Annotated in this window: 44 protein-coding genes, 5 tRNA genes, 1 other RNA gene and 1 pseudogene (1 of these 51 running past the window's edge); 38 read left to right on the forward strand and 13 right to left on the reverse strand. The window is 55.6% G+C overall.

Annotated features, from left to right (window positions below; translation table 11 throughout):
* From T363_RS0102125 to T363_RS0102135, 3 genes are all read right to left on the reverse strand, one after another.
* A protein-coding gene (locus T363_RS0102125; RefSeq protein WP_031472804.1) for a replication-associated recombination protein A crosses the window boundary here: on the reverse strand, positions 1 to 569 show its beginning. 757 nt of this gene lie to the left of the window's left edge; the window shows 569 of its 1,326 coding nt (coding positions 1-569); the start codon lies at positions 567 to 569; the stop codon falls past the left edge of the window.
* Between the two features lie 176 nt (positions 570 to 745).
* The gene (locus T363_RS0102130) at positions 746 to 1,423 is read right to left on the reverse strand and encodes a hypothetical protein (RefSeq protein WP_031472806.1); all 678 of its coding nucleotides are present in this window, start codon (positions 1,421 to 1,423) and stop codon (positions 746 to 748) included.
* Positions 1,424 to 1,518: 95 nt separating this feature from the next.
* On the reverse strand, positions 1,519 to 2,760 hold the full coding sequence (locus T363_RS0102135) for a 6-phosphofructokinase (protein ID WP_031472808.1): 1,242 nt from the start codon (positions 2,758 to 2,760) through the stop codon (positions 1,519 to 1,521).
* 246 nt (positions 2,761 to 3,006) lie between these two features.
* On the opposite strand from T363_RS0102135, the gene fba reads away from it, so the two are divergent.
* The 10 genes from fba to T363_RS14930 all read left to right on the forward strand — a co-directional run bounded on the left by fba (position 3,007) and on the right by T363_RS14930 (position 9,797).
* Positions 3,007 to 3,975, forward strand: coding sequence for a class II fructose-1,6-bisphosphate aldolase (gene fba / locus T363_RS0102140; protein WP_031472810.1), 969 nt, complete (start codon positions 3,007 to 3,009; stop codon positions 3,973 to 3,975).
* Positions 3,976 to 4,416: 441 nt separating this feature from the next.
* A complete protein-coding gene (locus T363_RS0102145; RefSeq protein WP_031472812.1) occupies positions 4,417 to 4,713 on the forward strand; it encodes a YerC/YecD family TrpR-related protein in 297 nt (98 codons plus the stop codon).
* On the forward strand, positions 4,706 to 5,446 hold the full coding sequence (locus T363_RS0102150) for a class I SAM-dependent DNA methyltransferase (protein ID WP_031472814.1): 741 nt from the start codon (positions 4,706 to 4,708) through the stop codon (positions 5,444 to 5,446). Before T363_RS0102145 ends, T363_RS0102150 begins: the two co-directional genes overlap by 8 nt.
* Positions 5,447 to 5,449: 3 nt before the next feature.
* Positions 5,450 to 6,331 carry an Hsp33 family molecular chaperone HslO gene (gene hslO, locus T363_RS0102155; RefSeq protein ID WP_031472816.1) on the forward strand — a complete coding sequence of 294 codons (882 nt, stop codon included), beginning with the start codon at positions 5,450 to 5,452 and terminating at the stop codon, positions 6,329 to 6,331.
* 84 nt (positions 6,332 to 6,415) lie between these two features.
* Positions 6,416 to 6,492, forward strand: a tRNA-Asp gene (locus T363_RS0102160).
* Positions 6,493 to 6,524: 32 nt separating this feature from the next.
* Positions 6,525 to 6,600: transfer RNA gene (locus T363_RS0102165), tRNA-Phe, on the forward strand.
* Between the two features lie 73 nt (positions 6,601 to 6,673).
* A tRNA-Gly gene (locus tag T363_RS0102170) sits at positions 6,674 to 6,749 on the forward strand.
* Between the two features lie 4 nt (positions 6,750 to 6,753).
* Positions 6,754 to 6,827, forward strand: a tRNA-Cys gene (locus tag T363_RS0102175).
* A 199-nt stretch (positions 6,828 to 7,026) separates the two neighbouring features.
* On the forward strand, positions 7,027 to 7,722 hold the full coding sequence (locus T363_RS0102180; RefSeq protein WP_031472818.1) for a response regulator transcription factor: 696 nt from the start codon (positions 7,027 to 7,029) through the stop codon (positions 7,720 to 7,722).
* Positions 7,723 to 7,724: 2 nt separating this feature from the next.
* Positions 7,725 to 9,797: a sensor histidine kinase gene (locus T363_RS14930; RefSeq protein WP_031472820.1), complete on the forward strand. Its 2,073-nt coding sequence runs from the start codon at positions 7,725 to 7,727 to the stop codon at positions 9,795 to 9,797.
* 148 nt (positions 9,798 to 9,945) lie between these two features.
* On the opposite strand, the gene T363_RS0102190 is transcribed toward T363_RS14930, so the two are convergent.
* From T363_RS0102190 to T363_RS0102200, 3 genes are all read right to left on the reverse strand, one after another.
* Positions 9,946 to 10,584, reverse strand: coding sequence for a type I phosphoribosyltransferase (locus tag T363_RS0102190; protein WP_031472822.1), 639 nt, complete (start codon positions 10,582 to 10,584; stop codon positions 9,946 to 9,948).
* A 384-nt stretch (positions 10,585 to 10,968) separates the two neighbouring features.
* A non-coding RNA gene (gene ssrS / locus T363_RS15410) (6S RNA) lies at positions 10,969 to 11,162 on the reverse strand.
* A 33-nt stretch (positions 11,163 to 11,195) separates the two neighbouring features.
* Entirely contained in the window at positions 11,196 to 11,471 is a 276-nt protein-coding gene (locus T363_RS0102200) for a DUF1292 domain-containing protein (protein WP_031472826.1), read from the reverse strand.
* Between the two features lie 387 nt (positions 11,472 to 11,858).
* On the opposite strand from T363_RS0102200, the gene infC reads away from it, so the two are divergent.
* The 3 genes from infC to rplT are packed head-to-tail and all read left to right on the forward strand — an operon-like array spanning position 11,859 to position 13,006.
* Positions 11,859 to 12,368, forward strand: a complete 510-nt coding sequence (gene infC / locus T363_RS0102205; protein ID WP_034971463.1) for a translation initiation factor IF-3 — start codon at positions 11,859 to 11,861, stop codon at positions 12,366 to 12,368.
* A gap of 45 nt (positions 12,369 to 12,413) precedes the next feature.
* On the forward strand, positions 12,414 to 12,617 hold the full coding sequence (gene rpmI, locus T363_RS0102210; RefSeq protein WP_031472830.1) for a 50S ribosomal protein L35: 204 nt from the start codon (positions 12,414 to 12,416) through the stop codon (positions 12,615 to 12,617).
* A 35-nt stretch (positions 12,618 to 12,652) separates the two neighbouring features.
* Positions 12,653 to 13,006, forward strand: coding sequence for a 50S ribosomal protein L20 (gene rplT, locus T363_RS0102215; RefSeq protein WP_031472832.1), 354 nt, complete (start codon positions 12,653 to 12,655; stop codon positions 13,004 to 13,006).
* 609 nt (positions 13,007 to 13,615) lie between these two features.
* Here rplT and T363_RS0102225 read toward each other — a convergent pair.
* The 3 genes from T363_RS0102225 to T363_RS0102235 all read right to left on the reverse strand — a co-directional run bounded on the left by T363_RS0102225 (position 13,616) and on the right by T363_RS0102235 (position 17,768).
* The gene (locus T363_RS0102225) at positions 13,616 to 14,710 is read right to left on the reverse strand and encodes a helix-turn-helix domain-containing protein (RefSeq protein ID WP_031472834.1); all 1,095 of its coding nucleotides are present in this window, start codon (positions 14,708 to 14,710) and stop codon (positions 13,616 to 13,618) included.
* A gap of 200 nt (positions 14,711 to 14,910) precedes the next feature.
* On the reverse strand, positions 14,911 to 16,125 hold the full coding sequence (locus T363_RS14935; protein ID WP_051643033.1) for a M15 family metallopeptidase: 1,215 nt from the start codon (positions 16,123 to 16,125) through the stop codon (positions 14,911 to 14,913).
* Positions 16,126 to 16,244: 119 nt separating this feature from the next.
* Positions 16,245 to 17,768, reverse strand: coding sequence for a YifB family Mg chelatase-like AAA ATPase (locus T363_RS0102235; protein ID WP_031472838.1), 1,524 nt, complete (start codon positions 17,766 to 17,768; stop codon positions 16,245 to 16,247).
* A gap of 328 nt (positions 17,769 to 18,096) precedes the next feature.
* Here T363_RS0102235 and nifJ point away from each other — a divergent pair, with 328 nt between their 5' ends.
* On the forward strand, positions 18,097 to 21,651 hold the full coding sequence (nifJ, locus tag T363_RS0102240) for a pyruvate:ferredoxin (flavodoxin) oxidoreductase (protein ID WP_031472840.1): 3,555 nt from the start codon (positions 18,097 to 18,099) through the stop codon (positions 21,649 to 21,651).
* Between the two features lie 360 nt (positions 21,652 to 22,011).
* On the opposite strand, the gene T363_RS0102245 is transcribed toward nifJ, so the two are convergent.
* The gene (locus T363_RS0102245; RefSeq protein ID WP_031472842.1) at positions 22,012 to 22,722 is read right to left on the reverse strand and encodes a tRNA threonylcarbamoyladenosine dehydratase; all 711 of its coding nucleotides are present in this window, start codon (positions 22,720 to 22,722) and stop codon (positions 22,012 to 22,014) included.
* Between the two features lie 9 nt (positions 22,723 to 22,731).
* Complete coding sequence (locus T363_RS0102250; protein ID WP_031472844.1) at positions 22,732 to 23,418, reverse strand: uracil-DNA glycosylase; 687 nt, start codon at positions 23,416 to 23,418, stop codon at positions 22,732 to 22,734.
* 201 nt (positions 23,419 to 23,619) lie between these two features.
* Between T363_RS0102250 and T363_RS0102255 the strand changes: the two genes are divergently transcribed.
* The 21 genes and pseudogenes from T363_RS0102255 to yajC all read left to right on the forward strand — a co-directional run bounded on the left by T363_RS0102255 (position 23,620) and on the right by yajC (position 42,009).
* Positions 23,620 to 23,991 carry a GntR family transcriptional regulator gene (locus T363_RS0102255; RefSeq protein WP_034971465.1) on the forward strand — a complete coding sequence of 124 codons (372 nt, stop codon included), beginning with the start codon at positions 23,620 to 23,622 and terminating at the stop codon, positions 23,989 to 23,991.
* Positions 23,988 to 24,887: an ABC transporter ATP-binding protein gene (locus T363_RS0102260; RefSeq protein ID WP_031472848.1), complete on the forward strand. Its 900-nt coding sequence runs from the start codon at positions 23,988 to 23,990 to the stop codon at positions 24,885 to 24,887. The genes T363_RS0102255 and T363_RS0102260 overlap by 4 nt, the downstream gene beginning before the upstream one ends.
* Positions 24,862 to 26,979, forward strand: coding sequence for an ABC transporter permease (locus tag T363_RS0102265; RefSeq protein ID WP_154658727.1), 2,118 nt, complete (start codon positions 24,862 to 24,864; stop codon positions 26,977 to 26,979). The genes T363_RS0102260 and T363_RS0102265 overlap by 26 nt, the downstream gene beginning before the upstream one ends.
* Positions 26,976 to 27,512, forward strand: coding sequence for a VanZ family protein (locus T363_RS14940; RefSeq protein ID WP_051643034.1), 537 nt, complete (start codon positions 26,976 to 26,978; stop codon positions 27,510 to 27,512). The genes T363_RS0102265 and T363_RS14940 overlap by 4 nt, the downstream gene beginning before the upstream one ends.
* 443 nt (positions 27,513 to 27,955) lie before the next feature.
* Entirely contained in the window at positions 27,956 to 28,993 is a 1,038-nt protein-coding gene (locus T363_RS0102275; RefSeq protein ID WP_034971466.1) for a M20/M25/M40 family metallo-hydrolase, read from the forward strand.
* Positions 28,990 to 30,012 carry a M42 family metallopeptidase gene (locus tag T363_RS0102280; protein ID WP_031472856.1) on the forward strand — a complete coding sequence of 341 codons (1,023 nt, stop codon included), beginning with the start codon at positions 28,990 to 28,992 and terminating at the stop codon, positions 30,010 to 30,012. Before T363_RS0102275 ends, T363_RS0102280 begins: the two co-directional genes overlap by 4 nt.
* Positions 30,009 to 31,010 carry a M42 family metallopeptidase gene (locus T363_RS0102285; RefSeq protein WP_031472858.1) on the forward strand — a complete coding sequence of 334 codons (1,002 nt, stop codon included), beginning with the start codon at positions 30,009 to 30,011 and terminating at the stop codon, positions 31,008 to 31,010. The genes T363_RS0102280 and T363_RS0102285 overlap by 4 nt, the downstream gene beginning before the upstream one ends.
* Positions 31,011 to 31,224: 214 nt before the next feature.
* Entirely contained in the window at positions 31,225 to 32,055 is an 831-nt protein-coding gene (locus T363_RS0102290; RefSeq protein WP_031472860.1) for a sigma-E processing peptidase SpoIIGA, read from the forward strand.
* A gap of 22 nt (positions 32,056 to 32,077) precedes the next feature.
* Positions 32,078 to 32,773 (forward strand): RNA polymerase sporulation sigma factor SigE, encoded by a 696-nt coding sequence (sigE, locus tag T363_RS0102295; protein WP_031472862.1) that lies wholly within the window; start codon positions 32,078 to 32,080, stop codon positions 32,771 to 32,773.
* Positions 32,774 to 32,883: 110 nt separating this feature from the next.
* Positions 32,884 to 33,375, forward strand: coding sequence for a GNAT family N-acetyltransferase (locus T363_RS0102300; protein ID WP_031472864.1), 492 nt, complete (start codon positions 32,884 to 32,886; stop codon positions 33,373 to 33,375).
* 149 nt (positions 33,376 to 33,524) lie between these two features.
* Positions 33,525 to 33,812: pseudogene (locus tag T363_RS0102305) on the forward strand (sigma-70 family RNA polymerase sigma factor); the annotation flags it as partial.
* A gap of 79 nt (positions 33,813 to 33,891) precedes the next feature.
* Complete coding sequence (locus tag T363_RS0102310; RefSeq protein WP_031472868.1) at positions 33,892 to 35,178, forward strand: amidohydrolase; 1,287 nt, start codon at positions 33,892 to 33,894, stop codon at positions 35,176 to 35,178.
* 13 nt (positions 35,179 to 35,191) lie between these two features.
* The gene (locus T363_RS0102315) at positions 35,192 to 36,010 is read left to right on the forward strand and encodes a purine-nucleoside phosphorylase (protein WP_031472870.1); all 819 of its coding nucleotides are present in this window, start codon (positions 35,192 to 35,194) and stop codon (positions 36,008 to 36,010) included.
* Positions 36,011 to 36,106: 96 nt separating this feature from the next.
* Positions 36,107 to 36,183: transfer RNA gene (locus tag T363_RS0102320), tRNA-Pro, on the forward strand.
* Positions 36,184 to 36,728: 545 nt separating this feature from the next.
* Entirely contained in the window at positions 36,729 to 37,205 is a 477-nt protein-coding gene (agaB, locus tag T363_RS0102325; RefSeq protein ID WP_031472872.1) for a PTS galactosamine transporter subunit IIB, read from the forward strand.
* A gap of 38 nt (positions 37,206 to 37,243) precedes the next feature.
* Positions 37,244 to 38,071, forward strand: coding sequence for a PTS mannose/fructose/sorbose/N-acetylgalactosamine transporter subunit IIC (locus T363_RS0102330; RefSeq protein ID WP_031472874.1), 828 nt, complete (start codon positions 37,244 to 37,246; stop codon positions 38,069 to 38,071).
* On the forward strand, positions 38,061 to 39,062 hold the full coding sequence (locus T363_RS0102335; protein ID WP_031472875.1) for a PTS system mannose/fructose/sorbose family transporter subunit IID: 1,002 nt from the start codon (positions 38,061 to 38,063) through the stop codon (positions 39,060 to 39,062). Before T363_RS0102330 ends, T363_RS0102335 begins: the two co-directional genes overlap by 11 nt.
* A 103-nt stretch (positions 39,063 to 39,165) precedes the next feature.
* Complete coding sequence (locus T363_RS0102340; protein ID WP_034971467.1) at positions 39,166 to 39,843, forward strand: hypothetical protein; 678 nt, start codon at positions 39,166 to 39,168, stop codon at positions 39,841 to 39,843.
* 46 nt (positions 39,844 to 39,889) lie between these two features.
* Positions 39,890 to 40,321: a PTS galactosamine/N-acetylgalactosamine transporter subunit IIA gene (gene agaF / locus T363_RS0102345; RefSeq protein ID WP_242840214.1), complete on the forward strand. Its 432-nt coding sequence runs from the start codon at positions 39,890 to 39,892 to the stop codon at positions 40,319 to 40,321.
* Between the two features lie 93 nt (positions 40,322 to 40,414).
* Entirely contained in the window at positions 40,415 to 41,596 is a 1,182-nt protein-coding gene (locus T363_RS0102350; RefSeq protein WP_031472878.1) for an SIS domain-containing protein, read from the forward strand.
* Between the two features lie 134 nt (positions 41,597 to 41,730).
* Positions 41,731 to 42,009 (forward strand): preprotein translocase subunit YajC, encoded by a 279-nt coding sequence (yajC, locus tag T363_RS0102355; RefSeq protein ID WP_031472880.1) that lies wholly within the window; start codon positions 41,731 to 41,733, stop codon positions 42,007 to 42,009.
* Between the two features lie 19 nt (positions 42,010 to 42,028).
* Here yajC and T363_RS0102360 read toward each other — a convergent pair whose 3' ends face one another.
* Positions 42,029 to 43,201 carry a helix-turn-helix domain-containing protein gene (locus T363_RS0102360; protein WP_031472882.1) on the reverse strand — a complete coding sequence of 391 codons (1,173 nt, stop codon included), beginning with the start codon at positions 43,199 to 43,201 and terminating at the stop codon, positions 42,029 to 42,031.
* A gap of 177 nt (positions 43,202 to 43,378) precedes the next feature.
* Here T363_RS0102360 and nagA point away from each other — a divergent pair, with 177 nt between their 5' ends.
* Positions 43,379 to 44,524: an N-acetylglucosamine-6-phosphate deacetylase gene (nagA, locus tag T363_RS0102365; RefSeq protein WP_031472884.1), complete on the forward strand. Its 1,146-nt coding sequence runs from the start codon at positions 43,379 to 43,381 to the stop codon at positions 44,522 to 44,524.
* Positions 44,517 to 45,044, forward strand: a complete 528-nt coding sequence (locus tag T363_RS0102370) for a hypothetical protein (protein WP_031472886.1) — start codon at positions 44,517 to 44,519, stop codon at positions 45,042 to 45,044. The genes nagA and T363_RS0102370 overlap by 8 nt, the downstream gene beginning before the upstream one ends.
* Before the next feature lie 53 nt (positions 45,045 to 45,097).
* Here T363_RS0102370 and gatY read toward each other — a convergent pair whose 3' ends face one another.
* Positions 45,098 to 45,949, reverse strand: a complete 852-nt coding sequence (gene gatY, locus T363_RS0102375; RefSeq protein WP_031472888.1) for a tagatose-bisphosphate aldolase subunit GatY — start codon at positions 45,947 to 45,949, stop codon at positions 45,098 to 45,100.
* A gap of 183 nt (positions 45,950 to 46,132) precedes the next feature.
* On the opposite strand from gatY, the gene T363_RS0102385 reads away from it, so the two are divergent.
* Complete coding sequence (locus T363_RS0102385; protein ID WP_207640614.1) at positions 46,133 to 47,455, forward strand: class II D-tagatose-bisphosphate aldolase, non-catalytic subunit; 1,323 nt, start codon at positions 46,133 to 46,135, stop codon at positions 47,453 to 47,455.
* Positions 47,456 to 47,758: the final 303 nt, after the last annotated feature.

The following is a 47,758-nucleotide window of genomic DNA, read 5'->3' on the forward strand; positions in this document are numbered from 1 at the left end:
ATGACAATGCTCTGCCCGCCAAAACCGCGCGGGTTGGTGAGCGCGCGGGAGAGCAGAACGGTGAGGTCGCCGGTGGTCAGCGCCTGCAAAACAAATACCTTGCAGCGCGATAAAAGGGCGCTGTTGACTTCGAAGGACGGATTTTCTGTTGTTGCCCCGATCAGGATGATGCTGCCCTTTTCGACAAAAGGAAGGAAGGCATCCTGCTGCGCTTTGTTGAAGCGGTGGATCTCGTCCACAAATACGATCGTGCGCTCGCCGAAGCGGCGGTTATCCTCTGCCTGCTGCATGACCTGCCGGATCTCCTTGATGCCGCTCGTAACGGCGGAAAAATCGATGAAGGAAGCCTTAGTCTGGTTTGCAATAATGCGTGCAAGCGTGGTTTTGCCCACGCCGGGCGGACCCCAGAAGATCATGGAGGAGATCCGGTCGTTTTCGATCAGACGGCGCAGTACCTTGCCCTGACTGAGCAGGTGGGTCTGGCCGACAAATTCATCGAGCGTCTGCGGACGCAGCCGCGCCGCAAGAGGGCGGCTGTCGGCGCCGCCGAACAGGGTCTGCTGTTCCATGGTGCGCACCTCCTTTGTGTGCTGTGATTTCATTATATCACCGAACAAATGTTCCTGCAAGACGGGAAAAGCGCTTTCGCAGTAGAGGGAGCGGCTGCGCACATGGTGATCTTTTCGGTTATTTCGATATGCGACAAGGAAAATTACTGCAAAAAATTGAGGCTTTGATAAAAGCCTCAATCGGGTGTGAGTGGATCGCAGTAATCAACCGGCGCGCCGGTCAGCACATCGTAGTAATACCAGCGGTCGGCATCCTGATCTGCGAAAAAGTAGATGCCGAGCGGGGTCTCAGACTGGTCGCCGTTGATGTGGCCGATGAAGTGGCCTCCCTCGGCTTCGCCGATGGGCGTGATTTGCTCCACGCTGACGGGATGCAGCACGGCAAGATAGAGCGCAGTGACAAGCACTATGGAGAGATACAGCACCACTACCACAGTGGTTGCCCCATGCAGAGGAGTCTGTGTTCGCTGCTTCTTTTTAGGATGGCGGCATGGGATGTGCCGGTACAGCGCTGCAAGCAGCAGCAAAAGGAGCAGCAAGGCAAGCCACCAGACATACAGCAGATAGGGCAGCTGCCGCAGCCCGCCCGGCTGATAAAAAAGCAGGAAAGCAAGCCCTGTAAAAACAAAAAAGATCAGCACATCGCCCATGCGGGACGGCTTGCGCGGCGCGGCTCTGCCGCTGTTCAGGCAGCCTGCGATCAGCACCGCCGGCGCGTAAAACCAAAAATAGTAGGAATTGGAAAGGACGGCGTCGTCATACCGGACGGAAACTTCAGTCAGATACAGGCTGGCAGCCAGCCATACAACCACTGATAAGGAGACAAGCAGAGGCGTAACATAGCGTTTGGCCATATAGGTTCCCTCCCCTTGAAAATAAAAACAGGCAGAGCCTTGCGGCTCCGCCTGTTTTCGGCATTGTTTCGCGCAGCAGAGCGCGTATTTTTGTTTTACGCTTCCGCCTTGATCTTCTTGAGGTTGGCAAAGCGCGGCAGGCCGTTCACCTTGGGGCCTACGTTCTCGCCGTTGATCAGCGGCATTGCGTACTCGATAAACTTTTCGTTTACGCCGTTGCCTTCTTCGTTGATCCAGTCGCGCGGCACCTTTTTCTCGGTGTTGGCAACCTGGCTCAGCGGCAGCAGCTCGATTTCGCACTTGTAGCCGTTCTCGTCGCGGGTGCACTTGAAGCCGGGCATGAAGTCGGTCTTGCCGGCAACTGCGTTTTCGACCGCAGCCTTGCCGGACATATAGGACTCGTCCACGTCGGTCTTGGAAGCACAGTGTGCCGCGCAGCGCTGCAGCAGGCTCAGCTCAATGCCGCGCACCTTGCAGCCCAGCTCGTTCTTCACGGTGTCTGCCAGCATGGAAGCCAGACCGCCGAGCTGTGCGTGGCCGAAGCCGTCGGTCGCAGAGGTCTTAGCTTCGGATACGAAGGAGCCGTCCGCGTAATGGATGCCCTCGGAAACGGCAACAAGGCAGTTGCCCTTTTCGTCGTAAATGCGCTTTACATCCGCAAGGAACTTCTGCATATCGAAGTCGGTCTCCGGCAGGTAAACCAGATCAGGACCCGCACCCATTGCGGTAGCCAGACCGGCAGCGCCGGCCAGCCAGCCGGCATGACGGCCCATGATCTCTACCACGCAGACCATGCCGGTGTCATATACGCGCGCATCCTGATAGATTTCCATGCAGGAGGTGGCGATATACTTTGCAGCAGAAGCAAAGCCCGGGCAGTGGTCGGTGCCGAACAGGTCGTTGTCGATGGTCTTCGGAATGCCCATTACGCGGCACTCGTAACCCGACTTCATCATATACTTGGAAACCTTGTTGCAGGTATCCATGGAATCGTTGCCGCCGTTGTAGAAGAAGTAGCGGATATCGTACTTCTTGAAGATCTCGAGGATACGCTTGTAGTCGGTATCATCCACATCGGGATCAGCCAGCTTGTAGCGGCAGGAGCCGAGTGCGGAGGACGGGGTGTAGCGCAGCAGCGCCAGCTCGTCGCGGTCTTCCTGATCGATGTCGTACAGCTCGTCGTTCAGCAGACCCTTGATGCCGTGAGCCATGCCGAAAACACGGGTAATGGACGGATTGTCCAGCGCAGTCTCCAGCGCACCGAGGACAGAAGAGTTGATGACCGAAGTCGGGCCGCCCGACTGGCCGATGACGCAAGCGCCTTTGAGTTCACTCATAATAGATAAACCTCCTAACAAATTAAAACACAGGGTTTTCCGCTGCATTTTCTTGCAATATAATGTTAGCATAAAATGCACACAAAATCAATGGAAAACCGAATATTTTGACAGCAGAACAGTTTGATGACTGCTTTTGCAAAAAAAACATGCAATTTTTACGATGCACTTGATTTTGGACGAACAAACTGATAAAATAAGCGTAGAATTCTTTATCAATTTTAAGTAAGGAAAGGAAGTCAAACCATGCCATTAGTAACTACAACCGAGATGTTCAAGAAGGCTTATGACGGCGGCTACGCAGTCGGTGCTTTCAACGTGAACAACATGGAGATCGTTCAGGGCATCACCGAAGCAGCCGGCGAGCTCAAGAGCCCGGTTGTGCTGCAGGTATCCAAGGGCGCCCGTGCTTATGCAAACCATAAGTATCTGGTGCACATGGTACAGGCTGCGGTTGAGAATTACCCGGATATCCCGATCGCTCTGCATCTGGATCACGGCGATTCCTTCGAGCTTTGCAAGTCCTGCATCGACGGCGGCTTTACCTCCGTTATGATCGACGCTTCTTCCAAGCCGTTCGAGGAGAACGTTGCGCTGACCAAGCAGGTTGTTGAGTATGCCCATGCGCACGGCGCTGTTGTTGAGGCTGAGCTGGGCACGCTGGCCGGCGTAGAGGACGAAGTTGTCGTAGAAGCCGGCAAGGAAAGCTACACCCATCCGGAAGAGGTAGAGGAATTCGTTTCCCGCACCGGCTGTGACTCGCTGGCGATCGCAATCGGCACTTCCCACGGCGCTTACAAGTTCACCCCCGAGCAGTGCACCCGCAATGAGGAAGGCATCCTCGTTCCGCCTCCGCTGCGCTTTGACGTGCTCGAGGAGTGCATCAAGCGTCTGCCGGGCTTCCCGATCGTACTGCACGGCTCTTCCTCTGTACCGCAGGATATGGTTAAGATCGTAAACACCTACGGCGGTCAGATGCCGGATGCCATCGGCATTCCGGAAGAGGAACTGCGTCACGCGGCGCAGCTCGCTGTCTGCAAGATCAACATCGACTCCGACATCCGTCTGGCGATGACCGCGATGATCCGCAAGCACATGGCGGAGCATCCGGATCACTTCGATCCGCGTCAGTACCTCAAGCCCGCCCGTCAGGCTGTCAAGGAAATGGTCGCGCACAAGATCGTCAACGTGCTCGGTTCGGACGGCAAGGCTTAAGTTTTGCTTTCAAAAAAGGCTGCGTATCAACGCAGCCTTTTTGAGACTGTTCGAAAAACTTCGTTTTTCGAACAGTCTCTCGATCGAAACCACGCTTTCGATCGAATCTGCGACTGCGAATCGCGCCCTTCGGGCACAATTCTCCGTCGTCTTGTATAAAAACCCACGCACATGTCGCGGGTTTTTATGAAAATTGCAGTTTACTGCAATTTTCTATTTGATGCGCGCTGCTGCGCGTATTGCTCACGCTTCATAACAAAATACTTTTTCGACAGACTGAAGGCTGCGTATCAACGCAGCCTTTTTTCTGTGCCGCAGAAATCAAATGCTGACATTAGGCTTGCGGCAATGGGTATGGTTATTTCGTGCTTTACACTATAAAAGCGGTGTGCTATAATACTATCATCATAACAGGAAAATTGGAAGTGGGAGGGAATGACCATGAACCGAAAATTAAAGGACGAAGATATGGATATCCTGTTTCGCGGTATTTTAAAACTGCAAACCGTGGAAGAGTGCTACGACTTTTTTGAAGATCTGTGTACGATTGCCGAGCTGCGCGCAATGGTGCAGCGGTTTCAGGTGGCTCGGATGCTGGATGAAGGACGCATTTACAGCGATATCGTGCAGGAGACCGGCGCCTCAACGGCCACAATCAGCCGCGTGAATAAGTGTCTGGTATACGGTTCGGACGGATACCGCCGGATGCTGGACCGCCTGAAGGAAGAAAATGAATAGTTATCAAACCCTGTCCGCTTATTACGACCGATTCACCGAGGATGTGGGGTACGCGGCGTGGGCCTCTTTTTTCGAGCGGCTGTTTGCCCGGGAATCGGTCGCGCCTGCGCTGATTTTGGATCTGGCCTGCGGGACGGGGAGCTTGACTAAGCTGCTGGCAGACCGCGGGTATGAGATGATCGGTGTGGACGCATCGCCCGAAATGCTGATGCAGGCGATGAACAACACGATGGACTGCGAACCGCGGCCGCTGTTTCTCCACCAGCGGATGGAGGAGCTCGATTTGTACGGCACAGTGGATGTGTGCTTGTGCTGTCTGGACAGCGTCAATTATGTGACCGATCCGGCAGCATTGCAGCGTGCGTTTGAGCGCGTATACCTGTTTTTGGAGCCGAAGACCGGTCTTTTTGTTTTTGACATCAATACCCCGGAAAAGTTTGCCCGGATCGATGGGGAAAGCTTTGTCCGTGAGGATGAGGATGTATTCTGTGTGTGGCAGGCGGCGGTAGAGGGGGCATTATGCGCCTATCAGTTTGATATTTTTGAGCGCAGCGGGGCACAGTGGTCGCGTGCGCAGGAAACCCATGAGGAACGCATTTATTCCCTGGCGGAGCTGATGGGGATGCTGGAGAAAGCCGGCTTTACCGAAATCAGAACCTATGGGGATCAGTCCTTTGCGCCCGTTCAGGGCGGGGAGGATCGCATTTATTTTACAGCACGAAAGCGAGATTAAACGATGAGCGATATGATACTTCGCGCGATTGCCCGTGATGCGGGCATTCAGATCTCTGCCGCGGTCACGACCGGTCTGGTCGAGCGTGCGCGGCAGATCCACCATGCAAGTCCGCTGGCTGCCGCGGCACTGGGCCGTACGTTGACGGCAACAGCGATCATGGGCAGCCAGCTGAAAATTGAGGACGGCTCCGTAACCGTACAGATCAAGGGCAACGGGCCGCTTGGGACGATTGTCTGCGTAGGCGATGCGGATGGTTATGTGCGTGGCTATTTGCAGGATCCTGCGGCGGATCTGCCGCTGCGGGCGGACGGTAAGCTTGCCGTAGGTGCGGGCGTGGGCCGCGGCTACCTGATGGTCATCAAGGATATTGGCATGAAAGATCCGGTAACCGGCACCGTCGCACTGGTCAACGGTGAGATCGCAGAAGACCTGACACGTTATTTTGCAGAAAGCGAGCAGATCCCCTCAGCCTGTGCGCTGGGGGTGCTGGTGGACACGGACCGCACGATCAAAGCGGCCGGCGGCTGGCTGGTGCAGCTCATGCCCGGCGTAAAGGATGCTGATATCGATCGGCTGGAAGCCAATTTGGCGGATATTGCGCCGATGACCACGATGCTGGAGCAGGGGATGACTTTGGAGCAGATCGTGCAGACTGTACTGGAGGGCTTTGCCGTCGATTTTCTGCAGACCGACCCGATCGGCTACCGCTGTGCATGCAGCCGGGATAAGGTGGAGCGTGCACTGATCAGCATGGGGAAAAAGGAACTTTCGAAAATGGCGGAAGAGCAGGAAGTTAGTGAAGTGACCTGCCAGTTTTGTGATAAGATTTATACGTTTACCCGTGAAGAATTACAGCAGTTGTTAGCGCAGGCAGAAAAATAAAAAACTTACGAAAAAACTGTTGACATTTCACTGAAACTTCGATATAATCAATCTTGCCGCTGATGAGTACGGCGGCAACGGTTTGGCCCGGTAGCTCAGTTGGTTAGAGCGCCAGCCTGTCACGCTGGAGGCCGTGGGTTCAAGTCCCATCCGGGTCGCCATTTCTTTCATTGGAAACAATGGAAGAAAATTTGCCTCTGTAGCTCAGTCGGTAGAGCAGGGGACTGAAAATCCCCGTGTCATTGGTTCGATTCCGATCGGAGGCACCATTTTTCAAATTGCACCATATGGTGCAATTTGAAAAATTATATTGTATTGCGGTATGCAATCCTAATTTCATATGCGGCTGTAGCTCATCTGGTAGAGCGCCACCTTGCCAAGGTGGAGGTAGCGAGTTCGAGCCTCGTCAGCCGCTCCATTTTGGTACCATAGCCAAGCGGTAAGGCGTGGGACTGCAACTCCCTGATCCCCAGTTCGATTCTGGGTGGTACCTCCATGAAGCACTCCATACGGAGTGCTTTTTGTTTTACCTGCAAAAACAGAAAGAGTGTATAGCTGCGCGGTGATGCTTGCCTGTGTGCCGGTTTTTTGCTACGATAAAACCGCTGGGGAAAGCATAAGAAAATCTTAAGAAATTTATAGTGAAAATCAACAGAAAGCTTTGATAGGATAGAACCATAGAGGAGGGGGACGCCATGGAGCAATTAAAGGTATTGGTGGTGGATGACGACCGGGAGATCGTGGACAGTATCGCCATTTTCCTGCAGGCGGACGGTTATGCCGTTGTCAAGGCCTACAATGGGCTGGAGGCGCTTGATATCGTGATGACGCAGACTGTGCATCTGCTGTTGCTGGATATCATGATGCCGGAGATGGACGGCATTAAAACGCTGCTGAAGGTGCGGGAAAGCAAAAATATCCCGATCATTCTGATTTCGGCCAAGAGCGAGGATGCGGATAAAATTCTTGGGCTGACGGCGGGCGCGGACGACTATATTACCAAGCCATTTAACCCGTCCGAGCTGGTTGCGCGGGTCAAAAGCCAGCTGCGGCGGTATACGCAGCTGGGTGCGATGCAGGTGACGGAAAAACAGATTGCCATCCGCGGGCTGGTGTTGGATACCGAGAGCAAAACGGTTACGGTGGATGGCGAGACGGTGCGCATGACACCGCTGGAATACAAGATCCTTGAGCTGCTGTGCCGTCATCCGGGTCGGGTGTTCTCGACTGAGGAGATTTACCGGCAGGTGTGGAATGATGAGATCGTGTCGGATAACGCGATTGCGGTGCATGTCCGTCACATCCGTGAAAAGATCGAGATCAACCCGAAGGAGCCGCGCTATCTCAAGGTTGTATGGGGCGTGGGTTATAAGATAGAGAGGAGCGAGTAAGTATGAAAAAAGTGGTGCGGTCGCCCATTTTGAAGGGGCTGGCTTTTGCGCTGTGCCTGGTGTGCGTGGCCATGGCGGCGCTGACAGCCGGAAATACATTCGGCTGGTTTCTGGACGAAGCCAATGAGCGCGGGGATCAGATATATATGCTGGAATCCCGCTTTGAAAATTCCCAGATGCTCAACCGCGGATTCAGCGCGGGTGCAATGCTGCTGGACAGCGCGCTGGTGGGCAATCACAGCGAAAAAGAGCTGGCTCAGCTGATGGAGGACAATTTCCGCGGCGATTACTATGCCAAGCTGGGAGACAGAGTGCTGAAAAACGCGGATCTGACAGAGACAGAGGTGCGGGAATCAGCGTTTTACCTGCTGCTCAAGCCGGGCGACTGGGAAGGAAATATCACTTTTTATGACGATTACCTGCTGTCCAACTGGGACGCGAACTATGAGGGATACTGGGGCAGTGAGGAGATGGAGGCCGCGGCCGCAGCGCGGCGCGCGGCGCTGCAGCCGGGCGACTGCATCCTGCTGCGCATGACCGACGCGCAGGCAAACGAGCTGCGCGCAGTATGGGAAGAAGGGCGCGATCGGTTTAACGACGCGCTGATGCGCGTGATCGTACTGTTCCTGCTGGCGCTGTCGGCCTTTATCTATCTGCTGTTTGTCACCGGACGCCGTGCGGAGGACGAGGAAGTCTATATGGTGCTGATTGACCGGATGTTTGCTGAGTGCAATCTGGCGCTGATTGCAGGCACGGCGGTCGGTACGGCGGCGGTGATTTTTGTGGTGCTGGACGAAGTGTTTATGCGCGACGGCATGGCGCTGCAGGCGGTACTGTATCCGCTGACCGCGCTGCTGGTGTGCGCGTTTGCGCTTGTGATGGAGCTGATTTTGTCCCTGACACGCAACCTGAAAAATCACTCGTTTGTGCAGCGCTCGTTCATTTTGCGGGCGGGCAAGTGGTGCTGGAAGATGGCGGTACGCGCGGCGAAATGGTGCTGGGAGCTGCTCCGCAAGTTGGGGCGGGCGATCGGACAGGCACGGGATGCTGTGGCAAGCGGCCTGTTCCGGGATTACAAGGTGCGCAATGTGGCGCTGCTTCTGTTGGGCTATACGGCTGTGCTGGCGTTCTGTGCGACCATGTTCGGCGCGATGATGGATTACGGAGAAGGTCTGCTTGCATTTTTGCTTGGTGTCGCATGGTTTATTGCCGCCGCAGGATTTGTGCTCAAGCGGGTGCAGGGGTTTGACCGCATCGTAGAGGGTCTGAAACGCCTGCGTGCGGGCGAGCTGACCTACAAGCTGACCGATATGCCGGTGGGGGTGCTCGCGTCTATGGCGGAGGATATCAATTCGCTGGGCGATGGGATGCAGGCAGCCTTACAGAACGAGATCCGTGCCGAACGCATGAAGAGCGAGCTGATTACCAATGTCAGCCACGACCTCAAAACGCCGCTGACCTCGATTCTGAACTATTCCGACCTGCTCTGTCAGGAGCACCTGACGCCGGAGGAGGCGAATGATTACGCCAAGATCATCCACCAGAAGGGGATGCGCCTGAAAAACCTGACGAGCGACCTGTTTGACATTTCCAAGGTGCAGTCCGGGGCGGAACAGATGATCTGCGAACGGCTGGATGCCTGTACGCTGGTGCGGCAGGCGCTGGGGGAGCAGAATCGGGCGATCGAACAGGGGCACTTGACACTGCGCGTGGATATTCCGGAGCAGGAGCTGCCCATCTGGGCGGATGGACGCAAAATGTCCCGCGTGATGGAAAACCTGATCGGCAACTGCTTGAAATATGCCATGCAGGGAACCCGCGTGTTTGTATCCGTGCGGGAGCGGGAAGGCGGTGTGGAGATCGAGCTGAAAAACATTGCCAACTATGCGATGGATTTCGATGCGGATACGATTACCGAGCGCTTTACCCGCGGCGACGCGGCGCGGTCGACCGAGGGCAGCGGATTGGGGCTGGCGATCGCCAAAAGCTATGTAACGGCCTGCGGCGGTACGCTGTCGGTCGATGTGGACGGCGATCTGTTCAAGGTGCGTATCCGCTTTGACCGGTATGCGTGAAGATCGCGTAACCGAAAGAATCGTTTGTTATCAAAAACACAAAACCGAGGACTTGTGCCTCGGTTTTTGTGTTTTAGGAATATGGTGCCGGATGTGTATGAGCTGTTAGGGTGTAACGGTATGGAAGTACAGCACCCATCTGCGTCGGTTACAGCTTGGTATAGCCGCGCGGGGAGACAATGGCGTCCAGACGCAGACCGGCGGCGCATGCAGGACAATTTTGCCCCCGGATAAAGTTTTGATAGTGGGGGAAATCCTCGCCGGAAAATAGCCGGATGACAGGCTTGCCGCCCAATTCGGACAGGTTGGAGAACAGCGCGGCATAGCCGGCGGCACGGCCGCCGTAGTATTCAACGCATTCGCGCGCCTGCGAGAGGGTTTGGCCGGTCGAAGCGGTATTGACCAGAATGAGCACGTTGCGGTGCTCGATCATGGGGCGCAGATTGTCCGCAAAGACAAACTGACCGTTGACGTTGCTGTCCGGTTCGACCAGATAGATGGATTTGTTGCCGTTCATGCTGCTGAGGCCTGCGGTTGACAGCTCGCGTGCCAGATAAGCGCCGATATATTCGGTTCCTTCCATGCACATCAGGGTGTCCACACTGACGGAAGAAAGATGGAAGGCGATGCTGCGCGCGGCTTCCAGCGCCATGTTCATGTTGTGTTTGATTTCGGACATATCAATATAATAATTGATATGCGAATGGTTTGTGGCAAAGTGTCCCGGGATCGCATTGGCGTAAAGCTGTTGGTTGACACGGGACGTGATACGGATCGGCTGCTGCATGGCCAAACCACCTTTCGCTTGTTTATTTGTTCCTATTATATACCAAGGGGCGCTGCGGCACAATAAAAAACAAACAGGAACAACCGATCGGTTGTGTGGGCGGGGCAGTGTGCGGCAGCAAAAGAAAAAGCGATCCGTTTGGATCGCCTCAGTCTGTCGGAAAAGTATTTTGCTATTAAACGTAAGCAACACGCGCGGCAGCGCGCATCAAATAAAAAATTGCAGCCTGCTGCAATTTTTATAAAAACCCGCGACATGTGCGTGGGTTTTTACACAAGACGACGGAGAATTGTGCCTGAAAGGCGCGATTCGGCAGTCGCAAATTCGATCGAAAGCGTGGTTTCGATCGAGAGACTGTCGAAAAATGCATTTAAGATATGAAAATAAAGCCCCGCCCTGCCGATGCAGCCCAATTAGTAACCTGCACGAATGGGCAGGTGGGTTTTCTGTTTGGTATGTCTGCGCTTCCAACATCCGTGTATACCCGGGAGGCCTGCGGCTCGATACCAAAACTTTCCGAAATCCCGTACTAAAAATGTGGGTTAAAAAAAGACTGCTGTCGTACAGGGCAGGGATTTTGCCTTGCCTGTGCCGTGCACCGGCGGGAGAGATTACTCCTCTTCTTCTGCCTCGGCACGCTCCATTACGATGGCGAAAACCGCATCGGCGATCTCATCGTCTTCAACCGCTTCCAGCATTTCTTCGCCGTCTTCCATGACGATCTGCATGATCACGACCTCGGCATCTTCCTCAACGGCAAGCTCTGCCGGGATAAAGGCAAGATAGGTCGTACCTTCATATTCCACCGTATCGATGTGTTCGAATTCCACTTCGTTGCCGTCCTCATCGATCAGGGTAACAAAATCGTTGCCGTATTCCTCGCTCATGGCGCCGGCACCTCCTTATGATTCGGTTTGACAGCGGGGAGGATATCCCGCTTTCTGTTTTAAGCATAACAAATCATATTCGGTTTGTAAAGCCCTATTTGCAGAAGGCTCACAGCCATAGTATGCGTTCCATGCTGACTATCATACCAGTAAAAAATCCGGAAATAAAGCCTTGACTTTTGCCTGCCAATCTGATATCCTATCTTAGGTAACAAGGAAGAAGGCAGTGTCCTCACCCGCAGCAAACAGGCGAACGGGTCAATAAAGCACAGGGTCGTTTTGTGCGGCTTTGCGGTTTTATGTATGGGAGGACGGTCGCTTTTGATCGGTCCTTTTTCTTTTTGTCTTAACCTATCATCCGTTTGGAGGTGCTTACCAATCAGCAGCATGGAACATCAGATCAATGAAGAGATCCGCGATAAGGAAGTCCGCCTGATCAGCGACAGCGGCGAACAGCTTGGTATCGTTCCGATCCAGCGGGCGCAGGATATCGCCGTGGAAAAGGGTATGGATCTGGTCAAGATCGCCCCGCAGGCCAAGCCGCCTGTATGCAAAATCATGGATTACGGTAAATTCCGTTTCGAGCAGGCCAAGCGCGAAAAGGAAGCGCGTAAAAATCAGCGCGTCGTGGAGATCAAAGAGATTCGCCTGACCCCGAATATCGATATCGGCGACCTGAACACTAAGGTTAAAAACGCCTGCCGCTTCTTAAAGGACGGCGACAAGGTCAAGGTCTCGGTCCGCTTCCGCGGCCGCGAGGTCACACATGCGTCGCTCGGTCAGGAACTGCTCCATCGCTTCGCGGAGCTGTGCGCGGAATGCAGCACGGTGGAAAAGCAGCCCAAGCTCGAAGGACGTCAGATGCTTATGTTCCTGGCGCCCGTCAAGGATAAGTAAACAAAAGCGCGTCCGTCGCGTAAATTCAGAGAGGAGCAAACCCTTATGCCTAAGATTAAAACGCACAGCGGTGCAAAGAAGAGATTTTCCGTTACCAAGAACGGTAAGTTCAAGCGCGGCCATGTAGGCAAGCGCCACCTGCTCAACGGCCATGGAAAGACGACCAAGCTTAAGCGCCACCTCCGCAAGGAAGGCTTCGCCGACCAGACCAACGTAGCGCAGCTCAAGCGTCTGCTGCCGTACAAGTAAGTAAAAACACATCTTTCATATAGGAGGCAAACACAATGGCAAGAGTTAAGGGCGCAATGATGACGCGCAAAAGAAGAAAGAAGATTCTGGGGCGTGCCAAGGGCTACTGGGGTGCCAAGTCTACCCATTACCGTGTAGCCAATCAGGCTGTCATGAAGAGCCTGAAGTACGCTTATATCGGCCGCAAGCAGAAGAAGCGTGACTTCCGCCGCCTGTGGATCACCCGCATCTCGGCTGCTGCCAAGACCTGCGATATGAACTACAGCCGCTTCATGAACGGTCTGAAGAAGGCCGGCATCGACCTGAACCGCAAGATGCTTGCGGATCTGGCGGTAAACGATAAGGCTGCGTTTGCGGCTCTGGCTGAGAAGGCCAAGGCTGCGCTCTAAGCGTTATCTGCATAGGAACGATTAAAACGCTCGCTTTTGCGGGCGTTTTAGACTGCGAATCGCGCCCTATGGGCACAATTCGCAGTCGTCTTGTATAAAAACCCACGCACATGTCGCGGGTTTTTAAAAAAATTGCAGCTTTCTGCAATTTTCTATTTGATGCGCACTACTGTGCGAAGATTTTTTTGACAGTCTCAAACGCCCGCTTTTGCGGGCGTTTTTTCATCGGGGAGTAATGGTGGGCTAAATGTAACATTTTTGTTACTTTACAAGAATTTTATTTGATTTTTGTGTATGATCTGCTATACTATAACATAGAATATATTAGGGAAAAGGAGGTGGCAACATGATCAGACAGTTGAAAATCCCGCAGAAGCCCGACCGGCCGGATATTGATGATTTGATCTTCGGTGAGGAGCATGAGACGCATAGCGATAAGTAAAAACGCTAATGGAAATGTCCACGCAGGGCTTGCAGCAGGTAACGTGCAGCCGCGTGGTTTTTTTATATTTATTTCCCAAAAAATATAGGGGAGTTCCATTCTGAATATGAAAAGACGTCTTATCAAAGGGTAACGCCCGAAACGGTTTTCCGTTTCGGGCGTCTTTTTTATCGTCCGGAAGAGATGGCGGTCTTCAACCGGTTGAGCGCGGCTTGGAACCGTGGTTCCTGCCGGATCGGGTCGTAGCGTTCGTCCTCCTCGATGGCGCGCAGAGTTAACTGACGCATTTCGTTCAGCTCGTTTGCGCTGGGCACCTGTGTCTGCACATCAGAAAAGTAGGGATTGTCGCAATAGTTCAGCGTGCGGCTGAGTTGGGCTTCGATATACTGTTCGAACAGGTCTAGGGTGCGCGCGTTATCGTGTTCGTCCTGTGCAAGCATGATTTCGAGCAGCAAGCCGTTGGAGGAGTCCGTGCCGAACAGGGCATCCAATGCGCGATAGGTTTGTACGTAGAGATGCGCGGCGGCAAAATCCCCGCAGCGACGGGATACGGTGGTCAGGCTCATCAGTGCGGTGGAAGTTTCACCGAGATGGGTCAGCAGGGCGCGGTGCGCAAGCTGGGCGGCTTCCTCCAACCGATCCTGTGCCAGATGCAGCCCCAGCCGCAGCTGCTCAGGATCGACAATTAGTTTTTGCGGCAAACTGTCGATCAGCGCCTCGGCTTCCTCATATCGCCCGAGCATGGTGAGCATATTGATGCGCAGGCTCTTGGCCATCAATTTTTCGCCGGTTTCCGTACACTGCTGCTCGCCCTGCTCGAACAGTGAGAGACAGCGGATGGAGATGTCTTCGGCGGTTTGTGTGGCATCTGCTGCATTATTGAGCGCAGACGCAATATAGTGGTAGTATAGGCTGCCGACGGTGAGTTTGAGCGAACCGCAGGTAGGATACTCGCGCAGCAAGTCATCGGCGGCAGTACAGCCGGCATCAAAGCCTTGTTCGTCAAAAATGCAGCGCAGCCGGTCGGAGAGAATGCGCAGCTCTTCGGCGGTTGGTGCGGTCTGAAAAGCGAGAAGTTCATCGGTCGTCAGGCCGAGGGCGCGCGCGAGCGGTGGCAGCAGCGTGATATCCGGATAGCTTGAAGCGGTTTCCCACTTGCTGACAGCCGCGGCGGTAACGCCGATCATGCCGGCAAGCGCTTCCTGTGTCAGCCCTTTTGCACGGCGCGCGGCAAGAATGGTTTGTCCGATCTGTAATGACATAAAAATCGTCCTTTCAGGGGATAGATAACGAAAAAGGATCCTTTTACAAGGATTATCTTACCATAATCGGACGGTATGGGCAATGGAGAGACGGTTTAACCAATGGTTGTTTTTTGCAACTGATGGTTAAAAAGCCCCCTGTCCGTGCGGGACAGAGGGCTTCGGAAGATGTAAGTATTCGGTGATCTGATAATCTGCGCTCAGCGGCCGAAATAACTGAAGTGCATATAGTCGCGCTTGCTGCGCCAAGCGTTGCCGCCCCATGCAAAACCGTATTTGGTAAAGGCGTTATATACATCGCCGCCTTCCGGAATGGAATACGGATCTTCATAGGGAGACCAGTGGGAACCGGTTGTCGGGGTGAGCGAACCATCTGCGTTGATGGTTGCTTCCATATTTTCTTCCCAGTTAATATCCACGGCGGTGCCTTGTGAGTGTTCGCCGGTGCGCCATGAGTAGCAGCCGACGTTTGTGATCGGGAACTGCTCATCGCCGTTGTAGATCTCTTCGAAAATCGCTTCATAGATCGGGGCGAGGCTGCGGTTGACCTGCAAATAAGCGGTGCCGGTGGTTTTGGTGCCGTCCTGCTGCAAACGCCAGACGGGCACTGCGATCTCGACCATGTTCTGCTCAGCTTCTTCCGCTGACTGATATTTTTCACCGCCGATGCCGTAAACAAAATCCATCTTTTCCTGCTCGGTCTGCGGCAGGTAATCGGGCACTTCGGGCACGATAGGATCGACCAAGGGCGGCAGCGGATCGCTGTTATCCTCCTCTTGCACGGCACCTTCAAATGCGGTGCAGAAGCGGTTGGCCATGATAAGTGCGGCCTCGCGCGTAGCCGGGCCGCTTGGATCGAGAACCGGTGCAGCACCGTAGGTAGAGGTGCCGTTTACAATGGCGTAATCCACCATGGTAACAACTGCATCGACTGCATAATCCTCGATTTTTGGCACATCGGGAAAGTCTTCCACACAGGCATCGCCTGCAATGACGGGTGCCTCTACACCGGCGGCTTCCAGCACGTTGTACAGCATAACGCAAAGATCCTGCCGCTGGATGCTGGCATCCGGATCAAAAATGCCTTTGCCGCGGCCGCTGACCAGCCCGAGCTCATAGGCGGCGACAACACTGGGATCATCGCAATCGCGGAAAGGTTTTTTGCCAGAGGCAAATACAGCTTTTCCGCTGACAGATTTGTAGGCGTTGACAGCGATTGCGCAAAACTCGGCGCGGGTGATCGAGCCGGTGGCGCTGCGGGCTTCCAGACTGCTGGGAAGAAGACCGGCACTTTGTGCAGCGGCAACGTCCGCCTGCGCCCAGTTAGAGATATTGGAAAGCGCGCCGGCCTGCGGGGTCAGCAGTGCGGCCATCAGAGCCAGTGTGCCGGCGCGGCGGATAAATGGATGCGGCATGGGAATAACCTCCTTGAGGGAATCGGAATAACTATATAGTATAAGGGGATATTGTGTCGAATTTGTGAAAAAACAGAATTTACTTACAATATCCACAAGGTTTTACACAAATGTGCAGACTAATCTGCGGCCGCGCGGTCCAACGAGCGATATTGCAAAGCTTCGGCCAGGTGTTCAGCCTGAATCAGCGGGCTGGCTGCAAGATCGGCAACCGTGCGGGCAACACGCAGTACGCGGTCATGTGCACGTGCGGTCAGGCCGAGCCGGTCGAAGGCAGCGGCAAACATGGCAGATGCCTGCTCGGTCAGCGGACAGTGGGCGGCAAGCTGCGGGGGAGGGAGCAGGGCATTGCACAGGTCGGCACCCTGCCGCTGGTATTGTATATCACGCGCGGCAAGTACACGGGCGCGTATCTCGGCAGAGCTTTCCTCTTCAGCTTTGCCGCGAGCCGCCAGCGCTGCGTATTCGACCGGCTGCACGGCTACCTGCAGGTCGATCCGGTCGAGCAGCGGGCCGGACAGACGCTTGAGATACTGCTGCACAGATGCTTTGGAGCAGGTGCAGCGTCCGGTGCCGTACCAGCCGCATTTGCAGGGGTTCATCGCGGCGATCAGCTGAAAACTGGCAGGGTATGTCACCTGTCCGGCAACGCGGGATATCGTGACCTGACCATCCTCCAGCGGCTGCCGCAGGGTTTCGAGAACATCCCGGTGGAATTCGGGCAGCTCATCCAGAAACAGAACACCGCGGTGGGCAAGCGTGATCTCGCCGGGAAGCGGTAACCGGCCGGCCGTACCGGCACCGCCGGACAGTGCGCTGGCTGAGGAGCTGTGATGGGGCGCGCGGAATGGACGCTCTGCGCGCACAGCGGCTTCCTGGCCGCGGCCGACAGCAGACCAGACGCGGATGACTTCCAGCCGCTCTGCATCGGACAGCGGCGGCAGAATGGAGGAAAAACGCTTGGCCAGCATGCTTTTGCCCGAGCCGGGCGGTCCGGACAGCAGTACATTATGTCCGCCGGCTGCGGCGATTTCAAGTGCACGCTTGACCGCGTGCTGCCCCATCACGTGGGAAAAATCGAGCGCCTGTTCCGCTGGCTGCGGCGGCTGCGGGGCTTCACACGGTGGGAGCGTAGCGCGGCCGGACAAATGGTTGAGCAGCGCGTTTAGATCGGGAACCGGCAGTACGGAGATGCCGGTGGCATAGGCGGCTTCTGCGGCGTTCTGCGCGGGGACACAAACGGTGTGGAATCCGGCGTCCCGCGCAGCAATCGCCATGGAGAGCGCACCGCATACCGGACGCAGCGCGCCGGTCAGTGAAAGTTCGCCGAAAAAGACGGTGTCCTGCGGCGGGGCGTTGATTTCGCCCGCCGCTGCAAGGATTGCAAGCAGGATGGGCAGATCATAGGCCGTGCCGGCTTTTTTGGTATCCGCAGGGGCAAGGTTGACCGTTACGCGCGAAACCGGCCAGTCGAAAGAACAGGCTTTGGCGGCGGCGCGTACCCGCTCGCCGGATTCCGCCACGGCGCCGGTCGGCAGACCGACAACATCCAGCCGCGGCAGCCCGCCGGAAAGGAAGCATTCGGTGGTGACGATATACCCGTCGATTCCATGCAGGCCGGCAGAAAAAACACGTGAAACCATGCGGGATCCTCCCTCCGAATCAGCAGATATTTTTACCTTTATACTCTACCACAAACCGGTAGTTTACGCAATGCACAGGGTCAAATGCAAAGTAATTGTAACATTATGAGGACAGTGTGGAGCGGGATTGGAGAAATTGTTTCACAATGCGAAATTTTTCTTAAAAATCTGGAATTTGTTACGAATTTGTCATATTTGGTGTTTACAATTTGGGGGGAGGGTGATAAAATAAATGAGGATGATGGCGACGGTTTTTATGCGCGGAACATGCGGATAGAGCCTGCTCCATCCCCTTCAGCATGTTATAACTTAATAGGAGGATATAAACATGGCAAGAAAGATGAAGTCCATGGACGGTAACACTGCGGCCGCGCACGTGTCGTATGCGTTTACCGAGGTTGCGGGCATCTACCCGATCACCCCTTCCAGCCCCATGGCAGACAGTGTTGACCAGTGGGCAGCCGCGGGTCAGAAAAACATTTTCGGTACTACCGTAAAGGTGATCGAGATGCAGTCTGAGGCAGGCGCCGCCGGTACGGTGCACGGCTCTCTGGCTGCCGGTGCGCTCACCACCACTTATACTGCTTCGCAGGGCCTGCTGCTCATGATCCCGAATATGTACAAGATCGCGGGCGAGCTGCTGCCGTGCGTGTTCCATGTTTCCGCGCGTACGGTTGCATCCCATGCGCTGAACATCTTCGGCGATCATTCCGACGTTATGGCCTGCCGCCAGACCGGCTTCGCCATGCTGGCTGAGACCAATCCGCAGGAAGTTATGGACCTGTCCGCTGTTGCCCATCTGGCAACCATCAAGTCCCGCGTTCCGTTCATCAACTTCTTTGACGGCTTCCGTACCTCCCACGAGATCCAGAAAATCGAGGTTTGGGACTATGAAGATCTGAAGGAAATGTGCGATATGGACGCTGTTGAGGCGTTCCGTGCACGTGCGCTCAATCCGGAGCACGGCGCAATGCGCGGCTCTCACGAGAACGGCGACGTGTTCTTCCAGCACCGCGAGGCCTGCAACAAGTACTACGATGCGGTTCCCGAAATCGTGGAAGAGTACATGGGCAAGGTTAATGCCAAGCTGGGCACCGATTATCAGCTGTTCAACTACTACGGCGCTGCTGACGCCGACCGCGTGATCATCGCGATGGGCTCGATCTGCGACGTGGCAGAGGAAGTTATCGACTACCTGAACGCACACGGCGAGAAGGTCGGCCTGATCAAGGTTCGTCTGTACCGTCCGTGGCGTGCGGACAAGCTGCTGGCTGCGATTCCGGCGACTGCGAAGAAGATCGCTGTCCTCGACCGCACCAAGGAGCCGGGCGCACAGGGCGAGCCGCTTTATCTGGATGTTGTTACCGCACTGGCTAACGCCGGCATCACCGATAAAACAGTGATCGGCGGCCGTTACGGTCTGGGCTCTAAGGATACGCCTCCGTCCTCTGTATTTGCTGTATACGAAGAGCTGACCAAGGCTGAGCCGAAGCGTCAGTTCACCATCGGCATCACCGATGACGTGACCTACCTGTCCCTCGAAGAGAAGGCCTCGCCGAATACTGCGGCGGAAGGCACCACCGAGTGCAAGTTCTGGGGTCTCGGCGGCGACGGCACCGTTGGCGCGAACAAGAACTCCATCAAGATCATCGGCGACCATACCGATAAGTATGTTCAGGCATACTTCCAGTATGACTCCAAGAAGACCGGCGGCGTAACCGTTTCGCATCTGCGTTTTGGCGATAAGCCGATCCGTTCTCCCTACTATATCAACAAGGCTGACTTCGTAGCCTGCCACAACCCGTCCTACATCACCAAGGGCTTCCCGATCGTGCGTGATGTTAAGCCGGGCGGCGTATTCCTGATCAACTGCCAGTGGAGCCCGGAAGAGCTTGAGAAGCACCTTGCTCCTTCCGAGAAGCGCTACATTGCCAAGAACAATATTCAGCTCTACACCATCAATGCGATCGATCTTGCGATCGAGATCGGTATGGGCAAGCGCACCAACACCATTCTGCAGTCCGCGTTCTTCGCGCTGGCTAAGGTCATGCCGGAGGCAGAGGCCATCCAGTTCATGAAGGATGCTGCGACCAAGTCCTACCTGAAGAAGGGTCAGGATGTTGTTGACATGAACCACAAGGCGATCGATGCCGGCGCAACTGCGTTCAAGAAGATCGACGTTCCGGCTGCATGGGCTGATGCTGCCGACGAGGCCGACAACCGCGATCTGCAGGGCCGTCCTGAGGTCGTTAAGATGGTTAAGGACGTTATGGAGCCGATCGGCCGCATGGACGGCGACTCTCTGCCGGTATCCGCTTTCGCAGGCGAGCATGTTGACGGCTCCTTCGAGCACGGCGCTGCCGCTTACGAGAAGCGCGGCGTAGCCGTTACCGTTCCGACTTGGAACGCTGAGACCTGTGTACAGTGCAACCAGTGTGCTTATGTCTGCCCGCACGCGACTATCCGTCCGTTCGCGCTGACGGAGGAAGAGGCTGCCGCTGCACCGGCATCCGCTAAGATCGTAGACATCAAGGCCGGCAAGGGCAAGGGCGTTTACAAGTACACGCTGACTGTTTCTCCGCTCGACTGCATGGGCTGCGGCGTATGTATCGGCGTTTGCCCGACCAAGTCCCTCACTATGGTTCCGCAGGCGCAGGAAGCTGCCCAGCAGGATACCTTCGATTACTGCGTAGCCAAGGTTGCAGAGAAGCCGGATATGATCTCGGTCAACTCTGTCAAGGACAGCCAGTTCAAGAAGCCGCTGCTTGAGTTCTCCGGTTCTTGCGCAGGCTGTGCGGAAACCTCTTACGCCCGCCTGATCACGCAGGTTTGCGGCGACCGTATGTATATCTCCAACGCGACCGGCTGTTCGTCCATCTGGGGCGGCCCGGCTGCTACCAGCCCGTATACGGTGGATGCCAACGGCCATGGTCCGGCTTGGGCGAACTCCCTGTTTGAGGATAACGCAGAGCACGGCCTCGGTATGTACTATGGTCAGGAAGCGATCCGTGAGCGCCTGATCGGCAAGCTCGAAGAGATGGCTGCGTCTGCTCCGGCAGAGGCAAAGGAAGCGATCGCCAAGTTCCTCGAAACCAAGGACAACGGTGCAGATAATGCAGAACCGGCGAAGGCGCTGATCGCGGTGCTCGAAAAGGGTGCGGCGGACGGCTGCGCAGACTGCAAGGAAGTGCTTGCGCATAAGGAATATCTGGCTAAGAAGTCCGTCTGGATCTTCGGCGGCGACGGCTGGGCTTATGATATCGGCTTCGGCGGTCTGGATCACGTCCTTGCTTCCGGCCAGGATGTCAACGTGATGGTATTCGATACCGAGGTTTACTCCAACACCGGCGGTCAGGCCTCCAAGGCAACCAACATCGGCGCTGTGGCTCAGTTTGCAGCTTCCGGTAAGACCACCAAGAAGAAGAGCCTTGCTGAGATCGCAATGAGCTACGGCTATGTATACGTTGCGCAGATCGCAATGGGCGCGAATATGAACCAGACCCTCAAGGCGATTGCAGAGGCAGAGGCTTATCACGGCCCGTCGCTCATTATCGGCTATGCGCCGTGTGAGATGCACTCCATCAAGGGCGGCATGACCAACTGCCAGGCTGAGATGAAGAAGGCTGTTGACTGCGGCTACTGGAACCTGTTCCGCTTCAATCCGGATCTGGCAAAGGAGGGCAAGAACCCGTTCATTCTGGAATCCAAGGAGCCCAAGACCGAGGATTACCGCAAGTTTATGATGAACGAGGCGCGTTATTCCGCACTGACCCGTGCATTCCCGGATCGTGCCGAGAAGCTGTTTGAGGAGTCTGAGATCGAATCTACCAAGCGCTTTGCACACCTCAAGCGTTTGCAGGATCTGTACGCTCCTGAAGCGTAAGATTGGCTGAACAGCAGATATAATTGCATTACAAAACCCCGCAGAGCTTGTTCTCTGCGGGGTTTTGTGCTGAGATATTGAGGATCATGGGGTGCAGCATTTACTGAGAACCAAATAAAAAGATGGGACATCAGACAGAGATGTCCCATCTGAGACTGCGAATCGCGCCCTTCGGGCACAATTCTCCGTCGTCTTGTATAAAAACCCACGCACATGTCGCGGGTTTTTATAAAAATTGCAGCAGGCTGCAATTTTCCATATGATGCGCGCTGCCGCGCGTGTTGCTTACGTTCAATAACAAAATACTTTTTCGACAGACTGAGATGAGACATCAGACAGAGATGTCCCAGCTTTTTATATTCAGCGCACGCCGGTTAGGTCTTTGATACATTCTCCGGCGAGGATCATGCCTGCCACCGGCGGTACGAATGAAACGCTGCCCGGGACGGCGCGGCCTGCGGTGCCTTTCTGTTCATCCGAAGGTAGTGGCGTGCGCGGTTCTTCCGTGGAATAGACGACTTTTAAGTGTTTGATGCGTCTTTTTTTACATTCCAGCCGCATCACGCGCGCCAGCGGGCAGACCGAGGTTTTGTAAATGTCCGTTACCTCGAAACGGGTGGGGTCGAGCTTGTTGCCTGTGCCCATGGAGCAGATGAGCGGCACACCCAGCCGGTCACATGCCGTTACCAGATGCAGTTTGGCGGTCACGGTATCGATGGCATCAATTACATAATCGAACTGCGACAGATCGAGTGCAGAATCCGGGGTGTAAAACTCCTGCCGCGTGTGTACCGTGCAGTGTGGATTGATCTCTGCGATGCGTGCCCGCATGACTTCGACCTTGGGCTGGCCGGTGGTTGATGCAAGGGCGATGAGCTGGCGGTTGCGGTTGGTAAGCGAAACGGTGTCGCTGTCGATCAGCGTCAGCTCACCGATGCCGGCCCGTGCCAACGCTTCGCAGGCAAATGAGCCGACGCCGCCGATACCGAACACGGCTACATGGGCGGCACGCAGTTTTTCAAGGGCGGTTGTGCCGAGCAGCAGCTCCGCACGGGAAAATTCATGCAGCATGGTATTACCTCACAGGCAGGGGGATTCGTGGTTCAGATCCCAGTCGATCGGATCGATCCCATGGCTTTCCAAAAAGGCGTTGCACTGGGAAAAATGTTTGCAGCCGAAAAATCCGTTGTAGGCCGAAAGCGGCGAGGGATGCACGCTTTCCAACACCAGATGCTGCGGTGCGGTGATGAGGTTCTTTTTAGAGCGCGCGTTGCCGCCCCAAAGCAAAAAGACGATCGGCTGCTCGCGCTCGTTAAGCTTTTGGATGACATGGTCGGTAAAGGTTGTCCAGCCGATGTTTTTATGGCTGTTGGCCTGCCCACGGCGCACGGTCAGCGTGGTGTTGAGCAGCAGCACGCCGCGTTCTGCCCAGCGGGTCAGGGTGCCGCCCTGCGGCGGTGTGATGCCGAGGTCGCTTTGCAGTTCTTTGAAGATATTTTGCAGGCTGGGGGGCGCGGGTACGCCCGGCTGCACGGAAAAGCACAGCCCGTGCGCCTGCCCCGGACCGTGGTAGGGATCCTGTCCGAGGATGACGGCTTTTACACGGTGGTATGGCGTATAACGCAGGGCATTGAAGATGTTTTCCATCGCAGGATAGATGGTCTGCTCTGCGTATTCTTTTTTTAGCCAGTAGCGTATTTTTTTGTAGTAATCCTGCTCGAATTCACCGGCAAGGATCTCGTCCCAGTCGTTTCCCAAATGTACCATAGCAGCCTCCGGATGCAAATTTTTTTGATGCGCTGCGATGATCGCAGCATGAAGCGAGAAATGTTCTATTATTATAGCACAGCAGCGCTTTTTTCGCAAAAGGGATTGACAAGGCAGGGCAGGATTGCTATACTCTAAGTGTATTAAGACTGTTAATACAGACAAGACACAAGGACGATATCAGGAAAGGAGGCGCGCAATGTGATAAAAATTGATTATCGGGATCCGCGGCCGATTTATGAACAGGTGGTGGACGGGATCGAAGAGCTGGCGCTGCGTGGGGCTTTGCCGGCGGATACCCAGATCCCCAGTGTGCGGCAGCTTGCGGTAGAGCTGTCGATCAATCCGAACACCATCCAACGCGCGTATGGAGAGCTTGAGCGCCGCGGCGTGATTTACGCCGCAAAAGGACGGGGGAACTTTATTTCAGATAACACGGAGACGCTGCGCACACGCCGGCTGGATGAGATCGGCACACAAATCGGCACACTGGCCGGTCAGGCGCGGGCGCTTGGTGCAAGCGAAGCACAGCTGCAGGGCTGGCTGAAGGAGAAAGGAGAGGACAGGGCATGATCACGGCGAATAATGCGACCAAGCACTTTGGCGGCATCACGGCGGTTGACCATGTGTGCGCCGAGGTGCGCGACGGTTCGGTATACGGGCTGATCGGTTCAAACGGCGCGGGCAAGAGTACATTTTTGCGGATGCTGGCAGGTATTCTGCTGCCCGATGAAGGTACGGTGCAGATTGACGGCGCGGACGTGTTTGAGAACACGGCGCTTAAAGAACGCTGCTTTTTTATTTCGGATGAACAGTTTTTCTTCCCGAACAGCACACCGGCAGAGATGAAAAACTACTACAAGCGCTTTTATCGCCATTTTGATGAAGAACGTTACCGCAAGCTGATGGACGGCTTCGGTTTGGATGAAAACCGCAAGATCCGCACGTTTTCCAAGGGCATGAAAAAGCAGGTGTCGGTCATCTGCGGTGTATGCGCGGGCACGGATTACCTGTTCTGTGATGAAACGTTCGACGGCCTTGATCCGGTTGTGCGGCAAACGGTCAAAAGCCTGTTTGCAGAGGATGTGGAAAGCCGCGGCCTGACGCCGGTTGTCGCTTCGCATAACCTGCGCGAGCTGGAGGATTTCTGCGACCATGTTGGCCTGCTGCACCGCGGCGGTATCCTGTTTTCGCGCGACTTGGAGGAAATGAAGCTGGATATGTTTAAGATGCAGTGCATCTTTACCAGTCCGCTGCCGGAAAACGCGTGGGACGACATCGACGTAATGCATCTGGACCGGCGCGGTTCGCTGTATACGCTGACCGCACGCGGCAGCCGCGAGGCGCTGCTGGCCCGCGTGAACGCGATGAATCCGAGCTTTTGCGAAATGCTTCCGCTGACGCTGGAGGAGATTTTTATCAATGAAACGGAGGTGGCAGGTTATGACATCAAGAAACTGCTCTTCTAAGGGAATGCTGCGCGACAGCACGCGCCGCAGCCTATGGGCGTTTGTATTGTCCGGCGTGGGGTTTTTCCTGTCCATGCTGCTGCCAGTCCTGATGACCATGCAGCACGCGCTGGAGCAGCGTGCAATCGAACTGCAAAGTCTGGAACAGATTTATGTGGAACGGCACTGGAAGATCGCGCTCGAACAGGTCGCGGAGTTTATCGGTGGATATAATCCATTTATCAAAATTACCTTTATTGTAATGGCGGTTTCGTGCGGCGTGGCGCTGTTTGCCTATCTGCACGCCCGTCAGAAGGTGGATTTTTACCATAGCCTGCCGGTAACGCGCACAAAATTGTTCTTTAACAATTTTGCGACAGGCGTGGTCTGCACGCTGACGGGCTATTTGGTGATGTACGGCATCACGCTGGCCTGCGTTTACGCGATGGGCTTCGGCGCGGCGGTGAACTGGGGCGAAATCGGCGGCGCGGTGATCAGTAATGTGATTTTGTTCCTGCTGCTGTATGCGCTCAGTGTGCTGACAACCGTGCTGTGCGGCAACACGGTCATCACCCTGCTGCTGCTTGTGTGGGTGCATCTGTCCCCGGCGCTGGTGCGGCTGCTGTTCAGCGGGCTGTGCGGCAAATTTTTGGATACCTTTGTGGAAACCGGCGCGATGAACGGTTTGGGTTATGCCTCGCCGGTGGTACACTACTTCCTGCTGGACGGCATGACCTATCATGATATGCTGATCTCTGTGGGCACGGGCGAAAAGGTTTCCGCGCTGCCGCTGCTGGCAGGTTATCTGCTCGCGGCGGTGCTGGTGACGGCGCTGGCCTGCTGGCTGTTCCGCATCCGCAAGAGTGAGCGGAGCGGCATGGCGTTGGCCTTTGAGCCGCTCAAGCTGCCGGTTAAGGTATATATGTGTTTGACAGCGGGCGCGGCATTCGGTATGCTGTTCGAATTGATTGCGGGCGATTTCTGGTTCTGGCCGGGGCTGGTGATCGGCACGGTGCTGTTCCACTGGATCGTGGAGATCATCTATGCGATGGACTTCCACGCGATCTTCCGCAAGCCCGTGCAGCTCGCGGCGATCCTTGCGGTGCTGGCGTGCGGCATCCTGCTGCTGAAGGTTGACGTATTTGGCTACGACCGTTGGATGCCCGCGCGGGAGGAGCTGACCGGCGTGAACCTTGACAGCGCGAATGCCGATGCGCTGCTGACCGATGAGGCGAATATCGACGCGGTGTATCGGCTGGCTGAAATTGCACGGCAGACCGATTCGGAAAGAGGGGAGACCGCAATGTCGTTCCGCAGCTATCTGTTTACCTTTGAACGGGGCAGCCGCATAACGATGCGCCGCTATATGCTGCCTGAGACCGGGGAAACAGCCGAATTGCTGAACACCATCTACCGTTCGGAGGAATACCGGCAGAAGCACTGGCCGCTGTTCCGGTACGAGACCGGTGAGACGAAAAACGGCGCGCCGCTGCTGGGATTCTACACAAATGCCAGCGGGTACAGCTGTGAGTATGAACTGCGGGACGCAGCAAAGATCGAGCAGATCGTGCAGACGCTGCGGGAGGAAGCGCTGACCCGCGCGCAGGACAGCACGATCGTCATGCGGATCGAACTGAACCACGAGCATGAGGACAGAGGCTATCAATTCGAAGGCAATGTCTATGTGACTGAGCAGGATGTGAAGACGCTGGCACTGATCGAGCAGTTTACCGGCGTGCGTCCGCAGCCGCTAACGGCGGATATGCCGGGAATGACCCAGATTACGTACTACAAGCAGTTGGACGCAGACAACGGCGAGTGGGTCACAGTGGAAGTGACAAACAAGGCTGATGTGGAAGCGCTGCTGAAGGATGCGCAGCCCTATGATCTGCTGGACGCCGGCGTGTATGAAATGCTGGAGAGCAACGGCATCCTTATTGCGGAGGAGCAGACCGAGGGAATAAATGTATCCGTGGTGACGAGCGATGGAGAGGAGCGGGGTCTGTATTATCCGCAGGGCAAATACCCCGCCGCGGTGGTGCAGAAGTACCGTCCGGAGGGTACAGCTCCTGCCGCAACGGATGGCACCGTGTTCGCTGAGGCGGCGGCATGAAAAAACGCGATGTATGCGGTGTACTGCTCCTGTTCGTTTACCTGATGGGCGTAGGAATGCTGACCGGGCCGTCGCTCGTGCAGCTTGTACTCGGGCGGCTGCCCGTGCCCAAGCTGGAGCTGATCCCGTTTGTGGATATCATCAAGGTGGCGACCGATCCGCAGTCCCCCGGGTTGGGGGTGATGGCCAATCTGGCAGGCAATGTGGTGATGTTTGTGCCGTTGGGGCTGCTGCTGCCGCTGTTCTGGCGGTGGTTCGGCAGCGCAAAACGCACGGTGCTGTTAGGGCTGGGGCTGTCGGTCAGTATTGAGCTGATCCAGCTCGTCGCGGGCGGCGTAACATCGGTGGATGACCTGATTTTGAACACCGCGGGCGCGGCGGCCGGTTTTGCACTGGCGTGGCTTGTGTTGCGGGCATGGCCGCGTTTGGCGCCGCGGCGGCAGGGGCGGAACGAGTGGGCATATCCGCTGGCCTGCTGGTGTGCGGTGATCGCGCTGGCCACCGTGACCGACCTGATGACGGTCGGTGTATAACCGGCCGACAGCATATATGTGGGCGGAAAAACAAAATGGATGCCATAAACAGATGGTATCACAATCAGGATAGAGAGTAAGATAGGCAGAGGGAGCGTTCCGGAGGGGGCGCTCCCTCTGTTTGTCGAAAAGTATTTTGTCGATGGATGTTAGCAATACGCGCGGCAGCGCGCATAAAACAGCATTTGCAGCGCAAACGCATAAAAGCTGAGGGCATGTACCTCAGCTTTTATACTTTGAGAGAAAAAAGTTTCTGTATGGGAACTTTTTCTCGTTCGTGTTTGGCGAAGTCCAAACACAGGTTGTCGGAAAACACAAGTTTTTCGACAGTCTCAGGGGGCGCTCCCTGTTTGTGTCTGCGGGGGCGGGGAAAGCTATTGTATCCTGTTTGGGAAACGGGTATAATAACGGAGGAGAAAATACCATTAAAGGAGGAATGAGCCTTGCAGTTGGAAAAAACGCTGCAAACGCTGTGCAGCCTGCCGGCGGTCAGCGGGTTTGAGGAGCAGGCGGCGCGGACAGTTTGTGCGCTGCTGGAGCCGTATTGCGATTCAGTTACGGTGGATCGAAACGGCAATGTGATGGGCTATCGGTCGTGCGGACGGGAAAATGCCAAAACCATACTGCTGGATGCGCATCTCGATCAGATCGGCTTTGTTGTAACCGAAGTGCTGGAGGACGGCTTCCTGCGTTTTGCGCCGGTCGGCGGTGTGGATCCGCGTATGCTGCTGGCGGGCGAGGTGACGATATTGGCGGAGCAGCCGCTGTACGGTGTGATCGCCTGCCTGCCGCCGCATTTACTCAAGGCGGGAGAACAGGATAAGGCGGTGCCGGTCAATCGGATGCTGATCGACACCGGGCTGACAGATGCGAAAAGCCGCATCCGTGTTGGCACACCGATTGTGTTCGGGCAGCAGCCCGTGGCGCTTGCCGGGGGACAGTATTGCAGCAAATGTTTGGATGACCGCGCCGGAGTCGCGGCGATCCTGCTGGCGCTGGATCGTTTGCAGCAGGAAAACAGCGGGCTGCACTGTAATATCGCGGTACTGTTCAGCGCGCAGGAGGAGGTGACCGGGCTGGGGGCACAGACGGGCGCGTTTGCCGTACAGCCGGAATATGCCATTGCAGTCGATGTGACGCATGGCAAAACACCGGACGGCCCTTCGGACGGCGTGTTTGAGCTGGGCAGCGGTGCGGCAATCGGCGTAGGGCCGAACCTGCACCGCGGGCTGACGCAGCAGCTGATCCGCACGGCGAAGGCATACGATATTGCCCATTCGCTGGAGGTGATGGAGGGCAACACCGGCACGAATGCGTGGACAATGCAGATCGTAGCGCACGGTATTGCAACGGCGCTGCTGTCCATCCCGGAAAAATATATGCATACGCCGGTTGAGGTGGTGCAGCTTTCCGATGTGGAAGCGGTCGCTGACCTGATGGCGGCGTTTCTGCGCACGTTTGACGGGGAGGTGCGGGGATGATCGAACTGCTGAAACAGCTTTGTGCACTGCCCGGCCCTTCGGGCTGTGAGGATGCGGTGCGTGCGTTTGTGCGGAATCAGGCTGCACCCTATGCGGATGAGATCCGCGAGGATGCTATTGGCAACCTGATGGTATTCCGCCGGGGGCGGAAAACGCCGGTGCGTCCGGTGGCGGTTTGCGCGCACATGGATGAGGTCGGTGTGATCGTAAAGCAGATCACCGAGGATGGGATGCTCAAGTTCGGTTTTGTCGGCGGCGTGGATCCGCGCGTGGTGATCGGCCGCGCGGTGCGCTTTGGAGAGGTGACCGGTGTGATCGGCATTAAGGCGGTTCACCTGACAACGGCTGCCGAGCGGAAAACCATGCCGAAGACCAAGGAGCTGTATATTGATATCGGGGCGGGCAGCCGCGCGGCGGCTGAAGCTATGGTGTCCCTTGGGGCATACGGTGTGTTTGATTCGGAAGTGGTGGAGTTCGGCGATGGTTTGATCAAGGCCAAGGCGATCGACGACCGGGTTGGCTGCGCGGCACTGCTCAAGCTGCTCGAGCGGGAACCGCCCGTGGACACATGGTTTTGCTTTACCGTGCAGGAGGAAACCGGTCTGCGCGGCGCTGCCAGCATGGCCTATGCGCTGGATCCGGGCTTTGCGCTGGTGCTGGAGGGCACAACAGCGGCTGATCTGGCTGAGGTGACGGACGGCAAGGCGGTCTGCCGCCTGCGCAGCGGCGTGGTGCTGCCGTTTATGGATGGCGCAACGATTTACGATGCGGCGCTGTTTGAGCTGCTGCGCGATGCCTGTGTGCGCCGTCACATCCCGTGGCAGACCAAAACGCGGATTGCAGGCGGCACGGATGCAGGCCGCATCCACAAAAGCCGGACAGGGGTGCGCGTGTGCGCGGCTGCGGTGCCGGTGCGGTATATCCACTCGCCGTCCTCGGTGGCGGCGGCGGCAGACTGCGAGGCGCTGCTGGCGGCCGCGCAGGCATTTCTGGAAGAACTCGGAGGAGAGGACGCATGAGCAAAGTTTTTGATTTGTGGAAGGAGATCGGCGGCGCATTTGGCCCGTCCGGCCGGGAGGACGCGGTGCGCGAGGCAATCGCGGCGGCGGCAGGCGACTATGTGGATGATATCACGACCGATGCGCTGGGAAATCTGATCTGCCGGAAAAAGGGCAGCGGCAAAAAACTTCTGTTTGCGGCGCACATGGATTCGATCGGCGTGGTGGCCACGTATATTGATGAAAAGGGCTTTATCCGCTTTTCGCAGGTCGGCGGCCTGTTCCACGGTGATTTGATCAATATTCAGGTGCGCTTTGCAAATGGTACACGCGGTGTGATCTCGTATGAGGAGAAACCGGCATTTAAGGATTTGACGATGGACAATCTGTTCATCGATATCGGCGCGGGCAGCCGGGAGGATGCGGCGCGCATGGTGCAGATCGGCGATTTTGCCGTGTTTGAAGCGCTGCGTTTTGAGCAGAACGGCGTGCTGTGCGGTCCCTATCTGGATAACCGCATCGGCTGTGTTACGCTGCTGCTGATGCTTGAACAGTTGTCCGGGCAACAATCCGAAAACGACCTGTATTTTGTGTTTACGGCGCAGGAAGAGGTCGGTCTGCGCGGCGCGGGCGCTGCGGCGTTTGCCGTGGAGCCGGATGTGGCGATCGCGGTGGATGTGACCGATACCGGTGACCTGCCGGAGCGCAGGACACCGGTGGCGGTCGAGCTGGGCGGCGGCCCGGCGGTTAAGGTGATGGATCGTTCTGTGATCTGTACACCGGCAGTGTGTGCCGCGCTGGAGCGGGCGGCGGCGGACTGCGGTATTTCGGTGCAGCGCGAGATTTTGCAGTTCGGCGGGACGGATACCGCCATGCTGCAAAAAACAGGCGCGGGCGTACAGGTCGGGGCAGTGTCCATCCCTACACGCTATATTCATTCGCCCAGCGAGCTGTGTGCGGTTTCGGATGTGGAGCAGGCGGCGGCGCTGCTGGCACGCTTTGCGGTTACGGCACAGTAAAGCAGTGGAAATCGAGCGGAAATATTTCTGTGCTTAAAATGGTGCAATATAATCATGTCCGTTGGAAAACAGCATAGTTGCGACACCTTCAGGGGAGAAACCGTTTGCAGCGGTTTCTCCCTTTTTGCACCTGCGGAAGGGGAGGGGGAAGGGACGCAGTTCGGCAAATATTGTAGTATGGTTATGCTATGATGAGGGCAGGCGGAGGTGCGGCATGGTCATATATTGGGATGTGCTGTTTGGGGTGAATGCGCTGATGGATGGCGTGAGCCTGCTGGCAGCCGCGCGGCTGGGCGGCGTTCAGGTCAAGCGGGGACGGCTTGTGTTGGCGTGTCTGGCGGGCGGTGCATATGCTGTTTGCGCGGCGATGTGGCCGGTGGCGGCTGTTTTGCCGCTGCGGCTATTGAGCGGGATCGGCCTGTGCGCACTGGCGTTTGGCAAAACACGGGCGCTGGTGCGGTCGTGCTGCCTGTACATACTGGTCTCGGCGATGTTTGCCGGGATGGCGGCTGCATTGGGCGTGGCTTCGGGGCGCAGACTGCTGTATGGCGCGGGCTATTATTTTGCGGTGCCGCTGCGAACACTGCTGTTGGCGGCAACGGTCGGGTATGCGGTGAGCGGTATTCTGCTGCGCGGTGATGCGCAGCATGGTGTACTGCGGTGTGAGGTGGAGCGGGTCACGATCCGCTGCTTTGGTCGGGAGGCGCAGCTCCGTCTGCTGCATGATACGGGAAACGATCTGACCGAGCCGGTTTCCGGGCGGCCGGCTATCGTGCTTGACCGTGCGGCAGCCCAGGCGGTGCTGGGCAGCGGAATTCGGTTGACCGGACAAAACGCGGCGGCGCAGCTTGCGGCGCTGCCGCCTGAAGCGGCAGCGCGCTTTGGACTGCTGCCGTATCGAGCGGTGGGTACAGAGGCGGGTCTGCTGCTGTATTTTCGTCCGGATACGGTGCAGCGGGCGGATGGATCGTTGTTGGATTGTGTGTGCGCGGTCGGTCCGGCTCAAATCGGGCGGGGCGCATACGATGGATTGATCGGCATATAGAAAGGGAGAGAGGACTTTGAAGCTGGCGGAGATCTTACAGTGCCTGCTGCGGGCGGCGAGGCGGCAGGGTATTTATTATATTGGCGGCAGTGAGGTGCTGCCGCCGCCGCTTCCGGCGGAGCAGGAGGCGGCGGCGGTTGCAGCGTGTCAGGAGGGGGATGAAGCGGCGCGGAACCGGCTGATCGAGCACAATCTGCGGCTGGTGGTGTTTTTGGCACGGAAGTTTGAATCCAGTGGTGTGGGGACAGAGGATCTGATCTCGATCGGTACGATTGGGCTGATCAAAGCGGTCAGCACCTATCGGAGCGATAAAAATGTAAAGCTCGCCACCTATGCGTCGCGCTGCATTGAAAATGAGATCCTGATGTATCTGCGTAAAATCGCAGGACGGCGCACCGAGGTGTCGTTTGATGAGCCGCTTTCCTCGGATTGGGACGGCAACGAGCTACTGCTGAGCGATATTCTCGGCACGGAGCCGGATTGTGTGATGCGTCCGCTGGAGGACGATGTGGATCGGGCGCTTGTACTGGAAGCGCTGGCACGGCTGCCTGCGCGTGAGCGGCAGATCATTTCACTGCGGTTTGGTGTGGGCGTGCCGGAGGCCATGACGCAAAAGGAGGTTGCCGATCTGCTGGGCATTTCGCAAAGCTACATTTCGCGGTTGGAAAAACGGATCATTGCGCGCATGCGCAAGGATATTCTGCAGCATTCGGTTTGATGCGGCGAGAAAAAAGGGAAGTTTGGCGCAGGGGAAACAGAAGGGTTTCCCTTGCGCCTTTTATTGTGATATAATAAGTGCAAATCATGGATTGGTGGAGCGTGTGGAATATGCAGATAGAAATTCGCCCATATGTCGAGCGGGATGCCGCACAGGCGGCCGCTGTTTGGAATGAGGTGGTGGAGGAAGGTGATGCGTTTCCGCAGACCGAACGGCTGACTGCAGAAAGCGGCGGTGCATTTTTCACGTCGCAGTCCTTTACCGGCGTGGCGTGCGATGCGGAAAGCGGACAGATCGTAGGCGTGTACATCCTGCATCCGAACAATGTGGGGCGCTGCGGTCACATCTGCAATGCCAGCTATGCGGTAGCATCCGACCGGCGCGGGCAGCACATTGGGGAACAACTGGTGCGCCATTGCATGAAGCAGGCGGCAGCGCTTGGGTTTCGTGTGCTGCAGTTTAACGCGGTGGTTTGTTCCAATGCGGCAGCGCTGGCACTATACCGTAAGCTGGGCTTTGTACAGCTTGGGGTGATACCGGGCGGCTTCCGCCGGAAGGACGGCAGCTATGGGGACATTATTCCGCATTACCATGTGCTTTGACGGATCGGCGCTTCACAAGCACAGTGTGCAGGTGAAAACGGTCGAACGGTGGGGCCGGTGCAAAAATTTAACCGGTATATTCCCTTGTTCTGCGGGGGAAAATCCTGATAGGGCGCACGATACGGTGTGCGCGGACAGGAGGTTTTTTCATGCAGACAAAAGTGGAGATCTGCGGCGTAAATACATCGGGTCTGCCGGTGCTGTCAGCAAAGAAAACGGACGAGCTGCTGCGGCGTGCGGCGGCGGGCGACAGGCAGGCGCGTGATGAGCTGATCCGTGGGAATCTGCGGCTGGTGCTGAGCGTGGTGCAGCGTTTTCAGGGACGGGGAGAATCGCCGGATGACCTGTTTCAGGTGGGGTGCATCGGGCTGATGAAGTCGATCGACCATTTTAACACCGAACTTGGTGTGCGTTTTTCCACCTATGCCGTGCCGATGAACGTAGATTGGGGAAAAAGTCCCTCCGCAATCAATTAACAGAGAACCGGTTTACATACCCAACATAAAGGAGAATACGATGCTATTTTGCAATATTGATCTGCTGGATGAGCAGTTTGCGCTGCGGCGCGGACAGTATGTCGGTGTGAAGGATGGCGTGATCGCCTATATCGGGGATACTGCGCCCGAGGAGGATTACGGCGAACGGTATGATGGACGGCACCGGCTGTTGCTGCCGGGGTTCTATAATATACACAGCCATGCGCCGATGACCATGCTGCGTGGCTATGCGGAGAACTTGCCGCTGCAGCGCTGGCTGAATGAAAAGGTATTTCCATTCGAGGATAAGCTGACTGATGAAGCAGTGTATTACGGCACACAGCTTGCTATTGCGGAAATGCTGGCCTGCGGCACGGTATCTTTTACGGATATGTATTTCTTTTTGAACGGCATGACCCGCGCGATTCTGGAGAGCGGGATCAAGTGCAATCTCAGCCGCGGACTGACGGTGTTTGACGGCAGCAGCTATGAGCAGACTGCAGCGTACGCGGATAATCTGCGCCTGCTGGGAGAGTGGCAGGGCGCAGGCGGCGGACGGCTCAGGGGCGATCTCTGCATTCACGGAGAATATACCTCTACGCCGCGCGTGGTAGAAGCGGTTGCGGCGCAGGCCAGAGAACATGGCGTGCGGATGCACATCCATTTGTCTGAAACGCAGGCCGAGCATGAAGGCTGTAAACAGCGTCACGGCATGACGCCGGCGGCCTACATGCGGGCGCATGGCGTATTTGATGTGCCCACCACGGCGGCACATTGCGTCTGGCTGGAAGAAGATGACTTCTCCATCCTGAAGGATTGCGGGGTGACGGTAGCCTGCTGCCCGGCAAGCAATCTCAAGCTGGCATCCGGTTATGCCAACGTGCCGAAGATGCTGGATATGGGGATCCGCGTGGCGCTGGGTACGGATGGCGCTGCGTCCAATAATAATTTGAACATTATGCAGGATCTTTACCTGTTTGGTGTGGTGTATAAGGGATACTTCCGTGATTCGACCTTGATCACACCGGCACAGGCGCTGCATGCGGCGACCCGTGCAGGGGCGCTGTCCCAAGGACGGGAGGACAGTGGGCGGATCGCGCTGGGATACCGGGCGGATCTGTGCGTGATCGACACTGATACCCCGCAGTTTACACCGATGACTGACGCAGCCTGCAATGTGGTATACGCAGCGCAGGGCGCGGATATCCGGCTGACGATGGTGGACGGTGAGGTGCTCTATCAGGATGGCGCATATCCGACGATCGACATAGAAAAGTGCAGGGCGGAGGTTCAGCGCCGCACTGATGCGATCCGCGCTTCGTTATAAGGAGGAACAGCATATGACAGTAAAAAAACAGGTGCTCGAATCCGCAGCATATGTGCGCAGCCGCTTGGCTGCGGCGCCTGAGATCGGAATTGTGCTGGGATCGGGTCTGGGGCCGCTGGCAGAGGACATAACGGACGCGGTATGTATTCCATATGGAGAGATCCCGCACTTTAGGACATCCACGGCGCCGGATCATGCGGGACGGTTGGTTTGCGGCACGCTGGCAAACCGGCAGGTGATTTGCATGCAGGGACGGCTGCACGGCTATGAGGGATATGCGCCGCAGGAAATTGCGTATCCGGTATATGTGATGCAGGCGCTCGGTGTGCGGGCACTTGTGTTGACCAACGCCTCCGGCGGGATCAACACGGGCTTTTCGGTAGGGGATTTTATGCTGATCGAGGATCACATCAATCTGACCGGCAAAAGCCCGCTCACCGGGGCGAATGACAGTGCGTTGGGGACGCGCTTCCCCGACATGACCTTTGCATATGCCCCTGATTTGCGGGAAGCGGCGCAGCAGGCTGCGCAGGCTTGCGGACTGACCCTGCGGCGCGGTGTATACTGCGGTGTGAACGGCCCGCAGTTTGAAACACCGGCAGAGATCCGCGCGTTCCGTGCGCTGGGCGCGGATGCGGTAGGGATGTCCACGGTGTTTGAAGTGATTGCGGCAGCGCACTGCGGGCTTCCGGTCGCAGCGGTCGCTATGATTACAAACATGGCCGCCGGGGTTTTGATGCAGCCGCTTTCTGGGGCGGAAGTCAATGAGATCGCGGCACGGCGCGGCGCGGATTTCCGACGGTTGATCACAGCACTGGTACAAAAAATATAATCAGAAAAATTTTTTCAAAAAAGTATTGACATTCCGGTATACCAGAGATATAATATAAAAGCTGTCACTGATTAAGACAAAACAGCGACAGCACTTCGAGGTGTGGCTCAGCTTGGTAGAGCGCTTCGTTCGGGACGAAGAGGCCGCAGGTTCAAATCCTGTCACCTCGACCATCAGCACCGCAGAGAAATCTGCGGTGCTTTTTTGTATTTGTGTGATACTGGGTAAGCAAGTAAAATATCGGACGATGAACGAACCATCAAGAGAAAAACAGATAACGCCTGTTTTCAGTGATATTGTAGGATAATTTAGCATTTTGCACAAAATAACATTGGGTGGTAAGGAAGGAATGTTTGCACATTTTAGTAAAAATAAAAGAAAAATTTAAGTAAAATATCACTAAAATAAATGGCATTACTTGCGACGACATAACCAAGAAGTTTACAAAATGTACACAATTACCTGCCAGATACAGACAAAATGACAAAATATTGATGAAAAATTACGTATCATATGTATAATTTATCAAAAACACACAAGGTTAAACTGTAAAAAACAAAGTAAAAAGTGCAAATTCATGCAAGCGAATATCTGTTAGAATAATTCATGTAGCAAAGGGGCATTGTTTTGTTATTCCCAGATAAGGCGATGCCTGCTCGCAAAGAGAGGGGAATGTTCTGTTCAACTCAATGCAAAAACTGGAGAAAGGGGAAGAAAAATGCCAGATATTGTATTAACGAGAATTGACAACCGTTTGATCCATGGTCAGGTAGCGACTCAGTGGTGCGGTGTTGTCGGCGCGAATCTGCTGCTTGTGGCAAATGACGCGGTTTCGACCGACGAATTCCGTCAGGGTTTGATGAACATGGCTGCGCCTGCTTATGCGCAGACTCGCTTCTTCTCGATTGAGAAGACGATCAACATCATCGGCAAGGCTTCGGTGAACCAGCACATTGCGATCATCTGCGAAACACCGCAGGATGTGCTCAAGCTGGTTGAGGGCGGCGTACCGATCAAGAAGGTAAACATCGGCAATATGCACATGGCGGATGGGAAACGTCAGGTAGCAACTTCTGTTGCCGTAAATGATGATGATGTTGCATGCTTCAAAAAACTGCAGGATCTGGGCGTGGAGCTTGAGATCAAGCGTGTGCCGGATACCCCGGCGGAAAGCATCGACAAGTTGTTCAAGTAAAGAGATTTGACGTGAAAGCAAGTGGAAAGGAGTAAAAAATGGGCGAAATCACCATTATCCAGGCGATATTGGTCTTCGTTGTTGCCTTTATCATGGGCATCGACCAGTTCAGCTTCCTGGAATCCCTGTATCAGCCGATTTTTACCTGCCCGCTCATCGGTGCCATCCTCGGCAACTTTGAACTGGGCGTAGTAGTCGGCGGTTCTTACCAGCTGGTTCAGATCGGCAGCATGCCGATCGGCGGCGCACAGCCCCCCAACGCGATCATCGGCGGCATCATGGCTACCGTTTTCGCGGTATCCCTTAACATGGAGCCGACGCCGGAGGGCGTAGGCGCGGCGCTTGGCTTGGCGATCCCGTTCGCCGTATTCGGCCAGTACGTAGTTACCCTGACCTTTACCATTATGTCCGGTATGATGGCCAAGGCTGACAAGTGCGCGGAGAATGCGGATGTGAAGGGTATCCGTAACATCAACTTTATCGAAATGGCTCTTCTGGGCACGCTGTTCGGTGTGATCTCGGTTGCCGGTCTGTACGGCGGCACCCTTCTGGGCGAGACCCTGCAGAACTTCGCGTTTGAGTATTCTTGGGTCATGGCCGGTCTGGACGCTGCAGGCGGCGCGATGAAGTTTGTCGGCTTTGCGATCCTGATGAAGGTTATGATGTCCAACGAGATGTGGGGCTTCCTGCTGGCGGGCTTTGCAATGGCCCTGCTGTGCAGCGCGAATGCTTCTACTTCCGGCGCGACCCTGCTGCTCTGCGCATTTGTTGGTGCGGCAATTGCGATCTATGACTTCTCGATGAACACCAAGATTAAGGCAAATGCTGGCGCTGGCAATATGGGAGGTGACTCGGATGGCATATAATATTCCTGAAAAGTATCAGGATCTGACTCCGGCTCCGCAGCTGGACAAAAAGACCCTGAATAAGATGGTTTGGCTGTCCTGCTTCCTGCAGGCATCCTTCAACTACGAGAGAATGCAGGCCTGCGGCTGGCTGTGGGGCATGCTTCCGGGTCTGCAGAAGATCCACACCAACAAGGAAGACCTGAAGGCCTCTATGGCACACAACCTGGACTTCCTGAACACCCACCCGTTCCTTGTAACGTTTGTTATGGGTATCGTGCTCTCGCTCGAGCAGAACAAGGCTGATACCACTACCATCCGTTCCGTTCGTATTTCCGCTGCCGGCCCGCTGGGTGGTATCGGTGATGCACTGTTCTGGCTGACGCTGGTTCCGATCACCGCCGGCCTGACCGCGAACATGGCGCTCACGGGCAACTTCATGGGTGCGATCCTGTTCCTGATCATTTTCAACGCTGTGCAGTTTGCAGTCCGTTTCGGCCTGATGTACTGGTCTTACGGTCTGGGTACCAAGGCAGTTACGCTGCTGACGTCGAGTGCGAAGGAGTTCACCCGTGCGGCGAGCATCCTCGGCGTATTCGTAGTAGGCGGCCTGATCGCTACCTATGGCTCCACCAGCGTTCGTATGATCGTTGGTTCGACGCAGATCAACATTCAGGGTCTGCTGGATGGCATCCTGCCCAAGCTGATCCCGCTGCTGATCACCCTCGGTATCTATGCGCTCATCAAGAATGGCTGGACGCCTGTTAAGTGCATCCTGCTCATTCTGGCCTGCGGCATCGTAGGTTGTGCGTTCGGTATCTGGAGCGGTAACTCTCAGGCGATGGACGCTGACGGCAACACCATCCCCGGCGGCTACAACCCGCTCGTTGCGTGGTATGATTATCCGGAACCCGCTCCGGCTGAAAAGTCCGGCCAGCAGGCTTGGGATGCCCTGACCTCGGTTGTGACCGAGCTGCAGGAGTCGGGCATTACCGTAACCATGCCCGAATAAAATCGAAAAGCTTGGCGGTGTGATCCGCTGAGGTGTGATAGGGGGAGATGGTAATGCGATCATTTCCCCCTATTCCTTCAAACAGCAGAAATCAGGTGTTCATGTGAGTGCAGCAACAGTTTCCGTTATTTTTATATTGTTTGCCGTGTATGTCGGCTTTCAGGTGGTAAAGAACTTTCAGCTTCGCAACCTGAATAAGGCGCTTGCGCAGAAGGATTATGATCTGGTGGAAAAACTCGCCGCTATGGGGCTTTCCCGCAAGCTGCTGGGACAGTACAACTGCGACCTGTATCAGCTGCGGGCGCTGTATCTGGGTGAGGATGTGCCCCGGTTTGAGGCGCTGCTCCGGCAGATGATCGCAACAGAATATAAAAATCCTGCGGATAAAAAAAGCTTTCTCGAGCAGTATTTTCATACGTTCCTGCTGCGGGAAAACAAACAGTATGCCGACTGGCTGCTGGAGGCGATCCGCGCGTTCGGAGACGAGGTGTTCACCCGTTATAATGAACAGGCTTATGCGGTGATGATCGAAAAACGCAGCGATTTGATTGAAACGATGGATCATCAGATCGATGCAAAGCAGTACTACGGCTTTTCGTTGGGTGTCATCCTGTTTATGATCGCCCGGCAGTATGAGTATTTGAACGATACGGCAAATGCGGTATTGTACTACAAAAATGCGAAGATATGTTTCCATCCGAAGGCGATCTATGTTCCGGTGATCGAGTCTTGCATCGAACGTCTGGAACAGCCAGAGGAGCGGGAGACTGCCCGTGCATAAGGGATGCGCGGCGTGAGTAGGAAAACGTAGATGAGATAGGAGAAGAATGATGATTGGATTACTGGTTACGGGACATGCTAACTTCGGCTCCGGCCTGACAAGCTCGCTCAATCTGATTGCCGGTGAGCAGGAGCACTATAAATATGTGGATTTCCTGCCTGAATACAGTCTGGAAGACCTGTCGCGTGAGATCACCAAGGCATTGGATGAACTGAAGGACTGCGAAGGTGTTCTGGTATTTTCCGACCTGCCGGGCGGCACGCCGTTCAAAACGGCGGTGGAAGTAGGTTTCCCGCGCGGCAATGTAAACGTGATCGCAGGCGCCAATCTGCCGATGATGGTCGAAATCGCCATGTCGCGCAAATTCATCGATGACCTTGAGATGCTGACGCAGGCTGCGTTGGACACCGGCAAGGAACAGATTGTTAGATATGAATTCAAGAAGGTGGAGCAGCAGGAGTCGGAAGACGGAATCTGAGCTGCGCGCCTTAGATGATAAAATCTGGTTTTCGGAAGACATGACCCGCCGCCCGGTGCGTCGGCCGCGGGCCGAAAGGAGATAGAATAGATAATGGACAAGATTTTTAACGTAACTGCGGAACAGATGCAGCAGACTTCTTCGGTTTTTACACTGAGTGAGATCTATCAGCAGCCCGCAACATGGAAAAAGACCTGTGATCAGATCCGCGCGAATAAGGATGCGCTGAAGAAATTCATCGATCAGGTCATCACCTGCGAGGATTTTGATGTCATCCTGACCGGTGCGGGCACCAGTGAGTTCGTAGGCAACGCGCTGTTCCCGGCGCTGACCAAGGGTCTGAATTTCAAGGTCAAATCCTATGGCACGACCGATCTGGTTGCAACGCCGGAGGCCTATCTGTCCCGCACCAAGCCCACGCTGCTGATCAGCTTCGGCCGTTCGGGTAACTCGCCGGAGTCGGTTGGTGCGATTGACGTGGCAGAGGCGGTGTGCGACCATGTGTTCCACCTGTTTGTGACCTGCAACAAGAACGGCGCACTGTCCAAGCGTGCAGACACGACCGGCAACTGCTTTGCGATCAACCTGACGGATGAGACGCATGACCAGAGCTTTGCCATGACCTCCAGCTTCTCGAATATGTATCTGGCGACCTATCTGTGCTTTCATCTGGATGATCTGGATGCAGCGATCGCGGATGTGGAGAAGGTAATGGCAGCCGGACAGTCCTTCCTGGACGGTAAATTCGGTGTGGCGCAGAAGATCGTGGACGAGTATGATTTCAACCGTATTGTTTATTTGGGCAGCAACTGCCTGAAGGGCATTGCGCAGGAATCTGCACTGAAAATGCTGGAGCTGACAGCCGGCCGTGTGGTCACGATGTATGACACCCCGCTTGGTTTCCGCCATGGCCCGAAGTCAATTATCGATGACAACACCATCACGGTAGTATACCTGAGCGATGATCCCTATACCCGTCAGTATGAGGTCGATCTGATCAAGGAGATGAGCGGACAGCGCAAGGGCAATAAGATTGCTGCGGTCATGTCCAAGGCGGATGATGCGGTAGCAGCGCTGGTAGATTATACGGTGGTTTACGATTTGGAAGGCGCGACGGCAAGTGTTCTGCTGGGTCTGGATGATATTCTGTTTGCCCAGACACTGGCAGTGCTCAAGTCGCTGTCCATGAAGATCACGCCGGATAACCCCTGCCCGACCGGCGAGGTCAACCGCGTGGTCAAGGGCGTGACGCTGTATCCGTACACCCGCGCCTGATGGAAGCAAAACACCTGCGGATAAGAACAGGCAGGTGTGCATATCCCGTGCGGCGCGGGAAAGGAAGAGGGACGGCCGCGGCCGTCCCTCTCACTGTGTGCAGGGAAATAAACTGAGCATAAGGAGCAAAACATATGAATTGGGAAGTAATCCTGTGGTCTTGCGGAACGGTGGCTGTGCTGGTAATCATCGCTGCGCTGGTTCTATCTATCATGTCGGCGCGCAATATGAAAAAAAGCCGTGACCGCATGGCAAAATTGCAGACGGATATCAAGGTTGGCGCAAAGGTGCTGTTTGGCGGCGGCATTTTCGGCACGATCGTCGGCATTAAGGATGATGTGGTTACGGTTGAGGTCAGCAAGGGCATGACCCTGCAGGTATCGCGCTACGGGATCCAGACGGTAGAGGACTAAAATCAGAAGAGGAAGGCGCTTATGCGTCTTCCTCCTGAAATACCTGTTTGGCGTATTCGCTGGGTGATTGTTCGAAATATTTTTTGAATAACCGGGAAAAATAATGGATCGAACTGAAACCGAGCAGCTCGGCGATTTCGCTGATGGTATGCTGGTTTTCCCGGATCAGCTCCTTGCTTTTTTGCAGCTTGATATTGAGCAGATAGCTCTTTGGGGAATTATTCAAATACGTTTTGAATAAGGACTGCAGGGAAGAGCGTGACAGGAAAAACTTGTGGCAGATCTCTTCGATCGTGATGGGTTCGGTCACGCGCTCCTCCATATAAGTGAGGATCTGTTGGAGCAGGTCGTTCTGATAGGTCGGGCTGGACGCAGACAGGGTTGGTTCGTCCTCTGGGTCGCAAAAAAGCAGCAGATGGGTGAGAACCTCCTGCATATGGCAGATCATCAGTGTTCGTGTATGGGCTGTGTGCGTGGCGCAGTCCTCGGTCAGCCGGCGCAGGGCATCACGCAGCCCGCTGGTACAGTGAAAAATGCGGCCGAGCAAACGATAGGGTTTAGCGATCTCCATATCGAACACCACGGAGAGATAGCTGCAGGCGCGTTCCCTTTGCAGCAGTTTGGGGTGCTTCGTATCCGGACCGAGCAGGATGGCATCCCCCGCAGTAAGCGCATAGGCATTATCCGCCCGTGCAACGGACAGCATACCCTGCGTCACATACAGCAGCTCATAATATTCATGCGTGGCTTTGTGGAAACGGCAGGGCGGTTCTTCGGCGGAATGATAGCAGTCGAAAATCTCGAGGATATGGAATTGCACCGGTGTGTGCTGCAGGGTGTACGGACGCAGCAGCGGGTACTGTTTGAAGCGGCTTTCCGGTGTGATAAGCGAATAGGATGCTTCGGCTGAGATGGGAACAACATTAAAAAATACGCCGGGTTTGAGCCGCAGATAATGATGGATCGTAAACGCACTGGGCGTTTCTGTGCCGGGCCGTGCGGAGAGCAGGATCACGGCAAGCCCGCTGATCAGTTCGATACAAACCTCATGCGGAAAACAGTAAAGCTGTTCGATTGTTTTGCTTTGTGCAGAAAACTGCATGCAGGCAAGATGCTGCTGCTCCAAATCAAGCGGTTCATAATAGACGGAACCGAATTGGCAGAAGCTTTCAGTCATGACAGTGTTGGTCATCTGATATCCCCCGGGAAGTGATCCCACATTGGTATGTTGTGTGACAGCCTACGAATGTTCCTTTTATTTTATACGAAAATTGGAAAAAAAGCAAGTCCGCATCGCCCGGTGGTCACAGGGATGCGGAAACAGTACAACAGCGGCAGGCTTGCGTCCCGCTGACAGGAGGTTGGAAAAATGATCATTCAAAGTAAAAAGGTCTGGCTGGCCGACCAGTTTACGGCAGCGCAGATCGAGATGGAAGGCGGAAAGATTGCCGGTATCTATGATTACGGCACCAAACCGGTCGATCGGGACTATGGCAGCGAGCGGATTCTGCCGGGCTTTATCGATGTGCATTGCCACGGTGCATTCGGCTTTGATACCAATGATGCGGAGGAAGAGGGTCTGCGCTACTGGCTCCGCCATGTGGTGGATGAGGGCGTGACCGCCCTGCTGCCGACGACGATCACCCAGAGTGAGCAGGTACTGACCGCAGCACTGGAGAATGTTGCCAAGGTAGTGGCGGATGGCTATGAGGGCGCCGAGGTGCTGGGTGTGCACTTCGAAGGCCCTTATCTGGATATGGTGTACAAAGGCGCCCAGCCGGAGCAGCATATCGTCAAGCCGACGATCGAGCAGTTTGAACGCTATCAGAAGGCGGCGAACGGCTTGATCAAGTACGTTACCATGGCGACCGAGACTGATGAGGATTTTGCCCTGACACGTTACTGCGCGGAACACGGCATTGTGGTCAGCATTGGTCACTCTGCGGCAACCTATGAGCAGGCGATAATGGCGTTTGCCAACGGCGCACGCTCGATGACGCACGTGTATAACGGTATGACGCCGTTTAATCACCGCGCAAACGGCTTGGTAGGTGCGGCTTACCGTCTGCGCAGCATGTACGGTGAGTGTATTTGCGATGGCAACCACTCGACACCGGCGGCACTCAACCTGTTCTTCCGCGAAAAGGGGCCGGATTACGGTCTGCTGGTGACGGATGCGCTGATGGCTAAGGGAAAACCGATCGGTTCCAAGTTCCTGTTCGGCGGCAATGAGATCGAGATCTATCCGGACGGCAGTGCGCATCTGACCTCGACCAAGGGGCTGGCCGGCTCGACGCTGCGTGTCAACGATGGTTTGCGCATCCTGATCGAGGAGGCACAGGTGCCGGTCAGCGCGGCGATCAATGCATGCACGAAGAACCCGGCGGCTTGCCTGCGGGTGGATGACCGCAAGGGAGCGATCCGGGTCGGGCTGGATGCCGATCTGGTGGTACTGGATCGTGATTATCAGGTGCTCCAGACCTATTGCATGGGAAAAGGAATGTTAGATGAGTAAAAAGCAGAAGATTCAGACCCGGCTTTCCGGACGCAATATCTATACAGATAAAAAGAACCGCACCATTTACTATGATATGTGGACCAAACGCGGTTATGTGGTGGAACCCAAGCTTGAAAATAAGATCACCTTTTATAAAAACCGTTTGGTAATCATTCTGTTCGCAGCGATTTTGTGTGCAGGCACCTTCCTGTCTGCACAGCAGGCTGCGGTGGCAGGTGTGATATTCTTTGTGCTGGTAGAGCTGCTGTACCGTGTGCGGGTATTCAAAAAAATGCAGGTGGTAGAGGATTTTGACCGTGGCCGGCGGATCACGCCGCTGGAATCCATCCTTGCGCATAAGAGCAAGGAAAAAGTGGTGATGCTGGCGATCCTGTATGCGGCTTTCGCCGTGCTGGTCATGCTGAACGCGTTCGATCAGCACTATACATCGGCGCTGATGCTGCTCAGTGTGGGCGGAGCAATTCTCGGCGTATATTTCTGCGCCCTGCATGTGATCGCACTGACCAAAATGAAGTAAGCGGCAAAAAATCCCCGCCGCAAATGCGGCGGGGAATATGCGCGGGGGAGGGGTCAGGCCTTTCCGGCAGAGCCGCACAGGCCGATCTTGTCCTTGACGACCGATACGACATTTTCCATACCGGCTTTGCTGTATTTTTTGGGGTCGAATACTTCGGGATCGCGGGCCAGATACGCCTTAACGCCGTCGCTGAAGGCAATGCGCAGTTCGGTGGCAAAGTTGACCTTGCAGATGCCGCGGCGGATGGCTTCGCGAACGGACTCATCCGGTACGCCCGAAGCGCCGTGCAGCACCAGCGGGATGGATACGACCGAGCGGATCGCGCTCAGGCGGTCAAAATCGAGCTTGGGCACGCCCTTGTACAGGCCGTGCGCCGTGCCGATGGCAATGGCGAGGGAATCTACGCCGGTGCGTGCAACAAATTCCTGCGCCTGCGCGGGGTCGGTAAAGGGGTTGCCGTCGCCGCCTTCGAGGTCATCCTCCTTGCCGCCGACCTTGCCGAGCTCAGCTTCCACACTGATGGACGAGGGCGCACAGGCTGCGGCAACGCTGTGGGTAACGGCGATATTTTCTTCAAAAGAGCCGTGTGAGCCGTCGATCATGATCGAGGTGTAGCCGGTGCGCAGTGCCTGCATGGCAAGGTCGAAGCTTTCGCCGTGATCGAGGTGCATGGCGACCGGGATGGCGGTGCGCTCGGCGGCAGCGCGTACCATGGCAAGATAATAATCCAGCCCCGCATATTTTACGGTGGACGGCGTGGTTTGCAGGATCACGGGGGAGGACAGCTCCTCCGCCGCGCGGACAACCGCCATGACCATTTCAAGATTTTCCACATTGAAAGCACCGACCGCGTATCCGCCGGCCTGTGCGTCCAAAAGCATTTTCTTTGTGGTTACCAAAGGCATAATAAATCCTTCTTTCTATTTGTATTTGTAATAGTCGTTTGCTTTATTATAGCATAGGGCGGAACAATAGGAAAGAATAATTGCAGCAGGATAACCGGCAGCTGGCTGATATGCAACCGGCTGTGCAGTATGTATTGCAGAGGAAGGGACGCGGCACAGTCCGTGATCCGGAGAGGAGAAAACATTATGAATGAAAATCCGCTGAAAAAGTTAGTAGAATTGCAGAAGCAGGGCAAAAGCGTGGGCATTTATTCGGTGTGCAGCGCGAATGGCTATGTGATCGAGGCGGCGCTCAAGCGCGGCCTGTCGGACGGCTCCTGCGTGCTGATCGAGAGCACGGCCAACCAGTGTGACCAGAATGGCGGCTACACGGGTATGAAGCCGATGGATTTTAAGAAATTTGTGCTTGGCATTGCGGAGCAGGTTGGGTTTGACACCGGGCGCCTGTTCCTCGGCGGTGACCATCTCGGTCCGTTGACCTTCGCCGGCAAGCCCGAAGCGCAGGCTATGGCTGATGCCGAAGAACTGATCCGTCATTATGTTGGCGCAGGCTTTACCAAGATCCACATTGATACCAGCATGAAGGTTGCGGATGATGATCCGGATACGCGTCTGAGCGATGAGATCATTGCGCGCCGCGGCGCGCGGCTGGCGCGTGTGGCGGAGGAAACCTATCGCAAGCTGCTGGAGACCGAGCCGGATGCGATCGCGCCGGTGTATATCGTCGGCAGTGAGGTGCCGATCCCGGGCGGTCAGGTCGGCGCGGATCAGGGTGTGCAGGTCACGCGCGTGGAGGATTTCAAGAATACGGTGGCGGCGTTCGAAGCGGCCTTTCGCAAGGAGGGTCTGGATGAGGCGTGGAATAACGTTATCGCAGTGGTGGTACAGCCCGGCGTGGAAGAGAAGGACAGCGGCTGCACCGAGTATGACCGTGCCAAGGCAGCGGAACTGATGGCATCGATCAAGGATTTCCCCAATCTGGTGTTTGAAGGACACTCTACGGATTATCAGACCAAGATCAAACTGCGTGAGCTGATCGAGGATGGCGTAGGCATTCTCAAGGTCGGCCCGGCGCTGACTTTTGCCATGCGCGAGGGGATGTTTGCACTGGCGCATATTGAGGAGGAGCTGCTGTACGGCACGGAGATCGAGCCGAGCAACTTTATCCGGACGCTGGATGAGGCCATGCTGGCAGATGGCAAGCATTGGCGCAAGCACTATCAGGGTACGGAGCTGGAGCAGCGTATGAAGCGTAAGTACTCCTTCTCCGACCGCTGCCGTTATTATATGCCGACACCGGAGGTCGAGGCGGCAAAGGAGCGCCTGATCGGTAATTTGCGTACGCAGGGCATCCCGCTTAACCTGCTCAGCCAGTTTATGCCGATTCAGTATACCAAGGTGCGCGAGGGCGTGCTGGAAAATGATCCGGTGGCACTGGTGGAGGATCGTATCACCAACACGATCGATGAATACCTGTATGCGACCCATCAGAAGGAACTGATGTAATACAGCACTGCTGGTTTTCTTGATGCTGTGCTGCGGCGGAGAAAAGAAAAACAGAACCGCAAATGAAAAAAAGTCAGGCCATATGATCCGCCCCTGTCAAGGTAGACCGGAGAAATAAATAAAATATAGTGCGGTTATGCTCGCCGTTTCCTTTTTCGGGAACGGTGAGCTTGTTTATGCAGCGAACTTTTCTTTGTATTTTTGAATACGCTTATTTTCAGGAATGGGATACAGTGCAGGAGTATCGGAGTTTAATGCCTCCGTGCGGACTTCCATCGGAGTGCGGGTTTCAAAGCGCTCCTG

Source organism: Agathobaculum desmolans ATCC 43058 (assembly GCF_000701665.1).
Classification (GTDB): Bacteria; Bacillota; Clostridia; order Oscillospirales; family Butyricicoccaceae; genus Agathobaculum; species Agathobaculum desmolans.

Excerpts from the sequence above, each read along its gene's own strand:
- T363_RS0102130 (WP_031472806.1), bottom strand. The coding sequence starts at position 1,423 with ATGGCCAAACGCTATGTTACGCCTCTGCTTGTCTCCTTATCAGTGGTT.
- T363_RS0102135 (WP_031472808.1), bottom strand. The coding sequence starts at position 2,760 with ATGAGTGAACTCAAAGGCGCTTGCGTCATCGGCCAGTCGGGCGGCCCG.
- fba (WP_031472810.1), top strand. The coding sequence starts at position 3,007 with ATGCCATTAGTAACTACAACCGAGATGTTCAAGAAGGCTTATGACGGC.
- T363_RS0102145 (WP_031472812.1), top strand. The coding sequence starts at position 4,417 with ATGAACCGAAAATTAAAGGACGAAGATATGGATATCCTGTTTCGCGGT.
- T363_RS0102150 (WP_031472814.1), top strand. The coding sequence starts at position 4,706 with ATGAATAGTTATCAAACCCTGTCCGCTTATTACGACCGATTCACCGAG.
- hslO (WP_031472816.1), top strand. The coding sequence starts at position 5,450 with ATGAGCGATATGATACTTCGCGCGATTGCCCGTGATGCGGGCATTCAG.
- T363_RS0102180 (WP_031472818.1), top strand. The coding sequence starts at position 7,027 with ATGGAGCAATTAAAGGTATTGGTGGTGGATGACGACCGGGAGATCGTG.
- T363_RS14930 (WP_031472820.1), top strand. The coding sequence starts at position 7,725 with ATGAAAAAAGTGGTGCGGTCGCCCATTTTGAAGGGGCTGGCTTTTGCG.
- T363_RS0102190 (WP_031472822.1), bottom strand. The coding sequence starts at position 10,584 with ATGCAGCAGCCGATCCGTATCACGTCCCGTGTCAACCAACAGCTTTAC.
- T363_RS0102200 (WP_031472826.1), bottom strand. The coding sequence starts at position 11,471 with ATGAGCGAGGAATACGGCAACGATTTTGTTACCCTGATCGATGAGGAC.
- infC (WP_034971463.1), top strand. The coding sequence starts at position 11,859 with ATGGAACATCAGATCAATGAAGAGATCCGCGATAAGGAAGTCCGCCTG.
- rpmI (WP_031472830.1), top strand. The coding sequence starts at position 12,414 with ATGCCTAAGATTAAAACGCACAGCGGTGCAAAGAAGAGATTTTCCGTT.
- rplT (WP_031472832.1), top strand. The coding sequence starts at position 12,653 with ATGGCAAGAGTTAAGGGCGCAATGATGACGCGCAAAAGAAGAAAGAAG.
- T363_RS0102225 (WP_031472834.1), bottom strand. The coding sequence starts at position 14,710 with ATGTCATTACAGATCGGACAAACCATTCTTGCCGCGCGCCGTGCAAAA.
- T363_RS14935 (WP_051643033.1), bottom strand. The coding sequence starts at position 16,125 with ATGCCGCATCCATTTATCCGCCGCGCCGGCACACTGGCTCTGATGGCC.
- T363_RS0102235 (WP_031472838.1), bottom strand. The coding sequence starts at position 17,768 with ATGGTTTCACGTGTTTTTTCTGCCGGCCTGCATGGAATCGACGGGTAT.
- nifJ (WP_031472840.1), top strand. The coding sequence starts at position 18,097 with ATGGCAAGAAAGATGAAGTCCATGGACGGTAACACTGCGGCCGCGCAC.
- T363_RS0102245 (WP_031472842.1), bottom strand. The coding sequence starts at position 22,722 with ATGCTGCATGAATTTTCCCGTGCGGAGCTGCTGCTCGGCACAACCGCC.
- T363_RS0102250 (WP_031472844.1), bottom strand. The coding sequence starts at position 23,418 with ATGGTACATTTGGGAAACGACTGGGACGAGATCCTTGCCGGTGAATTC.
- T363_RS0102260 (WP_031472848.1), top strand. The coding sequence starts at position 23,988 with ATGATCACGGCGAATAATGCGACCAAGCACTTTGGCGGCATCACGGCG.
- T363_RS0102265 (WP_154658727.1), top strand. The coding sequence starts at position 24,862 with ATGACATCAAGAAACTGCTCTTCTAAGGGAATGCTGCGCGACAGCACG.
- T363_RS14940 (WP_051643034.1), top strand. The coding sequence starts at position 26,976 with ATGAAAAAACGCGATGTATGCGGTGTACTGCTCCTGTTCGTTTACCTG.
- T363_RS0102280 (WP_031472856.1), top strand. The coding sequence starts at position 28,990 with ATGATCGAACTGCTGAAACAGCTTTGTGCACTGCCCGGCCCTTCGGGC.
- T363_RS0102285 (WP_031472858.1), top strand. The coding sequence starts at position 30,009 with ATGAGCAAAGTTTTTGATTTGTGGAAGGAGATCGGCGGCGCATTTGGC.
- T363_RS0102290 (WP_031472860.1), top strand. The coding sequence starts at position 31,225 with ATGGTCATATATTGGGATGTGCTGTTTGGGGTGAATGCGCTGATGGAT.
- T363_RS0102300 (WP_031472864.1), top strand. The coding sequence starts at position 32,884 with ATGCAGATAGAAATTCGCCCATATGTCGAGCGGGATGCCGCACAGGCG.
- T363_RS0102310 (WP_031472868.1), top strand. The coding sequence starts at position 33,892 with ATGCTATTTTGCAATATTGATCTGCTGGATGAGCAGTTTGCGCTGCGG.
- T363_RS0102315 (WP_031472870.1), top strand. The coding sequence starts at position 35,192 with ATGACAGTAAAAAAACAGGTGCTCGAATCCGCAGCATATGTGCGCAGC.
- agaB (WP_031472872.1), top strand. The coding sequence starts at position 36,729 with ATGCCAGATATTGTATTAACGAGAATTGACAACCGTTTGATCCATGGT.
- T363_RS0102330 (WP_031472874.1), top strand. The coding sequence starts at position 37,244 with ATGGGCGAAATCACCATTATCCAGGCGATATTGGTCTTCGTTGTTGCC.
- T363_RS0102335 (WP_031472875.1), top strand. The coding sequence starts at position 38,061 with ATGGCATATAATATTCCTGAAAAGTATCAGGATCTGACTCCGGCTCCG.
- agaF (WP_242840214.1), top strand. The coding sequence starts at position 39,890 with ATGATGATTGGATTACTGGTTACGGGACATGCTAACTTCGGCTCCGGC.
- T363_RS0102350 (WP_031472878.1), top strand. The coding sequence starts at position 40,415 with ATGGACAAGATTTTTAACGTAACTGCGGAACAGATGCAGCAGACTTCT.
- yajC (WP_031472880.1), top strand. The coding sequence starts at position 41,731 with ATGAATTGGGAAGTAATCCTGTGGTCTTGCGGAACGGTGGCTGTGCTG.
- T363_RS0102360 (WP_031472882.1), bottom strand. The coding sequence starts at position 43,201 with ATGACCAACACTGTCATGACTGAAAGCTTCTGCCAATTCGGTTCCGTC.
- nagA (WP_031472884.1), top strand. The coding sequence starts at position 43,379 with ATGATCATTCAAAGTAAAAAGGTCTGGCTGGCCGACCAGTTTACGGCA.
- T363_RS0102370 (WP_031472886.1), top strand. The coding sequence starts at position 44,517 with ATGAGTAAAAAGCAGAAGATTCAGACCCGGCTTTCCGGACGCAATATC.
- gatY (WP_031472888.1), bottom strand. The coding sequence starts at position 45,949 with ATGCCTTTGGTAACCACAAAGAAAATGCTTTTGGACGCACAGGCCGGC.